The 57394-nt window shown below is 51.1% G+C and carries 54 protein-coding genes (2 of these 54 only partly in view); 29 read left to right on the top strand and 25 right to left on the bottom strand.

The features are described 5' to 3' along the window. The 4 genes in view from odhB to lpdA are tightly spaced (at most 37 nt apart) and all read left to right on the top strand, a layout consistent with a single transcriptional unit that may run on beyond the window. Nucleotides 1-1515 carry the 3' portion of a 2-oxoglutarate dehydrogenase complex dihydrolipoyllysine-residue succinyltransferase gene (gene odhB / locus BUB30_RS28375; RefSeq protein WP_073141462.1) on the top strand. 45 nt of this gene lie to the left of the window's left edge, so the window shows 1515 of its 1560 coding nt (coding positions 46-1560); its start codon lies beyond the left edge, outside the window; the stop codon is at nucleotides 1513-1515. Between the two features lie 37 nt (nucleotides 1516-1552). Then, nucleotides 1553-1978, top strand: coding sequence for a DUF6452 family protein (locus tag BUB30_RS36030; RefSeq protein ID WP_394334012.1), 426 nt, complete (start codon nucleotides 1553-1555; stop codon nucleotides 1976-1978). Continuing rightward, complete coding sequence (locus BUB30_RS28385) at nucleotides 1971-2645, top strand: hypothetical protein (RefSeq protein ID WP_143165125.1); 675 nt, start codon at nucleotides 1971-1973, stop codon at nucleotides 2643-2645. Before BUB30_RS36030 ends, BUB30_RS28385 begins: the two co-directional genes overlap by 8 nt. 6 nt (nucleotides 2646-2651) lie before the next feature. Next, nucleotides 2652-4049 carry a dihydrolipoyl dehydrogenase gene (gene lpdA / locus BUB30_RS28390; RefSeq protein WP_073141467.1) on the top strand — a complete coding sequence of 466 codons (1398 nt, stop codon included), beginning with the start codon at nucleotides 2652-2654 and terminating at the stop codon, nucleotides 4047-4049. A 70-nt stretch (nucleotides 4050-4119) separates the two neighbouring features. Here the strand turns inward: lpdA and BUB30_RS28395 are convergent, their stop codons facing one another. Then, nucleotides 4120-5289 (bottom strand): Lnb N-terminal periplasmic domain-containing protein, encoded by a 1170-nt coding sequence (locus BUB30_RS28395; RefSeq protein WP_073141469.1) that lies wholly within the window; start codon nucleotides 5287-5289, stop codon nucleotides 4120-4122. Nucleotides 5290-5448: 159 nt separating this feature from the next. On the opposite strand from BUB30_RS28395, the gene BUB30_RS28400 reads away from it, so the two are divergent. Beyond that, nucleotides 5449-6471, top strand: coding sequence for a radical SAM/SPASM domain-containing protein (locus BUB30_RS28400; protein WP_073141471.1), 1023 nt, complete (start codon nucleotides 5449-5451; stop codon nucleotides 6469-6471). Nucleotides 6472-6490: 19 nt separating this feature from the next. On the opposite strand, the gene BUB30_RS36035 is transcribed toward BUB30_RS28400, so the two are convergent. Continuing rightward, nucleotides 6491-6661, bottom strand: a complete 171-nt coding sequence (locus BUB30_RS36035; RefSeq protein ID WP_073141473.1) for a FeoB-associated Cys-rich membrane protein — start codon at nucleotides 6659-6661, stop codon at nucleotides 6491-6493. A 193-nt stretch (nucleotides 6662-6854) separates the two neighbouring features. Between BUB30_RS36035 and BUB30_RS28410 the strand changes: the two genes are divergently transcribed. Together BUB30_RS28410 and BUB30_RS28415 are read left to right on the top strand one after the other, a co-directional pair. Further along, complete coding sequence (locus tag BUB30_RS28410) at nucleotides 6855-9260, top strand: ABC transporter permease (RefSeq protein WP_073141475.1); 2406 nt, start codon at nucleotides 6855-6857, stop codon at nucleotides 9258-9260. Nucleotides 9261-9412: 152 nt separating this feature from the next. Beyond that, nucleotides 9413-11377, top strand: a complete 1965-nt coding sequence (locus tag BUB30_RS28415) for a S9 family peptidase (protein ID WP_073142438.1) — start codon at nucleotides 9413-9415, stop codon at nucleotides 11375-11377. Between the two features lie 68 nt (nucleotides 11378-11445). Here the strand turns inward: BUB30_RS28415 and dnaK are convergent, their stop codons facing one another. Both dnaK and BUB30_RS28425 read right to left on the bottom strand, forming a co-directional pair. Beyond that, nucleotides 11446-13371 (bottom strand): molecular chaperone DnaK, encoded by a 1926-nt coding sequence (gene dnaK / locus BUB30_RS28420; RefSeq protein WP_073141477.1) that lies wholly within the window; start codon nucleotides 13369-13371, stop codon nucleotides 11446-11448. Nucleotides 13372-13548: 177 nt separating this feature from the next. Continuing rightward, the gene (locus tag BUB30_RS28425) at nucleotides 13549-14520 is read right to left on the bottom strand and encodes an aldo/keto reductase (RefSeq protein WP_073141479.1); all 972 of its coding nucleotides are present in this window, start codon (nucleotides 14518-14520) and stop codon (nucleotides 13549-13551) included. 692 nt (nucleotides 14521-15212) lie between these two features. On the opposite strand from BUB30_RS28425, the gene BUB30_RS28430 reads away from it, so the two are divergent. Next, nucleotides 15213-16799, top strand: coding sequence for a peptide chain release factor 3 (locus BUB30_RS28430; protein WP_073141481.1), 1587 nt, complete (start codon nucleotides 15213-15215; stop codon nucleotides 16797-16799). A 40-nt stretch (nucleotides 16800-16839) separates the two neighbouring features. Here the strand turns inward: BUB30_RS28430 and BUB30_RS28435 are convergent, their stop codons facing one another. Both BUB30_RS28435 and BUB30_RS28440 read right to left on the bottom strand, forming a co-directional pair. Beyond that, nucleotides 16840-17367, bottom strand: a complete 528-nt coding sequence (locus tag BUB30_RS28435; RefSeq protein WP_178377222.1) for a Uma2 family endonuclease — start codon at nucleotides 17365-17367, stop codon at nucleotides 16840-16842. A 140-nt stretch (nucleotides 17368-17507) separates the two neighbouring features. Beyond that, nucleotides 17508-18035 (bottom strand): Uma2 family endonuclease, encoded by a 528-nt coding sequence (locus BUB30_RS28440; RefSeq protein WP_178377223.1) that lies wholly within the window; start codon nucleotides 18033-18035, stop codon nucleotides 17508-17510. A gap of 150 nt (nucleotides 18036-18185) precedes the next feature. Here BUB30_RS28440 and BUB30_RS28445 point away from each other — a divergent pair, with 150 nt between their 5' ends. Continuing rightward, nucleotides 18186-18887, top strand: a complete 702-nt coding sequence (locus BUB30_RS28445) for an RluA family pseudouridine synthase (RefSeq protein ID WP_073141486.1) — start codon at nucleotides 18186-18188, stop codon at nucleotides 18885-18887. A 3-nt stretch (nucleotides 18888-18890) separates the two neighbouring features. Beyond that, entirely contained in the window at nucleotides 18891-19211 is a 321-nt protein-coding gene (locus BUB30_RS28450) for a DUF6787 family protein (RefSeq protein ID WP_073141487.1), read from the top strand. Between the two features lie 69 nt (nucleotides 19212-19280). On the opposite strand, the gene atpC is transcribed toward BUB30_RS28450, so the two are convergent. The 5 genes from atpC to BUB30_RS28475 form a co-directional block, all read right to left on the bottom strand. Continuing rightward, on the bottom strand, nucleotides 19281-19526 hold the full coding sequence (gene atpC / locus BUB30_RS28455; RefSeq protein WP_073141489.1) for an ATP synthase F1 subunit epsilon: 246 nt from the start codon (nucleotides 19524-19526) through the stop codon (nucleotides 19281-19283). Between the two features lie 63 nt (nucleotides 19527-19589). Further along, nucleotides 19590-21098: a F0F1 ATP synthase subunit beta gene (atpD, locus tag BUB30_RS28460; protein ID WP_073141490.1), complete on the bottom strand. Its 1509-nt coding sequence runs from the start codon at nucleotides 21096-21098 to the stop codon at nucleotides 19590-19592. A 151-nt stretch (nucleotides 21099-21249) separates the two neighbouring features. Beyond that, nucleotides 21250-22467 carry a sensor histidine kinase gene (locus tag BUB30_RS28465; RefSeq protein ID WP_073141492.1) on the bottom strand — a complete coding sequence of 406 codons (1218 nt, stop codon included), beginning with the start codon at nucleotides 22465-22467 and terminating at the stop codon, nucleotides 21250-21252. Nucleotides 22468-22545: 78 nt separating this feature from the next. Continuing rightward, complete coding sequence (locus tag BUB30_RS28470) at nucleotides 22546-23844, bottom strand: ABC transporter permease (protein ID WP_073141494.1); 1299 nt, start codon at nucleotides 23842-23844, stop codon at nucleotides 22546-22548. Beyond that, nucleotides 23837-24754: an ABC transporter ATP-binding protein gene (locus BUB30_RS28475; protein ID WP_073141496.1), complete on the bottom strand. Its 918-nt coding sequence runs from the start codon at nucleotides 24752-24754 to the stop codon at nucleotides 23837-23839. Before BUB30_RS28475 ends, BUB30_RS28470 begins: the two co-directional genes overlap by 8 nt. Nucleotides 24755-24879: 125 nt before the next feature. On the opposite strand from BUB30_RS28475, the gene BUB30_RS28480 reads away from it, so the two are divergent. Continuing rightward, a complete protein-coding gene (locus BUB30_RS28480; protein WP_073141497.1) occupies nucleotides 24880-25452 on the top strand; it encodes a Crp/Fnr family transcriptional regulator in 573 nt (190 codons plus the stop codon). A gap of 76 nt (nucleotides 25453-25528) precedes the next feature. Next, nucleotides 25529-25897, top strand: a complete 369-nt coding sequence (locus tag BUB30_RS28485; protein WP_073141499.1) for a nuclear transport factor 2 family protein — start codon at nucleotides 25529-25531, stop codon at nucleotides 25895-25897. A 41-nt stretch (nucleotides 25898-25938) separates the two neighbouring features. Here BUB30_RS28485 and BUB30_RS28490 read toward each other — a convergent pair whose 3' ends face one another. From BUB30_RS28490 to BUB30_RS28525, 8 genes are all read right to left on the bottom strand, one after another. Continuing rightward, entirely contained in the window at nucleotides 25939-26724 is a 786-nt protein-coding gene (locus tag BUB30_RS28490; protein ID WP_143165126.1) for a hypothetical protein, read from the bottom strand. A gap of 243 nt (nucleotides 26725-26967) precedes the next feature. Next, the gene (gene dnaJ / locus BUB30_RS28495) at nucleotides 26968-28098 is read right to left on the bottom strand and encodes a molecular chaperone DnaJ (RefSeq protein ID WP_073141503.1); all 1131 of its coding nucleotides are present in this window, start codon (nucleotides 28096-28098) and stop codon (nucleotides 26968-26970) included. Nucleotides 28099-28133: 35 nt separating this feature from the next. Further along, nucleotides 28134-28733, bottom strand: coding sequence for a nucleotide exchange factor GrpE (locus BUB30_RS28500; protein ID WP_245804195.1), 600 nt, complete (start codon nucleotides 28731-28733; stop codon nucleotides 28134-28136). A 103-nt stretch (nucleotides 28734-28836) separates the two neighbouring features. Continuing rightward, nucleotides 28837-29826 carry a GTPase ObgE gene (obgE, locus tag BUB30_RS28505; RefSeq protein WP_073141504.1) on the bottom strand — a complete coding sequence of 330 codons (990 nt, stop codon included), beginning with the start codon at nucleotides 29824-29826 and terminating at the stop codon, nucleotides 28837-28839. A gap of 41 nt (nucleotides 29827-29867) precedes the next feature. After that, entirely contained in the window at nucleotides 29868-30449 is a 582-nt protein-coding gene (locus tag BUB30_RS28510; protein ID WP_073141506.1) for an adenylate kinase, read from the bottom strand. A gap of 103 nt (nucleotides 30450-30552) precedes the next feature. Continuing rightward, nucleotides 30553-31077 carry a hypoxanthine phosphoribosyltransferase gene (hpt, locus tag BUB30_RS28515; RefSeq protein ID WP_073141508.1) on the bottom strand — a complete coding sequence of 175 codons (525 nt, stop codon included), beginning with the start codon at nucleotides 31075-31077 and terminating at the stop codon, nucleotides 30553-30555. A gap of 194 nt (nucleotides 31078-31271) precedes the next feature. Continuing rightward, nucleotides 31272-31856, bottom strand: coding sequence for a DUF1287 domain-containing protein (locus BUB30_RS28520; RefSeq protein ID WP_073142441.1), 585 nt, complete (start codon nucleotides 31854-31856; stop codon nucleotides 31272-31274). A gap of 60 nt (nucleotides 31857-31916) precedes the next feature. Then, the gene (locus BUB30_RS28525; protein ID WP_073141510.1) at nucleotides 31917-32828 is read right to left on the bottom strand and encodes a M20/M25/M40 family metallo-hydrolase; all 912 of its coding nucleotides are present in this window, start codon (nucleotides 32826-32828) and stop codon (nucleotides 31917-31919) included. A gap of 83 nt (nucleotides 32829-32911) precedes the next feature. Between BUB30_RS28525 and upp the strand changes: the two genes are divergently transcribed. Together upp and BUB30_RS28535 are read left to right on the top strand one after the other, a co-directional pair. Next, the gene (upp, locus tag BUB30_RS28530) at nucleotides 32912-33556 is read left to right on the top strand and encodes a uracil phosphoribosyltransferase (protein WP_073141512.1); all 645 of its coding nucleotides are present in this window, start codon (nucleotides 32912-32914) and stop codon (nucleotides 33554-33556) included. An 82-nt stretch (nucleotides 33557-33638) separates the two neighbouring features. Further along, nucleotides 33639-34133, top strand: a complete 495-nt coding sequence (locus tag BUB30_RS28535) for a hypothetical protein (protein ID WP_073141513.1) — start codon at nucleotides 33639-33641, stop codon at nucleotides 34131-34133. Here the strand turns inward: BUB30_RS28535 and sdaAA are convergent. Continuing rightward, nucleotides 34069-34977: an L-serine ammonia-lyase, iron-sulfur-dependent, subunit alpha gene (gene sdaAA, locus BUB30_RS28540; protein ID WP_073141515.1), complete on the bottom strand. Its 909-nt coding sequence runs from the start codon at nucleotides 34975-34977 to the stop codon at nucleotides 34069-34071. The genes BUB30_RS28535 and sdaAA overlap by 65 nt on opposite strands. A 148-nt stretch (nucleotides 34978-35125) precedes the next feature. On the opposite strand from sdaAA, the gene BUB30_RS28545 reads away from it, so the two are divergent. Then, nucleotides 35126-35548 carry a hypothetical protein gene (locus BUB30_RS28545; protein WP_073141517.1) on the top strand — a complete coding sequence of 141 codons (423 nt, stop codon included), beginning with the start codon at nucleotides 35126-35128 and terminating at the stop codon, nucleotides 35546-35548. Between the two features lie 37 nt (nucleotides 35549-35585). Further along, entirely contained in the window at nucleotides 35586-36956 is a 1371-nt protein-coding gene (locus tag BUB30_RS28550; RefSeq protein WP_073141519.1) for a M28 family peptidase, read from the top strand. Between the two features lie 349 nt (nucleotides 36957-37305). Here BUB30_RS28550 and BUB30_RS28555 read toward each other — a convergent pair whose 3' ends face one another. Beyond that, nucleotides 37306-38169, bottom strand: a complete 864-nt coding sequence (locus tag BUB30_RS28555) for a nuclear transport factor 2 family protein (protein WP_073141521.1) — start codon at nucleotides 38167-38169, stop codon at nucleotides 37306-37308. Between the two features lie 258 nt (nucleotides 38170-38427). On the opposite strand from BUB30_RS28555, the gene BUB30_RS28560 reads away from it, so the two are divergent. Next, nucleotides 38428-39993 carry a CHASE3 domain-containing protein gene (locus tag BUB30_RS28560; protein ID WP_073141522.1) on the top strand — a complete coding sequence of 522 codons (1566 nt, stop codon included), beginning with the start codon at nucleotides 38428-38430 and terminating at the stop codon, nucleotides 39991-39993. A 69-nt stretch (nucleotides 39994-40062) separates the two neighbouring features. Here the strand turns inward: BUB30_RS28560 and gcvP are convergent, their stop codons facing one another. After that, entirely contained in the window at nucleotides 40063-42954 is a 2892-nt protein-coding gene (gene gcvP, locus BUB30_RS28565) for an aminomethyl-transferring glycine dehydrogenase (RefSeq protein WP_073141524.1), read from the bottom strand. Nucleotides 42955-43188: 234 nt separating this feature from the next. On the opposite strand from gcvP, the gene BUB30_RS28570 reads away from it, so the two are divergent. After that, complete coding sequence (locus tag BUB30_RS28570) at nucleotides 43189-44703, top strand: M28 family peptidase (RefSeq protein WP_073142443.1); 1515 nt, start codon at nucleotides 43189-43191, stop codon at nucleotides 44701-44703. Between the two features lie 95 nt (nucleotides 44704-44798). Here the strand turns inward: BUB30_RS28570 and BUB30_RS28575 are convergent, their stop codons facing one another. Both BUB30_RS28575 and BUB30_RS28580 read right to left on the bottom strand, forming a co-directional pair. Next, nucleotides 44799-45875 carry a mannose-1-phosphate guanylyltransferase gene (locus BUB30_RS28575; protein ID WP_073141526.1) on the bottom strand — a complete coding sequence of 359 codons (1077 nt, stop codon included), beginning with the start codon at nucleotides 45873-45875 and terminating at the stop codon, nucleotides 44799-44801. A 73-nt stretch (nucleotides 45876-45948) separates the two neighbouring features. Beyond that, nucleotides 45949-46917 (bottom strand): KpsF/GutQ family sugar-phosphate isomerase, encoded by a 969-nt coding sequence (locus BUB30_RS28580; protein ID WP_073141528.1) that lies wholly within the window; start codon nucleotides 46915-46917, stop codon nucleotides 45949-45951. A 69-nt stretch (nucleotides 46918-46986) separates the two neighbouring features. Here BUB30_RS28580 and recQ point away from each other — a divergent pair, with 69 nt between their 5' ends. The 10 genes from recQ (at nucleotide 46987) to BUB30_RS28630 (ending at nucleotide 56581) form a co-directional block, all read left to right on the top strand. Next, on the top strand, nucleotides 46987-49173 hold the full coding sequence (gene recQ, locus BUB30_RS28585; protein WP_073142445.1) for a DNA helicase RecQ: 2187 nt from the start codon (nucleotides 46987-46989) through the stop codon (nucleotides 49171-49173). 110 nt (nucleotides 49174-49283) lie between these two features. After that, nucleotides 49284-50570, top strand: coding sequence for a phosphoribosylamine--glycine ligase (gene purD, locus BUB30_RS28590; RefSeq protein ID WP_073141530.1), 1287 nt, complete (start codon nucleotides 49284-49286; stop codon nucleotides 50568-50570). A gap of 40 nt (nucleotides 50571-50610) precedes the next feature. Next, complete coding sequence (gene ricT, locus BUB30_RS28595; protein WP_394334010.1) at nucleotides 50611-52059, top strand: PSP1 domain-containing protein; 1449 nt, start codon at nucleotides 50611-50613, stop codon at nucleotides 52057-52059. Continuing rightward, nucleotides 52056-52538, top strand: coding sequence for a gliding motility lipoprotein GldH (locus BUB30_RS28600; RefSeq protein ID WP_073141534.1), 483 nt, complete (start codon nucleotides 52056-52058; stop codon nucleotides 52536-52538). The genes ricT and BUB30_RS28600 overlap by 4 nt, the downstream gene beginning before the upstream one ends. Before the next feature lie 142 nt (nucleotides 52539-52680). Then, nucleotides 52681-53766 carry a zinc-binding metallopeptidase family protein gene (locus tag BUB30_RS28605; RefSeq protein ID WP_073141535.1) on the top strand — a complete coding sequence of 362 codons (1086 nt, stop codon included), beginning with the start codon at nucleotides 52681-52683 and terminating at the stop codon, nucleotides 53764-53766. An 87-nt stretch (nucleotides 53767-53853) separates the two neighbouring features. Beyond that, entirely contained in the window at nucleotides 53854-54405 is a 552-nt protein-coding gene (locus tag BUB30_RS28610; protein ID WP_073141537.1) for an RNA polymerase sigma factor, read from the top strand. Then, complete coding sequence (locus tag BUB30_RS28615; RefSeq protein ID WP_143165127.1) at nucleotides 54386-54655, top strand: hypothetical protein; 270 nt, start codon at nucleotides 54386-54388, stop codon at nucleotides 54653-54655. Before BUB30_RS28610 ends, BUB30_RS28615 begins: the two co-directional genes overlap by 20 nt. 4 nt (nucleotides 54656-54659) lie before the next feature. Continuing rightward, nucleotides 54660-55340, top strand: coding sequence for a ClpP family protease (locus BUB30_RS28620; RefSeq protein WP_073141542.1), 681 nt, complete (start codon nucleotides 54660-54662; stop codon nucleotides 55338-55340). Between the two features lie 96 nt (nucleotides 55341-55436). Continuing rightward, entirely contained in the window at nucleotides 55437-56156 is a 720-nt protein-coding gene (locus BUB30_RS28625; protein ID WP_073141544.1) for a hypothetical protein, read from the top strand. Between the two features lie 11 nt (nucleotides 56157-56167). After that, nucleotides 56168-56581 (top strand): DM13 domain-containing protein, encoded by a 414-nt coding sequence (locus BUB30_RS28630; protein WP_084138453.1) that lies wholly within the window; start codon nucleotides 56168-56170, stop codon nucleotides 56579-56581. Nucleotides 56582-56612: 31 nt separating this feature from the next. Here BUB30_RS28630 and BUB30_RS28635 read toward each other — a convergent pair whose 3' ends face one another. Continuing rightward, entirely contained in the window at nucleotides 56613-57029 is a 417-nt protein-coding gene (locus BUB30_RS28635; protein WP_084138454.1) for a nuclear transport factor 2 family protein, read from the bottom strand. Nucleotides 57030-57223: 194 nt separating this feature from the next. Here BUB30_RS28635 and BUB30_RS28640 point away from each other — a divergent pair, with 194 nt between their 5' ends. Then, nucleotides 57224-57394, top strand: partial view of a type II toxin-antitoxin system TacA family antitoxin gene (locus BUB30_RS28640; RefSeq protein WP_073141553.1) — the 5' portion only. It continues 141 nt past the right edge of the window; the window shows 171 of its 312 coding nt (coding positions 1-171); the start codon lies at nucleotides 57224-57226; its stop codon lies beyond the right edge, outside the window.

Consider the following 57394-nt stretch of genomic DNA (forward strand, 5'->3'; position numbering starts at 1 on the left):
GAAGTGACCATCGCGAACTGGCTTAAGAAAGACGGCGATGTGGTGAAGTTGGATGAAGTGATTGCCGAACTGGAATCGGACAAAGCAACCTTCGAGCTCACGGCACCTAGTGCCGGGGTGTTGAAGATCATCAAACAACAAGGCGAGACGGTTCCCATCGGCGGCCTCATCTGCGAAGTGGAACCTTCGGGCGCCACGGCAGCAGCAGCGGCCCCCGCGCCTGCACAACCTGCGGCCCAACCGGCAGCGGCTCCCGCAGCCCAGGCTCCAGCCGAACCCAAGAAAGCTGGTGGTGTGAAAGAAATGAAAGTGCCTACAGTGGGTGAGTCTATCACCGAGGTGACCATTTCCACCTGGTTGAAAAAGGACGGCGACCTGGTGAAGTTGGACGAAGTGATTGCCGAAGTGGAATCCGACAAAGCTACGTTTGAGTTGCCGGCTGAAGCCACGGGCATTTTGCGCATTGTTGCGAAAGAAAAAACAACGCTACCCATAGGCGGTCTCATTTGCAGAATCGAGATCACGGATGGTGCAGCCGCTTCGAACGGTGCCGCGGTAGCGCAACCCGCAACGGCCACCGCCGCAGTAGCAGGTGACAAAACCTATGCCGCCGGTCATCCTTCACCCACGGCAGCAAAGATCCTGGATGAAAAAGGCATTCCTGCAAACCAGGTTTCCGGAACCGGTGTGGGTGGAAGAATCACGCAAACCGACGCGCAAAACGCTCAGAAAGCTCAGGCTCCCGCAGCCACGTCAGGCAAGCCCGCCGAGACCAAAGCGCCGCTGGCCCCGCCGGTGATTGCTTCCGGTGGAGGACGCAATGTGCGCAACGAGAAAATGACGTCGCTGCGAAAGACCATCGCCAAGCGATTGGTGTCGGTGAAAAATGAAACGGCCATGCTCACCACGTTCAACGAAGTGGACATGAAGCCGGTCATGGATCTGCGTTCGAAATACAAAGATCAATTCAAGGAAAAATATGGTGTTGGCTTGGGCTTCATGTCCTTCTTCACCAAGGCGGTGTGTGCCGCGTTGAAAGAATTCCCTGCCGTGAATGCATCGATCAACGGCGATGAAATTATCTATCACGACTACTGCGATGTATCCATCGCTGTGTCTACACCCCGCGGTTTGGTGGTGCCGGTGATCCGCAATGCGGAGGCGCTTAGCTTCAACCAGATCGAGAGTGAAGTGGTGCGTTTGGCCACGAAAGGCCGCGACGGAAAACTTTCCATCGAAGAGATGACGGGTGGAACGTTCTCGATCACCAACGGTGGTGTGTTCGGCTCCATGCTTTCAACGCCCATCCTGAACCCGCCGCAGTCGGCGATCCTGGGTATGCACAACATCGTGGAACGTCCCGTGGTGAAGAATGGTGAGATCGTGATCCGCCCGATCATGTATGTGGCCCTGTCTTATGATCACCGCATTGTGGATGGTCGCGAGTCGGTGAGCTTCCTGGTGCGCGTGAAGGAGATGATGGAAGATCCGGGAAGATTGATCCTGGGCGTTTAATTTTAAGTTGTCTTTCAGATAAGAAGCAGGTATGAGAATGAGGATCATCAGTGTCTTACTGAGTGTTGTTTTTTTGTCATACCTGCTTACTTTTTCCGGGTGTTACCGGTCGTGCTTTTCGGAGGATCGCTTTGTGGCCTCTGTTCATTTCGCTAACCATGGCCAGTACACATCCGTGTATGGGTGGGATGGCGAACAACCCGGGAAGGAAATTCAAATCTACGACTTTAGCACCGAGGTACCCCTGACCAGAAAGCAGAACAAGACGGTTCTGATATTTCAAAGTGACACACGAAAGGACACCCTTAGCATACAGTATGAATTAACCCCCAAACTGCAGTCGAAGGAGTGTGGTTTTTATTTGGATGCCGACCACTACCAGGTGGGCGAACCCACAACGTTTTCAAATGTTGAATTGCAGTCTCCGAGTTCTAGTCAAATAACCGTTTATATCAATGACTAGACACGCATCCGTTATGGTCATGTTGGCGATTGTTAGCCACACCGCGCTTGGCCAAGCTTCGTCGCCTGCAGGGCTTTCCGTAGGGTTCGACATACTGAAGACCATGCCGATTTTTTACAGCAGTGGCTATGTGCTGGAGCCTTCGTTGATCTACACGACGAAAAACGGCCTCATGATTGACATGGCTGTGGGGTTTGCCAACGTGAAAAAAGATACGCTCTACCAAAATTCTACTTATTTCAACCAGGGACACTACCTTCGCCTGGGTGCTGGTGGAATGATCCTCAAACATCCCGGACAATTCAGACAATTTTATCTGCTGGCCGATGTTGTGTATTCGGATTTTACCGAACGGTTCAAGGTTCGTTTCCGCGACGAGGGAGATTACTACGGCGACGCGTTCAGGACGCTGGAGCAGTCCAGCCGTTTGGTTGCCCTTGAAGTCCAGCCCGGCTACCGGCTGCCAATAGGGAACTCGGGATTTTCCGTTAATTTTCAGGCCCGGTTCAGTTATGTCGTGACCGAATATGATGCGGACAATTTTCCGGTCTATTTGATTCCGGGCGTCGGCTGCATGGGTACGGAAAAGGACACGTCGTATAATAATGCGGCCACCGTAGGCGCATCGATTCGCATCGTTTATAAACTTTTAGAAAATAACAATTAAGATCTTATGCAATACAATGTCGCAGTTATTGGCTCGGGACCTGGTGGTTACGTAGCAGCCATTCGTTGTGCGCAGCTTGGCTTTAAAACGGCCATCATCGAGAAATACGATACCCTGGGCGGCACTTGCCTCAATGTGGGCTGTATTCCTTCCAAGGCCCTGTTGGATTCTTCAGAGCATTTCATCACCGCCAAGGAACACTTTGCCGAGCATGGCATCGACATCCCGGAGCCCAAGGTGAACATCACTCAGATGATCAAACGGAAGACCGGCGTGGTGAAAGCCAACGTAGACGGTATTGCATTCCTGATGAAGAAAAACAAGATCGACGTGCTCACCGGCGTGGGATCATTTGTCGATAAAAATACGATCAAAGTAACGGCGAAGGATGGCAAGGAAACAACGATCACCACCGAACGCGTGATCATTGCCACGGGTTCAAAGCCTACACCGCTTCCCTTTGCACCGTTCGACAAAAAGAGAATCATCTCCAGCACTGAAGCCTTGGAATTGAAGGAAGTGCCCAAACATTTCATTGTCATTGGTGGCGGCGTGATCGGCATGGAGCTCGGCTCGGTGTATGCACGCCTGGGATCCAAAGTAACAGTAGTCGAGTTCCTGGACAGTCTCATTCCTACGATGGATGGCTCACTCGGCAAAGAGCTTCTGAAAGTGACCAAGAAACTGGGAATGGATTTTTTCCTCGGCCACAAAGTGACATCCGTCCAAAATACAGGTAACGAAGTGGTGGTGAAAGCCGAAGCCAAAGACGGCAAGTCCATCGAGCTGAAAGGCGACTACTGCCTGGTGAGCATCGGCCGGCGCCCCTACACCGACGGCCTCGGATTGGATAAGGTTGGCATCGAAACCGTGAAAGGCCAGGTCCCTGTGGACGAACATTTGAAGACCAAAGTAGATAACATCTATGCCATTGGCGATGTGGTGCGTGGCGCCATGCTCGCACACAAAGCCGAGGAGGAAGGCACATTTGTGGCAGAACAATTTGCCGGACAAAAACCTCATGTGCATTACTTGCTGATTCCTGGTGTTGTCTACACCTGGCCGGAAGTGGCCAGCGTTGGCTACACGGAAGAACAATTGAAAACCGATGGCAAAGCGTATAAAGTGGGCAACTTCCCCTACAAAGCATTGGGAAGAGCACGCGCCAGCATGGACACCGATGGCTTCGTGAAGATCCTCGCCGACAAACAAACCGATGAGATCCTCGGCGTTCACATCATCGGCGCACGTGCTGCCGATATGATCGCCGCAGGTGTAACGGCCATGGAGTTCCGTGCCTCTGCGGAAGATGTTTCAAGAATGTCACACGCTCACCCGACCTATATGGAAGCGGTGAAAGAAGCGTGTCTTGCCGCTACGGCAAATCGCCCAATCCATCTTTAAGGATGGTGGCTCTGAAATTGGACCACGATAACAACATTCTTTATTATAAACCCTGGGCGAACCCCGGGGTTTATTTTTTCCAAAGCTTGTATTGCGTGAACGCCCGGATGAGGATGGCGATGACGATCGGGATCAGTGATGTATGAAGCTGCTGTGGCAAGATGGGCCAGGTGAGCAACAGCAACGCGCTGAGAATGGTCACGCCAAGAAAATATTTTTTCAACCACCCCGGCTCCGGCCGGCGGAAAAGAGCAATGGCTGCTACGAGATTGGAGGGTAGTGCCCAAAGCAGGTTGAAATTTTTTGCTGCGGCCTGATGGTCGGTGAAGAACCATAAAAAGAAAAGAAGGAATCCCAAAAGACCCGTCACAATGAAGAGCACGCTGTCGAGCCAGGCAGACGGCTTTCCTTTTTTAAAGTCCCGCACGGTGATGGCGATGCAAAGCAGGGCAAACGTTCCAAAGACATACATCGGATGCGGCAAGCCACCGGCTGATTCTTTCGGACGGGCCTCGTATACGTTGACCTTGGCCTTTACCAGGGGAACGGTGGTGCCGTTTTGTTGTATGGTCGCGTGGTCGAACCCTGATTCGATGTAGTCGGGCAGGAACATGTATTCGTAGGGCGATGCTTTTTTATCCATGGGAAGTCCCAGACAGATGTCGATGCCGAGATCGCCCCAGGGCTGATGGTCCAGGTAGAGGTCGGTGAGTTGGCGGATGGTGTAATCGGTTTTGATGTAGGAGCCATCGAATGTAACGTCCTTGCCAAGGGCGGTTACTACGACATCGCGGATCTTGGTTGCGCAATTGTTGTAGAAATAGTCGTAGCGATAGTTTTCGTTTTTGGGTTTATGGTTCCACATCAGGTAGTCGAACAATTTTTGTTTCTGTTCGGAAGTGAGGTTCAACTCCTGGTCGTGGATGAAGCGGTTGTCGCGGATGTAAGAGAATTCGAAGCTTTGGTAGTCATAGGCGGCCAGCTTGTAATAGAGATAGCCGCGGGCGAAGTTGAGGTAGAAGTTGGGTTGGTCGAAGTCGAATACGCCGTAGTTGAAGACGGCATCGATGTTCCGGTCGGGGTCATACACACGAAACGCACTGTGCCCGAAGGCCGAATACAATTCCTTCTGGAAGGGTCCGCAGGTGATGACGGAGATTGTGGCACGGTCGGACAACTTTTGGGCGTTAGCGCCGGTGATGGCGAAAAGCAGGATGCAGGCCCCAATAAATTTTTTCATGAGCTGTGGAATAAACCTTTGCAAGATATAAACCTTGTCATAACTTTTTAATACCTCAGGGAGGAAGAGATCGCAAGAAAAAGGCACCGTTGGGCCGGATGTGGGATGGGTAGGGGCCGCAATTTATCCTTACCTTGCTGCCCAATCAACGCGTGGTGCATGAAGGTTAATTTCCGCGATAGCGTGAATATGATGGCGAAAAGCTCGTTCGGCCGGGCGCTGAATGCGGCGCGCATCTACACCAGCTTTCACACGTCGACCTTCACCGGCAAGCCGTCCATCCAAGGGCTACCCATCAGCCTCTCGTTCGAGCCCACCACGTCGTGCAACCTCCGGTGTCCCGAGTGTCCCAGTGGTTTGCGTTCGTTTACGCGCCCTACGGGGATGCTGCAGGAGGAATTGTTCCGCAACGTGATCGATCAGCTGGCACCCACCCTGAGCTATCTCACCTTCTATTTTCAAGGCGAACCGTTCTTGCATCCGCAGTTCCTCGACATGGTGAAATATGCCTCCCGCAAAGGAATCTATACGGCCACCTCGACCAACGCGCATTATTTAAAAGATGAAATGGCCAAGGCTACCGTACAATCTTCCCTTGACCGGCTCATCATCTCCATCGATGGCACCTCGCAGGACACCTATCAAAATTATCGCGTAGGCGGTTCGTTGGACAAAGTGCTGGAAGGGGCGCAGAACATTTTGCGTTGGAAAAAGGAATTGAAATCGAGAACGCCACATGTCATCTTCCAGTTTCTCGTCGTAAAACCCAATGAACACCAGATCCCGGAAGTCTATGCCCTGGCGGAAAAACTAGGCGTCGACCAGGTGGTGTTGAAAACGGCACAGATCTATAACTACAAGCAAGGCTCGCCACTGATCCCCGACCAAGACGAATACTCGCGCTATCGCAAAATGAGCGACGGTTCCTACGCGCTAAAGAATAAGCTGCTCAATGAGTGCTGGAAGATGTGGCACAGCTGCGTCATCACCTGGGACGGCAAGGTAGTGCCCTGCTGTTTCGATAAGGATGCCCACTTTGTGCTGGGAGACCTGAATAAAGATTCGTTCCGCGAGATCTGGAATAGCGAAAAATACAACGCCTTCCGGTCGTCGCTGTTGCATTCAAGAAGTGAGATTGAGATTTGTAAGAACTGTACGGAGGGGACAAAGATTTTTGCTTGACGGATCGTCCAAGCGAATGTTACAATCCTTCTTTTTTGATTTGTGCTTCGATCTTTTCAAAATCCACCGCGCCACATTTCCCACAACCGGTAGCACACCCTGATTTCATTTGAAAACTTTTATAAATAAGTCTTCCCACGTAAATCACGGCGCCTAAAAAAATCGAACCGACCAAGATCTGCTGAAGCATAGCTCAAAAATAAGGATTCACTGACATTAACGCAGGGACCGGTGGAATAATTTCCGAAACACTGTTCGATAGCGGACGAAATACGTCGTTTACGTACAATCTAAATGGTCAAACGCCTAAATTAGAGCCCATCCTAAGCCTTTTTTACCCTGGCATCCGTCTTGAGTTGTCCAATCATTTCCAGAGAAAAATTATGCTGAAAAACTATTTTAAAACGGCCATCCGAAACCTGCTCCGGGGCAAAGGCAGCACCCTCATCAACATTTCGGGATTGGCTATGGGGATCACGTGCAGTTTGGTGCTTTTTCTCCTGGTGAGGCACTTGTCCAGCTATGATAACTTTCACAGCAAGCGCGATCGCATTTATCGTGTGGTGAGCGAGTCGGATGGAAACGATGGCAAGCAATACACCTCTGGCGTGCCCACGGTTTTGCCCGATGCATTCCGCACTGATTTTCCGGAAGTGGAGAATATCATGTTCGGGGAGTATCGTGCCCCGGCGCTCATCACCTTACCTCAACCGAAAGGAGAGCCAAAGAAATACGAAGAACGAAGCGGTGTGGTGATCATCGAACCCGGCTTCTTTCAAATATTCGACCGGCCGGTGTTGATCGGCGATGCTCAGAAAGGGCTGGCCGAACCGAACAGCGCCGTGATCTCGAAGCGTTCGGCATTAAAATATTTTGGCAAGGAAGATGCCATTGGTGAAGTTTTGAAATTTGAAAACATCGAGTATAAGGTCGCGGCGGTGGCCGAAGACTATCCCAGCAATACGGATTTTCCTTTTGATGTGATGCTCTCCTACATCACCGTAAAAAAAGACCGTGAACAATCGGGATGGAACAGCATCTGGAGCGATCAGCAATGCTACATTTTATTGAAGGAAGGCGAAACACCCTCGAAAATACAAAGCCGTCTGCCGGCGTTTGCTGAAAAATACATCGGCAAGGACGACCCCGATAACACACAATTTGCCTTAGAACCGTTGAGCGATCTTCATTTCGACACGCGGTATGAGACTTTCAGCTACAACACCGTGGAGCGCGGCATGTTGATGGCCTTTGGCGTAATCGGATTCATCCTCATCATTACCGCCTGTATCAACTTTGTGAACCTCGCTACAGCCGAGGCCATCAAGCGTTCGAAAGAGGTGGGGATACGCAAATCGTTGGGCAGCACCAAGGGGCAATTGATCCGCCAGTTCTTGGGTGAGACCGGTTTAATAACGCTGATCTCATTGCTCATTGCCATTGCGTTGTCACAACTGGCGCTCACGTTTCTCAACCCGTTCCTCGATCTTCACTTGTCGTTGAACTTTGGTTCCGATCTCCAACTGTGGGGCTTCATCATTTTGGTTTCGGCCATCGTGGCGCTCATGGCGGGATTGTACCCGGCCTTTGTGGTATCGGGCTTTCAGCCGGCGTTGGCGTTAAAAAATCTGATCAGCAATAAAAATTCTTCCGGCTATAATCTGCGCAGAGGATTGGTGGTGGCGCAGTTCATGATCTCTCAATTTTTTATCATCGGCACCATCGTCGTGATTGACCAGATGAATTATTTTCAGAAAAAAGATCTTGGCTTTAGAAAAGATGCCATCCTCATGGTACCCGTCCCCGAGCGTGTTTCTGTTCGCGCAATGGAGGGGGTGAGCAAGCTTCGTACGCTGCGCGAAGAAGCGGCCGTGATGCCCGGTGTGCAAGCGGTGAGCTTGAATAGCGATCCTCCTTCTTCCGGCCACGTGTCGGGCACCAATTTGAAAGTAGAAGGCGGCGATGAAAATTATGCCACACAAGTGAAACAGATCGACGGCAATTACGCATCGCTATTCGGTTTGCAATTCATCGCAGGAAAGAATTTACAAGACCTCGACACGGCCACAGGCTTCGTCGTGAATGAAAAGCTTGCGCACACGGTCGGCTTTGCTAATGCCGCCGAAATTGAAGGAAAGATTTTGAAAATGCGGGGTAAAACACTTCCCGTGGTGGGTGTGGTGAAAGATTTTCACACAGTATCGCTGCGCAGCGCCATCGAACCGTTGGTCCTGATGAACCAGGTTTCGGAATACAGATACCTGGCGTTGCAAGTGAAGGCCGGTGCTGTGCAGGATGTTTTAGCGAAACTGAGACCGATGTGGGAACGGTCTTATCCCGACTATATTTTCAGCTATGAATTTTTGGATCAAAAAATCGAGGAGTTTTATGAAGGCGAGCGGAGAATTTCAGTACTGTTAAGCGTGTTTTCGTCTATCGCGATTTTCATCGGATGTCTCGGCCTGTTCGGACTGGTAACGTTCATGGCCAATCAAAAAACCAAAGAGATCGGTGTCCGCAAAGTGATGGGCGCATCCGTGGAGAGTATCGTGTTTATGTTTTCGCGCGAGTTCCTGAAGCTCATCAGCCTCGGCTTTTTAATAGCAGCGCCGACCGCCTGGTGGGTCATGAACATGTTCTTAGACGAGTTCGCCTACAAGATCACGATTGGGCCGGGTATATTTTTGATCGGCCTGGTCACTACCCTGGTCATCGCCATGGCCACCGTGGGATACCGGTCGTTCAAAGCAGCGGTCGTGAACCCCGTGAAATCGCTGCGGTCGGAATAATGTGAAACCATTTTTTCTATACTAAATTTTCTATGCATGAAGATCCCTTCGGAAGACGTCCGAGGGGATTTTTTTATGAGAAGAGTGTTGAAGGGTTGGCCTGGGATGATGAAAAAAAATTATCTTTCAGCACCCTAAACCTCCCCTGTACCATGAAGTTTTTATCGCTCATCCTCGTTCTCTCCACGTCGATCGTGGTTTCGGCACAAAAGCTCTTGCGCCCCTCCGATGTCTATCATGTCATAACGGTCAAGGACCCTCATCTCTCGCCCGATGGCAAGTGGGTTGCTTACACCGTATCGACACCCGATTCAGCCCGCGACACCAACGACAACAACATTTGGATGGCAGCCACCGATGGCAGCAGTGCGATCCAACTCACCTACACCGAAGATGGTGAAAGTAGCCCCCGATTCAGCCCCGATGGCCGGTGGATAAGCTTTCTCTCCGGTCGCGAAAAAGCAAAGGACAAAAGCCAGCTTTGGTTGATGGACCGCCGGGGAGGCGAGGCGCATCAGCAGACCAAATTCAAAGCGAGCATTTCGGATTATGAATGGAGCCCGGACGGGAAAAAAATTCTCTTCCTTATCCAGGACGAAGAAAAGGCCGACACCGTCAAAGACAAACCGGCTAAGCCCATCGTGATCGACCGCTATCATTTCAAAGAAGACCCAGGAGGTTATCTGGGACATCTTCACACGCACCTCTATGTGTATGATATCGCCACAAAGAAGCTCGATTCATTAACATCGGGTAAATTCGATCAGTCGGATGCCGTATGGTCGCCCGACAGCAAATACATCGCCTACACCAGCAACCGCACGGAAGACCCCGATCGTAACCTCAACTCAGACATCTGGATTGTGGAAGCCAAAGCCCATGCAAAGCCGCGGCAACTCACCACCTGGGTAGACTATGATAAGAGGCCGGTGTGGAGCCCCGATGGAAAATACATTGCTTACCTGCGGTCGATCTCACCCGAGTGGGACACGTATGATGAAGCGCACCTGGCGATTGTTCCGGTTGCCGGAGGCGAGCCCGTATTGTTGTCGCAGACATTAGATCGCCCGGTCAACAATCCCCAATGGTCGAAGAACGGCCATTCCATTTTAGCATTGATCGAAGATGACCGCGAACGGTATGTGATGGAGTTTGACATCGCCACAAAAAAATATACAAAGCGCACCTCCGGACAACACAGCGTCACCGATGTACTTCCCTTCACCGACACGAAGTCGGTGGTCTTGATGAGTGAACCTGCAAGTCCTCCGGAACTTTACCTGCTGGAGAACGGTGCGTTCAAAGCACTGACCCATCACAATGAAACGTTTGTGAAGACCCATCACTTCGCCACCGCCGAAGGCTTCACATTCAAAAACAAAGACGGCATGGAAGTGGGAGGAATTTTGTTCCGCCCCTATGGAAAACCCAAAGGACAAAAGCTGCCCTTGTTGTTGTGGATCCATGGCGGCCCGGTGGCCCAGGATGAATATGAGTTCGACATGACCAACCAGGTGCTGGCGGCAAAGGGCTATCTCATTGCCAATATCAATTACCGTGGCAGCAACGGCAAAGGCTATGCCTTCTCACGCGCTATTTTTGGTGACTGGGGAAACAAAGAAGTGGTGGATCTATTGGCGGGTGTGGACTACCTCATAAAATCGGGTGATGCCGACCCCGACAAACTCGGCATCGGAGGCTGGAGCTATGGCGGCATTCTAACGGACTATACGACGGCTACTGACTCGCGCTTCAAGGCCGCGGCAAGCGGTGCGGGAAGTGCGTTGCAGACCTCGATGTATGGCACGGATCAATACACACAACAGTATGAGATGGAACTGGGAGCACCCTGGAAGAATATGGATAAGTGGACAAAAGTGTCGTATCCATTTTGGAATGCCGAAAAGATCAAAACGCCTACGCTCTATATGGTGGGTGAAAGCGATTTCAACGTGCCCGCCGCCGGCAGCGAGCAGATGTACCAGGCGTTGCGTTCGTTGAATGTACCCACCCAATTGATCATCTACCCCAAACAGCATCATGGTTTGAGAGTGCCCAGCTATTGGAAGGATCGCTACGAACGCTATTGGAAATGGTTTGAGACCTATTTGAAGTAGGGACAAAAAAAGAGCCCTCCGTTTCCGGAGGGCTCCAACTTGAACCATTAAACTATCAATCGAAAAAATTACTTCTTGTTGTCGTTCACTTCTTCGTATTCAACATCCGATACGTTGTTGCCATCGGAAGCTGAACCACCGGCGTTTGCATTAGCACCTGCATTGCCGCCTGCTGCACCACTATTGTTCGTGGCATTGTACATCTCCGTAGAGGCTGCAGTCCATGCGTTGTTCAGGTTGGCCACCGCGGTGTCGATCTGAGCACCGTCCTGGCTCTTATGCGCTTCTCTCAGTTTTTCGAGGGCGCTGTTGATGGCGCTCTTGTTGCCTTCGGAAAGCTTGTCGCCAAATTCTTTCAATTGTTTTTCGGTTTGGAAGATCAGCGAATCGGCCTGGTTGATTTTCTCTACCGTTTCCTTCACCTTCTTGTCGGCGTCGGCGTTGGCCTGAGCTTCCTGCTTCATCTTTTGGATTTCGGCGTCCGTCAATCCGGAAGAAGCTTCGATCCTGATCTTTTGTTCCTTGCCTGTTCCTTTATCTTTCGCCGACACGTGGAGGATACCGTTGGCATCAATGTCGAACGTCACTTCGATTTGAGGGATGCCACGAGGTGCGGGCGGGATACCGTCGAGGTGGAAGCGGCCGATGGTGCGGTTGTCTTTCGCCATGGGGCGCTCGCCTTGCAACACGTGGATCTCCACCGAGGGCTGGCTGTCGGATGCTGTCGAGAACACTTCCGATTTTTTGGAAGGGATCGTCGTGTTGGATTCAATCAGCTTGGTGAACACGCCACCCATGGTTTCGATACCCAGCGAGAGCGGAGTAACGTCCAGGAGCAACACGTCTTTCACTTCACCGGTCAACACACCACCTTGGATCGCGGCACCTACGGCAACCACTTCATCCGGGTTCACACCCTTGGAAGGTTTCTTGCCAAAGAATTTTTCCACTTCTTCCACGATGCGGGGGATTCGGGTAGAACCACCCACGAGAATAACTTCGTCGATCTGGCCTACGTTGATGCCGGCATCCTGAACGGCCTTGCGGCAAGGTTCAAGCGTTCTGCGCACGAGGTCATCCACCAGTTGTTCAAATTTTGCGCGGCTCAACTTCTTTACCAAGTGCTTGGGCACGCCATCGACCGATGTTACGTACGGCAAGTTCACTTCGGTTTCCATGGAGCTCGACAACTCGATCTTTGCTTTTTCAGCAGCTTCCTTCAGACGTTGCAACGCCATAGGATCTTTGCGCAGGTCGACGTTCTCTTCTTTTTGGAATTCGTCGGCAAGCCAGTTCATGATGCGCATATCGAAGTCGTCACCACCGAGGTGCACGTCACCGTTGGTAGATTTTACTTCAAATACGCCGTCACCCAATTCTAGAACAGAGATATCGAATGTACCACCACCTAAGTCGTACACGGCGATCTTCATGTCGCTGTGCTTCTTGTCCAGGCCATAGGCGAGGGCAGCGGCGGTGGGTTCGTTGATGATGCGTTTCACATCGAGGCCCGCGATCTGTCCGGCTTCTTTTGTTGCCTGACGTTCGGCATCGTTAAAGTATGCGGGTACCGTGATGACGGCTTCAGTTACCGTAGTGCCCAGGTAATCTTCTGCGGTGCTCTTCATTTTTTGAAGGATCATCGCGGAGATTTCTTGGGGTGTGAAGAGCCGGTCGCCAATGCGCACGCGCACGGTGTTGTTGTTGCCGGACTCGATCTGGTAGGAAACGATTTTCTTTTCTTCGCTTACTTCATCGAATTTTTTACCCATGAAGCGCTTGATGGAAGAGACGGTGTTTTTGGGGTTGGTAATGGCCTGGCGTTTTGCCGGGTCGCCCACTTTGCGCTCTCCCTTTCCATTATCTAAAAATGCCACAATGGAAGGCGTCGTTCTGCGGCCCTCACTGTTGGCAATCACTACCGGCTCGTTGCCTTCCATGACGGCCACGCACGAGTTGGTAGTTCCTAAGTCTATACCGATAATTTTTCCCATGATATGTTCAGTGTTTTAAGTTTGCTAAAAGTTTGTAGAATCCGTCTCTTCAAGCCTTATGCCAAGGGGGTTTACAGGGGGTTTATGTGACACAATGACAGTAAATTTCCCTTCATTTTAGCCCGTCCAGGCCATAAATGAGGGATTTCAAACCGGCACCTGACACGGCACTTTCGGCTACTGCGACCATTCCGTGGGCGTGCGGTCCCAACGATGATCCTTCAGGGCTACACGCAGCGATTCTTTCAACTTTTTGCCATCACTCGAAGCGATGTTGGCTTCCACGTTCCGGAGCTTCCGCATACCGGGGATGATGGTGTGCACATCGTCGTTTTCCAGGATGAAGCGGAGGGCCAGTTCGGGCATGGTCATCCCGGGCGGGATGAGGGGTTTCAGGGCTTCGGCGTGGTCTACACTGGAGTTCAGATTTTCGGGTACGAAATAGGTCGACCGCCAGTCGTCTTTGGGGAACACGGTTTCTTTGGTGAGTGTGCCCGTCAGCGTGCCTTCATCAAAGGGAACGCGGGCGATAACACCGACGTCGAGTTTGCGGCAGAGCGGGAAGAGCAGGTCTTCCGGGGCCTGGTCGAAGATGTTATAGATCACCTGAACGGCGTCGATGAGGTTGGTCTTTAGGGTATTCAGGACGTTGTTGGGTTCCCAGCGGTTCACGCTCACGCCCATGTGCAGGATCTTGCCCTGGCGTTTCAGGGTGTCGACGGCTTTTTGCCATTCGTCGTGGTCGGCCCAACTGTCCTCCCACACGTGAAATTGCTGGAGGTCGATGCACTCCACGTTCAGGTTCTTGAGGCTTTTCTCGGTATAGGCGATGATGTGCGATGCCGGGAAACATTCTTCCAGCGTGAAGCCGGGTTGGGATGGCCATTTGAAGTTTTTCGGGGGAATTTTGGTGGCGAAATAGATCCGCTTCGATCCGTGACGCTTGATGAGGCTGCCGAGAATCTGCTCGCTCTTGCCGGCGCCATAGCCCCAGGCGGTGTCAAAAAAATTGCAGCCCAGTTCCACAGAGCGGTCCAGGGCCCGTTCTACTTCAGCCTGCTCGGAACCCGTCCAGCCGGCCAGGCCCCACATGCCGTAGCCAATCTCGCTGACGTTCCAATTGGTTCTACCGAATCTTCTGTATTGCATTATTCTTTAGGGTTGGTTGTGAGTGATCTCTCCTGCGCTTGCAGAAGGGGAGGCTAAATTGGCTATCGTTTTTCAGGATTAAAAGCCATTCCAATAAATTAAGGTCGAAGTTGGAATAGCTTGGAAGCCGAGGAACGTGAACCCGGAGTCAGGGCTAAAGCCCGGAGCGAATTATCGTTCTGAACCCTGGCCTGAAGGCCAGGGTTATTCAGTGTTGAGTACTGAAGCCGCTGAGAATAATGTTTTTGATCTTGGCCTGAAGGGCCTCAAGTTATACGGGTGCTTAGGCTTAACCACACTAGAAATATCGCTTTGGCGACGCCAGACTGTGATCTAGTGCCTGAAAGAGATGTTGGGAATATGAAGCGAGAGGCTGAACATTCTTGAGGCTAATGCCTTTAATATTTATTTTTCGTGCCCCAGCCTTAACGCTAGGGTCATTGATTGCGCTTGGCCCGGTCCACCTTCGTGGGATTCGAAAAATAACCCCGGCCTTTAGGCCGGGGTAAGGAGATTTGTCTCGCTAAGGGTTTTAGCCATGACGCTTTTGGGGGACTCGTTTTTGTTGGCATAAACTAATTGCACGGCTACCACTGCCGGCGACGTCTGGGGCGAGGTGCCCGCCGGGCTTTAGCCCGGACCAGGTCCCCGGGATACGAACTTTTGATTACTTTTGCGGCTTCGTATTGATTATGAGCCTGGAACAAGAGATAGAAAAACGCAGAACCTTCGGAATTATCAGTCACCCCGATGCCGGAAAAACCACCCTCACCGAGAAACTCCTTCTCTTTGGCGGCGCCATCCAAAAAGCCGGGGCCGTGAAGTCCAGCAAGATCAAAGACCACGCCCGTTCCGACTGGATGGAAATTGAAAAGCAACGGGGTATCTCCGTGGCCACCTCCGTGATGGGCTTTAACTATAAAGACGTTAAGATCAACCTCCTGGACACACCCGGTCACCAGGATTTTGCCGAAGATACCTACCGCACCCTCACCGCCGTGGACAGCGTGATCCTGGTGATCGACTGCGTGAAGGGTGTGGAGATCCAAACTGAAAAACTCATGGAAGTGTGCCGCATGCGCAACACACCCGTGATCTGTTTCATCAACAAACTCGACCGCGAAGGCCGCGACCCTTTCGAGTTGCTGGACGAGGTGGAAGAGAAACTCAACATCAAGGTGCGGCCGCTGAGTTGGCCCATCAGCATGGGAAAAACCTTCAAGGGTGTATATAATTTGTATGAGAAGAGCCTCACGCTTTTCACGCCCAGCAAAACGAAAGTGGAGGAAGACCGCATCAACGTGAGCGATATTCAGGATCCCCAATTGGATAGCTATGTCGGAGAAACCAACGCCCGCCAGTTGCGTGCAGACGTCGAGTTGATCGAAGGCGTTTACCCGGACTTCGATCCCACCGAATACCTCGCGGGAAAAGTGGCACCGGTTTTCTTTGGCAGCGCCGTAAATAATTTTGGCGTAAAGGAATTGTTGGACACTTTCATTCGCATTGCCCCGCCGCCGATCCCACGCGAAACAACGTTGCGTATCGTGGAGCCGGAAGAAAATAAATTCAGTGGATTTATTTTCAAGATCCACGCCAACATGGATCCCAAGCATCGTAACCGCATCGCCTTCCTGCGCATCTGCTCCGGGAAATTCGCGCGCGGTAGCAACTACTATCACGTACGCCAGGAAAAAAGCCTGCGGTTCTCCAACGCCACCGCCTTCATGGCACAGGACCGCGAGACCGTGGATGAAGCCTGGCCCGGCGACATTGTCGGCATTTTTGACACGGGCAACCTCAAGATCGGCGACACACTAACAGAAGGCGAAAAAATTCTATACACTGGCATCCCCAGTTTCTCCCCGGAAATTTTCAAGGAAGTGGTGAACATGGATGCCATGAAAACCAAGCAGCTCGAAAAAGGATTGTTGCAGTTGATGGAAGAAGGTGTGGCGCAGTTGTTCACCTACGAACTGGGCAAGAAGAAAGTAGTGGGTGTTGTGGGAGCACTCCAATTTGAAGTGATCCAGTTCCGTTTGAAGAACGAATACAACGCCACGGCACAATTTGTTCCTCAAAATATTTACAAGGCCTGCTGGATTAGCAGTCACGATCCGAAGAAGCTCGCGGAGTTCATCGATTCAAAACAACGCCACATCGCCCGCGACAAAGACGACAAGCTTGTATTTATGGCGGAGTCGCGCGCGTGGTTGCAGATGGTACAGGATAATTTTCCGGACATCCAGTTTCACTTCACGTCGGAGTTCAAGGATTGATTTTGCCTCGTGAAATTCTCGAGACGTTTGATCAAGAATGCTAAACTGGAAATATCTTATCGAGATCGAAAGTCAGTGTGGAAAGATTTGGCGAACTGACCCTGTCTTTCCCGGTGAAGGTATGTGACGGCACATTTTGCCCAGAGGATTGCGTATAGACGGTAATATTTTTTTGAAAGGGATCGACGATCCAATATTCACTCACGCCAAATTCCAGATACGTATTTTTCTTAGTCACTTTATCCGTACGGCTATTGAAAGGCGAAAGAATTTCAACAACCAAATCAGGTGGCCCTTCGATACCTCGTTGGGTTATGAAAGAGAGTTTTTTTGGGGATATGTACAAAATGTCAGGCTCAAAGTAGTTGCGTTGATTAACAAACAAACCTATCGGGGAGTAGTAAACCTTGCCACCGGAAGCAGCGGCGGCGTTGAAGAACAGCACATAAAGGAGGCCCGATACCTCCTGGTGATTGGGTGATGGTACAGGACTCATAATCAACTCTCCATTAATTAGCTCACAAGGGTGGGTCGTTTCTTCTAATTGAAGAAATTCTTCGAGGGTCAAGAATTTGGAGGGATTTGAGTGCAGTGTTTTCATATCTGATGACATCCGAATATACGAAAATTCAAAAAAACATCGCAATGGGAAGCCATCTTGTCTTTGTGAAATCGGAAACGCTGCGCTGATCGTACGAAAAAAGACAATTAAGCGGGGAAAACCGTATCGACCCTGAATTTCAATGTGGGAAAAATCGGGGAAGTCACTTCATCGTTCCCGGCAAAAACATGGAACGGCATTTCTTCTCCAGTAGCAGGAGTGAAGACTGCGATGTTTTTGTGAGACGGGTCAACAATCCAATACTCGGATACACCTATTCGTAGGTAGCCTTCTTTCTTGTCACGGATATCGGTATGCCTATTGGAAGGTGAAAGAATTTCTACCGCAATGTCGGGCGGTCCTTTAATGCCGCGAGGCGTGATGAATGATTTTTTTGCAGGGGACAGGTACATGAGGTCAGGCTGAAACACATTACGTTCATCGATGTAAAGGTCAAACGGCGAAAAGCATGCGGTGCCACCTGTTGATTCTGCAGCATGGAAAAACAATACATGAAGGCGGCTCAATATGGTTTGGTGTTCAAATGTAGGTGAAGGACTCATAATCAACTCTCCATGAATTAGCTCACAAGGGGTATTCGTTTCTTCCAACTGAAGAAACTCTTCGAGGGTCAAGATTTTGGAGGGATTTGAGTGCAGTGTTTTCATAACCTGACAACATCCGAATATACGAAATTTTCAAAAGATAAGACGCCAGTCGTCTGTGACAATCTGCCCCTTTTTAAATCCCGCAACATTTTGCAAGTTTGATTTCTGAATTTCCCCATGACAAAACCTTCAGTTCCTTTCACCGTCATCTTCGAAGACAACCATTTATTGGTCGTCAACAAATCGCCCGGCATCCTCGTGCAGGGCGACGCCACAGGTGATGTGCCACTGGTGGAGTTGGGGAAGCAATACATCAAAGAAAAATATCACAAGCCGGGTGAGGTTTTCCTTGGAGTTGTGCACCGCCTGGATCGCCCCGTAAGCGGTGTGGTGGTGCTGGCGCGTACGTCCAAGGCGTTGGAGCGTATGAACGCCCTGTTTCGCGAAAAAGAAACCATGAAGACCTATTGGGCCATCGTTAGGTCAAAGCCTCCCCAACCGGAAGGTACACTCATCCACTGGCTTCAGAAAGACGAAAAGAAAAACAAGACTACCGTATATAAAAAGGAAACCGGCAACGCCCTCCGTTCTGAGCTCAGCTACAAAGTTCTCGGTTCGGCCGAAGGGCATTGGCTGCTGCAAGTCAACCCTGTGACCGGACGCTCGCACCAGATCCGTGCCCAACTGGCCAGCATGGGCTGCCCCATCAAAGGCGATGTGAAGTATGGTGACGATACCGCCAACGAAGACGGCAGCATCTACCTCCATGCGCGACGCCTGTCGTTCATTCACCCGGTGAAGAAAGAACCCATAACCCTGGAAGCGCCTGTTCCCGTTATGGGTATATGGAAATATTTTGTAAAATTTGATGAAACGTAGCCTATGGAACAAGCCTCGTGGATGGAACGGTTGAAACAGCGCTGGAAGCTGGGCAGCGCTTTGCAAGTCGTGATGGTCCTCATAGTTTTTGCCTGCACCGGGTTCACGGTCCTGTTCATCAAGAAACCCATTCTGAATTTTCTGGCCGGCGATGAAGGTAACTCTACCCTGGCATCGGTGCTGTACTACATCTTTATTTTGCCTTTGTATAATGTAGTGCTGCTGGCCTATGGATTTTTATTCGGACAATTCAACTTCTTCTGGGAATTCGAGAAGCGGTCGTTCAATCGCATTTTCAATCGGAAAAAGAACAAGCCTTCGTGACAAGAGACTTATAAAAGCAAAAAGCCCCGGTTAACCCAGGGCTTTTTTATAAAGAAAAATTATCTCAGCTCAACCGATCACTCCGGTTGCCAAAAGGATCACTTTGTTTTTCAGCACTTCCACCACGCCACCGGTGACGGTAACATGCTTGGCGCCTTCCTTGCCTTTGTATTCCACCACGCCTTCTTTCAGCAAGCTGATGAGGGGAGCGTGGTGATCGAGCACCTGGAACGATCCGTCGGCGCCGGGAAAGGTGGCCGAAGTTACGTCGCCTTCAAAAACCTTTTTTTCGGGGGTTAATATTTCAAGATGCATGTGTCGATATAAAATATGAAAACAGGGTGGAGGCCTTAAACCTCCACCCTTGTTTGTAATGAATTATCCTTTGGCTTCGGCCATCATCTTCTGGCCTTTCTCTTCGGCTTGCTCGATGCTTCCAACCAGGTTGAAGGCCATTTCAGGCAAGTGATCGTATTCGCCGTCCATGATAGCGTTGAATCCTTTGATGGTATCCTTGATGTCTACCAATACACCCTTCAAACCGGTGAAGGCTTCGGCCACGTGGAAAGGCTGCGACAAGAAGCGCTGTACGCGACGGGCGCGGGTCACGACCAGCTTGTCTTCGTCCGACAATTCGTCCATACCGAGGATGGCGATGATGTCTTGCAATTCTTTGTAGCGCTGGAGGATGCTCTTCACACGCTGGGCACAGTTGTAGTGTTCTTCACCCACGATCTCCGGACGGAGAATGCGCGACGTAGAATCCAAAGGATCCACGGCAGGGTAGATACCCAACTCAGAGATCTTACGGGACAATACGGTAGTGGCATCCAAGTGAGCGAATGTCGTAGCGGGAGCAGGGTCGGTCAAGTCATCGGCAGGTACGTATACGGCCTGTACCGAAGTGATGGAACCGTTTTTGGTGGAAGTGATGCGTTCCTGCATGGCACCCATTTCCGTGGCCAGTGTGGGCTGATAACCTACGGCAGAAGGCATCCGGCCGAGGAGGGCCGATACTTCAGAACCTGCTTGTGTGAAACGGAAGATGTTGTCGACGAAGAAGAGGATGTCGCGGCCTTTGCCTTGACCATCGCCGTCGCGGAAATATTCGGCTACCGTCAGACCGGAAAGGGCCACCCGTGCACGGGCTCCGGGAGGTTCGTTCATCTGTCCGAACACGAAGGTTGCCTTGGAGTCTTTCAGTTTTTCTTCGCTCACCTTCGACAGATCCCATCCGCCGGCGTGCAGCGATTTCATAAATTCTTCGCCATAGTCTACGATGCCGGCTTCGATCATTTCGCGGAGAAGGTCGTTCCCTTCACGGGTTCTTTCACCCACACCTGCAAACACAGAAAGACCGGAATAGGCTTTCGCGATGTTGTTGATAAGCTCCTGGATCAATACGGTCTTGCCTACACCGGCACCACCGAACAACCCGATCTTACCACCCTTGGCGTAGGGTTCGATCAGGTCAATAACTTTAATACCGGTAAAGAGAACTTCGGTTGCTGTGGAAAGGTCTTCAAAAGCGGGCGCAGCACGGTGGATCGGCAGCGATTTGTCGCCTTTGGGTTGCTTGATACCGTCGATGGCCTGGCCGATCACGTTGAACAGGCGGCCTTTGATATCGTCGCCAATGGGCATTTGGATGGGAGTACCGTTATCGGTCACCTTCATTCCCCGCACAAGACCTTCGGTACCTTCCATCGAAATGGTGCGTACGCGGTCTTCGCCAAGGTGTTGTTGGCACTCCAACACCACAACGGTGCCGTCTGCTTTTGTAACAACAAGAGAATCAAGGATATTCGGAAGTTTAGCCCCTTCGCCATCGAAGGCCACATCGACTACAGGACCGATTACCTGGGTGATCTTACCAATATTTGCCATGCTTTATCTGGTTTTTGAAAATTAAGGTCTGAAATTGACCGCAAAAGTAGCCGTTTATGGATGAAGAACAAAGGCTCAAATACGAATTATTGACAGTTGTTTGAGTGTGCGAATATCCGCGCACACACACCAAAAAACCGTGATTTGGCCCTCAAGCCGCGTTCAGCACAATCCTGAAAGTTGTACCCAGGTTTTCTTCCGATGACTTCACGAAAATTTTGCCATCGTGATAGGTTTCAATGATCCGTTTGGCCAGTGTGAGGCCCAGCCCCCAGCCTCTCTTTTTGGTGGTGAACCCCGGCCGGAAAACCTGGTCGATCTTGGATCGGGGTATGCCCTTGCCGGTGTCCGAAATGTCGATAAAGATCTTGCCCTCATTGCCCCGAAGCACCTTGATGGCGATCAGGCCACTGTTACCCATGGCATCTACCGCGTTCTTGGACAGGTTTTCGATCACCCACTCGAAAAGCGGCGCATGCACATTGGCAAAGATGTTCTCCGACAGCGTGAACACCTCCATCCGCACCCGCGACGACACCCGCGGCCGGAGATAGTTGACCACGTTGTTGATGAGGGACACAATGTTTTCTTTTTTCAGGGTTGGGATGGAGCCAATGCTGGAAAAACGCTCGGTCACGATCCTGAGCTTCTGAATGTCCTTCTCCAACTCCTCCACCGTGCCCTTGTGCTTCATGTCCGGGTCGTCGCGCAACACCTCCACCCAGGCCATCAACGACGACAGGGGCGTGCCCAACTGGTGGGCCGTTTCCTTGGCCAGCCCTACCCACACCCGGTTCTGCTCGGCAGCCTTAGAATAGTTGAAGGCCAGGTAGGCGATAAACCCAAAAATGGCAATGACCGAAAGCTGTATGTAGGGGTAGGCGATCAGCTGTTTTAGCAAAAATGAATTTTTATAATAAATGAATTGCGTGCCAAAGACCTCGCCCGTTTGCGGATCGCGCAATGTCACCTTAATGGGCTCGTAGGTTTCGCGCATGATCTGCATTTCCTGTTTTAAAAAGGAATTCCTTTTTTTCTCCGACCAGGTGTCGTCCACGTCCACGTTGCGTGAGGAAAGCACTTTGTTGCTGTCGCTTACCTGGATAATGGGAATAGAGTTGTTTTGGAAGAGGATCTCCTGGGCGATGAAGTTCACGTCGCCGGTGCCTTCGTCGTTGGCGGTATATTCGATGGCTTTGGCGTAGAGCTGCACCTGCTGGCGCTCGCGATCTTTCAACTGGTCGACCAGGATGTTGGTGTAGTAGATCGAACTGATGCTGATCAGCACAGAAGCCACCAGCACCACCCACTTGATATTGGAGTTGTTCTGGTAGAAGTCCAGCGACGGAACCGTACTTTTTTTACTCATTGCGATTTGAAAGATAAATAAAAAACCGGATGAGGCTTCACCCGGTTTTTTATTTAAATGTCGTTGCCCCTCGCTGTGCTATCCTTTCATCATAAACCACTTGGCCATCACCTTATAGTTGATCTTGGTGCCGTGCATGAGGATGCCCACACGGTAGATCCGCCCGGCCACCCAAGTGGTGAGCATAAATCCTAAGATCAGGGAAACCATAGAGAGCGCCAACTGCCAGCCGGGCACACCGAAAGCGATGCGTCCCATCATGGCAATGGGTGAAGTGAAGGGGATGATGGAAAGCCAGACGCTCACCGTGCTGTGCGGGTCGTTCATAATAAAGGTGAACAAACCAAAGTAGGAGATCAGCAGGGGAATGGTGATCGGGAACATGAATTGCTGTGCTTCGGCGGGACTATCGACCGCAGAACCCACGGCGGCAAATAAGGCACCGTACAATAAATATCCGCCCAGGAAATAAAACAGGAAGTTGAAGATCACATACCCGAAAGGGATTTGGCTCATCATCTTGAGGATCTCTATTGGGGGAGCTTGCATGTCCGGATTGTTTTGCGCCATCTCCTGCATCATTTGCTGTTGTGGCATCTGCACGCCAAAATAGGCCAGCACCACTGACGAAAGCGTGGTGATGAGCACGATCCAGATGAGGAACTGCAGCAACCCTACCGACGCCAGCCCAATGATCTTGCCCATCATCAATTGAAATGGCCGCACCGACGACACGATCACTTCCACCACCTTGCTTGTTTTTTCCTCGATGATACCCTGCATGATCTGCGCACCGTAGATGAAGATGAACATATACATGAGAATGCCGGCGGCCACACCCACGCCGAGCAATACGTTGGAGTTGGATTTTTTCTCTTGCCCTGCATCGGCCACATTGAAATTTTCAATGGGCACGTCGGTCTTGAGACTGTCCAAAACTTTTTGATCGACGTTGAATTTCTTCATCTTCAACTCCCGGATCTGGTTTTCGAGCATGCCCTCCAGGTTGCCGATATCGTTGGGACTGGGGTTGATCTTGGTGTAGAGCGTCACACCGTCGGGGTGCGACAATTCGAAGTGGGGAATATAGAGCAGCCCATAATCGTCTGACGTTTGAAAGGCTTCCTTGGCGGATTTCACATCGGTCATCAATTTCTTGAAAACAAATTTCGATGTGTCGGGTACAAAGAGACCGCTTTCATCCACGTATTGGATAGTTTGTCTCGTTGCATTTTTCCGTTGCTGAATGGAGAAATACACCAACACCGCCATGATGGCCGGGAAGATCAACGGCAACACGATGGTGGCAATGAGAAACGATTTTTTCTGAACGCGGTTCAGAAACTCACGCTGGATAATCAGAAATATCTTATTCATCGCTGCCTCCTTTCACCAGGGTAATGAAGATCTCGCTCATAGTCGGTATTTTTTCAATAAAGCTGTGCACTTCGGTAACATTGGTCAGATCGCGGATCAGTTGATTGGGGGATGTGATATGTTGGGATCGCACGATCGAGCGGAAGAACGTGTCTTCTATATTTTTCTGTTCAACCAATTCATATCCGTCGCTGGTCAGGTTGAAGGTGCCCTTGTGCTCCACCACAAACGTGTTGGTGCGATAGGTGTCCTTCACTTGCTTCTTGGAGCCTTCCAGGATCTTTTTGGATTTGTTGATGAGTGCGATGTGATCGCAAAGATCTTCCACGGTTTCCATGCGGTGGGTGGAGAAAATGACGGTGCAGCCTTTTGCTTTCAGCTCCAGGATCTCCTGGGTGATCAGCTGGGCATTCACAGGATCGAAGCCGGAGAAAGGTTCATCCAAAATAATAAGCCTGGGTTCGTGCATCACGGTGCTGATGAACTGCACTTTTTGTGCCATGCCCTTGCTGAGGTCCTCCACCTTCTTATTCCACCAATCGGTGATCTCGAATTTCCGCATCCAGGCTTTGCTTTTTTCGGAAGCATCCTTGCGCGATAATCCTTTGAGTTGTGCGAGGTATACCAGTTGCTCGCCCACTTTCAGTTTCTTGTACAACCCGCGCTCCTCCGGCAAGTAGCCAATGGTGCCGATGTGTTTGGGTTGCAGGGGTTCTCCGAAAATGGAGATCTCGCCACTGTCGGCGTTGATGATCTGGTTGATGATGCGGATGAGGGTGGTCTTCCCGGCGCCATTGGGTCCCAGCAAACCAAAGATGGTTTGTTGGGGAATGGTCAGGCTTACCTGGTCCAGGGCTACGTGATTGGTGTAGCGCTTGGTCACGTGTTGAGCGATTAATGCGGCCTCCACTGTCGTTGTTAGGTTTTTTGGAATTAGTATCCGATTGACACTGGAAATTACAGAATTAATGTATTCTCTTTAACCATAGATTTGGCCTTGCCGGTTTTTCTATATTAAGAAGAAATAGGAACAACATGTTTCATGCGCTGCATAAAATGCTTTCGGCCATTCGCCCGGTCACCCAGGAGGAGTGGCTCATCTTCACGTCATGCCTCACGGAAAAAAACTTCCCGGCCAAAACCGTGTGCCTGCCTGCCGGGCAGATTTGCCGGGGATTGTATTTTATTGAACAAGGCGCCGTCCGCTCCTATGCGCTGAAGGATGGCCACGAGATCTGCAACCACTTCTACTTCGAGAATGAGTTTGCCAGCGATTTTGAAAGCCTCACGCTGCAGCAACCGTCAAAGCATACCTTGGAAACATTGGAAGAGACGCGCATCGTGTATGGCGATCGTGAAAAGATGTTGGCATTGTATCAACGCGCACCCGTGTTTGAATCTATCGGAAGGGCTATCGTGGAACAAATGATGATCCGCCAAAATGCGTATGCAGGGTTGTTCACGCTATACTCGCCTACGGAGCGCTACCAGTTTGTTGTGGAGCATCATCCCGAATTGGTGCGCCGGGTGCCCTTACAATACCTGGCGACCTATCTCGGCGTGGCGCGGGAGACATTGAGCAGGATCCGGGCCCGTATTTCAGGCTAGAGATCACGCGATTTTGCTTTTGTGACGATCGTCAAATGATGGCAGCACCGTGCCGGTTTCCTTTGTATAAAAAAATATGGAAACCACGATTAGCACCCTTGTTGAAAACTACGTCTCAGCCCTCGCCCAACGATCCGTTGAAACGATCGACTCTCTTCTCCATCCGGAGTTTAAAGTGATCGTAAACAAAAGCGTACCCCATCAATTGTCCGCCTTTCTTTCCAAGACAAACTACCTCGACATGATCCGAAGCGGCAAGGCGGGGGGCGATGATTACCAGATCGAAGACTTATCCCTGCACGTGATGGGCCCCACGGCCATGGCACAATACACCCTGCGTGGCCGCCAAACGATCATGCACGTGTTTCTTCAATTGATACAGGAAGGCGAGGATTGGAGGATCGTGAGCAACATGCCCTACGTGACGGCGTGTGCACATGCTTAAAATACAGAATGAAGTGTTTGCTGGGAAGGAGCGGCGACCGGTCAGTGCGCGGGCGCTTCTTGAAAAGTGATGTTGCCCATGGAGACATCCAGATCGAACGAGAGTGAGTTCTTGGCGTCTTTTGAATAGGCGGCGTTGGCATACAAGTTCTCGCCAATCTTTTTCAAATCGCCCGGGAGCTTTACGCTACAGAGCCAGGAGTCTTTGATCTTCACCACCACCGGCGTGAGGTGGTCGCTGGGAAGAACGATGAGCAGATTGCCGGCACCCACGGTGCCTTTTACCTTGTTGCTGACAAGCGGTTTGTTGCTGAAATCCAAAGTCATGTTACCGAAGCCTACGTCGGCCATCACAAAGCGCGTACGCGACAGGTTGATGTTCTTTACGTTGATCGAACCCAGGTCCACCTTCACAAAGAAAGTATCCATGTCGATCTGGTTTTCGAGGGCCGAGTTATAGTTCACGTTAACGTCGGCGCTACCGGTATTGATTTTCAGCTTTTTGATGGCCAGGCCGGAGAGGTCAACGTTGGCGTTACCCACACCATAGTTGAGTTCCAGGAAATAGGGCTTGGCGTCGGTGAGGTACATTTTCCAGATCTTGTCGTTGACGGGAGCATCAGAAGCGCCAAAAAAACGGGCTGAGATGGTCTGGCTGAGGCCTTCGGTCTGTACTTCTTCGAGATTGAGGAGGACTTCGCAGGTTTTGCCCTTTATTTCCTTCCGGAAGTTGTGAGCATAGGTCTGTTCGGTCTGATTGCTGAAAACGTTGAGAATTTCGGGGTTATGGGAGGGTTTGATATAGCAATTGCCACTATTGGCTTTCAAGGAAAGCCTGATATTTTCGCACGATTGGGAGTCTTCCACCGTGAACTGCTTCTTAATCTGACCCACTGTCACCCCCACAAGTGCAATTCCGCAACATGTTAACCAAATCTTTCTGTGCATGAACTGTATTTACGGCCTAACCCTCTGCGGGTTACGGCGTGTAAGTTTATAGTTGAAATAGTATAAAAAAACCCCGTCTAAGATTAGTTAAACGGGGTCTGTTAAGAAGAGGTTGTGTCTATATTAATTGAAAAACTCTTTCATTCGCTCAAAAAAGCCCTTTTCGTTCGCATCGGGTTGTGGTTCGAAGTTGTGTGAGGTTCTTAAACTCTCCAATTTGGCCCTTTCTTCTGATGTCAGCTTTTTGGGCGTCCATACATTCACATAGATCAGCTGGTCGCCAGTTTCATAGCCATTCACGTCCTTTAGGCCTTTTCCGCGCAAACGGAGGATCTTTCCGCTCTGGGTTCCGGGTTCGATTTTGATCTTTACCTTACCACTAACCGACGGCACTTCGATGCTGGTGCCGATGGCGGCGTCAATAAAACTGATATAGAGGTCGTACACCAGGTTGTTGCCATCGCGTTTCAGCGCTTTGTCTTCCTGTTCTTCGATCAGAATGAGCAAGTCGCCCGCCACGCCGCCCCCAGGGGCTTCGTTGCCTTTGCCCGACATGGAGAGTTGCATGCCGTCGGCCACGCCGGCGGGTATTTTCACGCTGAGGATCTCTTCTTTGGAAACCAGACCGGAGCTGTCCACGCCGGCAGGTCTTTTTTCGATCACTTGTCCTGAGCCATCGCAGGTGGGGCAGGTGCTGGCCGATACCATCTGGCCCAGCATCGTGTTCACCACCTTGCGCACCTGGCCAGAGCCCTGGCAGGTGGTACAGGTCTTGAAGGTGACGCCTTCTGCACGGATCAGGCGATTCACTTTGATCTTCTTCTCTACACCATGGGCCACTTCCTCCAGGGTGAGCTTCAGTTTGATGCGCAGGTTTGAACCCTTGCGCTGGCGTCGTCCGCCGCCGCGGCTGGAGCCGCCAAAGAAACTTTCAAAAGGACTTCCTCCGCCACCGCCACCAAAGATGTCGCCAAACTGGCTGAAGATGTCTTCCATGTTCATCTCGTGACCTCCAAAGCCACCGTTGCCAGGACGGGCGTGGCCAAAGCGGTCGTATTTCGCGCGCTTGTCGGCATCGCTCAACACCTCGTAGGCCTCGGCGGCTTCCTTGAATTGTTCCTCCGCCTCCTTGTTATCCGGATTTTTATCCGGGTGGAATTGGATAGCCACCTTGCGATAGGCCTTCTTGATCTCCTCGGCACTGGCAGTTTTGCTGACCCCCAGAATTTCGTAATAGTCTCTTTTCGTTGACATGTAGTTAAATATTGAAGTGGATCGCCGGTTGGGAATTAGCTTCCGACAACCACCTTGGCAAACCGTATTACTTTGTCATTTAATAAATAACCTTTCTCGACCACGTCTACGATCTTTCCCTTCTGTGATGCGTCGGGCACGGGGATCTGGGTGATGGCTTCGTGAAGGTCGGGGTTGAACTCGGTCTGGGCATTGATCTCCATCACCTTCACACCGGATTGCTCCAGGGTCTTTCTGAATTTGTTGGCGATGAGGAAAAAGCCCTCCAGCTCTTTGTCGTTCTTGTCTTTGAACGATTTTTCGGCGCGATCGAAATCGTCGGCCACGGGGAGGAGTTTGTTCAGCAATTGCTCGTTGGCCGTCTGGATGAGTTCGAGTTTTTCCTTGGCCGTGCGGCGCCGGAAGTTGTCGAATTCGGAATAGAGACGGATGTATTTATCCTTTTGCTCATCCAATTCCTGTTGCAGCTTGATGGCGGGATCTACCACCGCATTTTCCGCGGAAGCACCTTCCTTGGTGCCGTTTTCCGGCGCCGGGGCTTCCTGCTGGGCTGACACATTTTCTGCTGCCTCGTTATTTTCAGAGATCATTTCTTCGTTTTTGCTCATTTCGTTTTCATTTGCGTGGTTTTCCATAGACGTATCCGATTGGAAAATTAACAAGGGGCAAATGTCAACAATTTTGCCAAAGGCATTTTATGCCAATCTGACATTTTTAGCCCTTCCCCCGAAATGGCAATTAATGCAGGTTTTTCCAGATCAAATCTTTCAATTCCGTCAGTCCTTGGGAGGTAATGGAGGAGATAAACACGGAAGGCAGTTCGGTGGGGAGTTCTTTTTTGATGGCTTCCTTCAATTCGTCGTCCAGCATATCGGCCTTGGAGACGGCCAGGAGGCGCTTTTTGTCCAAAAGCTCTGGATTGTATTTGCGCAGTTCGTTCAGTAAAATATCATACTCCGTCGCAATGTCTTTGGCATCGGCGGGGATCATGAACAGCAGTAAAGAATTCCGTTCGATGTGGCGGAGGAAACGGATACCCAGCCCTTTTCCTTCGGCAGCGCCTTCAATGATGCCCGGAATGTCGGCCATGACAAAAGAGTGCGCGTCGCGATAAGACACTACGCCCAGGTTTGGGGTGAGGGTGGTGAAGGGATAGTCGCCGATCTTCGGTTTGGCTGCCGATACCACGGAGAGGAGGGTAGATTTCCCTGCATTCGGGAACCCCACTAAACCTACATCGGCCAGGAGCTTCAGTTCTAAGACAATCCACTCCTCTTTGCCGGGCTCGCCGGGCTGGGCATGCTGCGGAGCCTGGTTGGTGGAGGTAGCAAAAAAAGCGTTGCCTTTGCCACCGCGACCGCCGGGCGTGAGGATATATTCTTTGCCGTCTTCGGTGATCTCGAAAAGTATCTCGTCGGTGTCGGCACGTTTGGCTACGGTACCCAGCGGCACATCCAGGATCTCGTCTTTGCCGTCGTGGCCGGTCCGGTCCTGTTCTTCGCCGCGGTTGCCGTTGGTAGCGATCACGTGCTTGCGATATTTCAAGTGGAGGAGGGTCCAGTGCTGGGCGTTGCCGCGCAGGATCACGTGACCCCCACGGCCCCCGTTGCCCCCATCGGGGCCTCCGTGTTGAATAAATTTCTCGCGATGAAAATGCAAATACCCCGCACCTCCGTGACCCGAGCGGGAACAGAATTTTACGTAGTCAATAAAGTTTGGTGAGGACACGGAGATGACGGTTAATGAGTTTTTTTATACAAGACCTTTGCCTAGAGCAACAGGCTTTTATCGATCTCGCGGCAGAGGTTTGAAAAAATGTTTTCAATCTCACCAACGCCTACGATGGACGAATACCGGCCCAGCTTTTTATAGTGGTCGGCCACCGAAACAGTCTCTGCTTTGTAGACGTTGATCCGGTTCTCGATCACTTCGGGCTTGGCGTCGTCGGGACGGTTTTCTTTTACGGCGCGTTCGGCCAGTCGTTTCTTCAGTTCTTCTTCGGGAACGACCAATTCGATGAGCACTTTGATGGGGGCATTTTTCGAGGCCAGCAGTTTGTCGAGTGCTTCGGCCTGGGGCGTGGTGCGGGGAAAGCCGTCGAAGATGATGCCGGCAATCTGGCCACTGCTCTTTATTTTATCGTCCACCATGTCGATCACCAGTTGATCGGGCACGAGATTTCCTTTCGACATATAATCCTGGGCAAGTTTGCCAAGGGGTGTTCCTTCCTTGAGGTGTTTGCGGAAAAGGTCGCCCGTGGAGATGTGCGTGAGCGAATATTTTTCAATGATTTTAGCACTTTGTGTGCCTTTACCTGCGCCGGGGGGGCCAAAGAGAATAAGGTTGATCATGTGAGCGTTGTCGGTTTACGTTGTAAAATGGGCCGCTTGGGTTGTATCAAGCTGACGAAGATAAGGAATGAAAGTTCGATTTACGCATGGGCGAATATGAAATTTAGCCGGCCTTGTACACGTCCTTGAGGTTGCGGCCAAGTCCGTCGTAGTCGAGCCCATAGCCCAGCACGAACTCGTTCTCGATCTCGAAGCCTACATACTTTACATCGATCATTTTTTCGCGGGCCGGTTGCTTGCGCAGGAGGGCCACCACTTCCACGGATTTTGTGCCCAGGCTTTTCAGTTCCTCTACGATCTTTTGCAACGTGAGACCCGTGTCTACGATATCTTCTACAATAATTATGTCCTGGTTAAATAAACTTTCCTCCAAGCCGATCAAGGTCTTCAGCTGCCCCGAGCTGGCGGTGCCAACATAGGAGGAGATCTTCACAAAAGAAACCTTGCAGGGTACTTCAATCTGTTTGATGAGGTCCGATGCAAAAATGAACGAACCGTTGAGAATCGGCAGGAATACAGGTGTTTTCCCCTCATAATCCGCATTGATGGTCTCTGCCAGGGCTTTTACCTGGTACTGAATTTTGGCTTTGCTGATGAACGGTTTGAACTCTAAATCCTTGATCTGCATAGTACTTCCCCGCTAAGGGACTGCAAAAATAACAGAATCTTAGAATTTGAAGAGAATACATTTTTGAATGGCTGATTTGAGTGCCCTGTGAACCATAAATAATCACTGTGTCGCACGTGTGTGGCCATGTGTTTGGCTGCAGAGATACGCCGATAACAAAACGATTGCTAGCGCGGTGTTATAAGAAAATATTCTTAATGACGGGCTTCTCCAGGCCGGTAGCGATAGTGCCCGGTGATAACATAATCGAAAAGACAATCCGAAAGCTCTTGTCCTCGCCCGATGTTGTGAGCGATCATGGGACGCAAGCGATCCTCGGAGCGTTGTGTGGTGACGATGCCGATGTGGCCTTGGCCGCCGCCGAGGTCCCAGGTCACGATGTCGCCCGCTTCATAGTCTTTGGGGGCCTTGGATTTTTTTAATTCCTCACCGTGACGTTTAAAAAATGTCATCAGGTTGGGCACCCGGCGATGGTCGATGTTGGCGTCGGTGTGTTTCAATCCCCAGCGTTGCGGGTAAAGTTTGAAGTTGTCCTTCATGTCGAGGTGAACTTCTTTTTGCAGATCGATGCCCAGCTTGCGATAGGCGCGGATCACGACGTCGGTGCAAACGCCCTTGTTCGCCGGCACATCACCGTTGGGATAGGGTATGCTGAAATAGGTGGGGTCGTATTCCACCACATCGCGTGTGATCGCAATGGCGGCTCGGGATAATTTTAGTTGAAACGATTCGCCGGCCCCGAGGAGGACAAATACCAGTAGACTTATGCGCAACATCATGGCAGTATGTTTTAATTGAAACAACGTCAACGAGCGGGGTCTACCCTGACGAAAATAAAATTACAAATCTTTCATCAATACTGTATACAATTTGATCATGGTATCGATGTCGTGTTTGTGCACTTTTTCATGAGGGGAATGGGCGTCTTTCTCGGGTGCGCCGACAAAACACCAATCGATGGGGTAGGCTGAGGTTTGAAGTTCGCGTCCGTCGCTGGAGCCCATGCCCTCTACTTCCAGTTGGTGATCGATCTTTCTTTTTTTGGCGATGGCGATGATGCGGTCCACAAAACTGCGGCGGGGCAGGTTGCGGTCGCGCATGGAAATGGCCACGCCCTTGCCGTGTTCCACGCCATCGGAAACCCAGGTGATGTCGCTCACCAGGGCTTGGCGCACGTTCCAGTTCTCGTACATAAATTTTGCCAGGTAAGGCACCGAGCCGCCACCGTGTTCTTCCCAGCAGCTGAAGACGATCACGCCATCTTTCAATGTTTCGGCAACCTTTAGTGCATTGTACACGCCCAGCCGGTTGTCGAGATAAGGCGATTGAATAAAGTCTTTCGTGTCGCGGAAGTTGATTTTGTAGGTGAGGTCGGTGCCCCGGTCGATTTGCCTTCCGAATTTATAAAAGGCATGATGGTCTTTGTCGAATTCCAGTTCACATTCAATGGGGCCGAGCGAATCTTCCCCCACCAATCGTGTGCCCATCTCCGCATCGGGGCTGCCGATGGGGAGGAGTTGGTTGAAATAGCGCACCGTGAAGCCGATGCTGTCGATGTGTGCGAAGATGGCCGTGCGGGGCTTGCCGAATTTTAACAGGATACAATCCTGAAATTCATCACCCGAAAAAACTTCGGGTTTTACCTTCCACTTCTTTTTTTCTTTTGCGATGTAGGACAATAAAAATTTTGTCATGGCGACTTCATTTCCGGAAGGCGCATGTATTTCGCAGAGTTGTTTCAGGAGCTTCATAGGCATAGGGAAGGCCGGGAGGGGTGTGGATTAGTTACTGACACAACTTTATTCTAAATTTTGGTTAGAAAAAAGAAAGCCTTATGCTTTTTAATTTAAGTGAACACAATTCTATCGCCAATCATTTCGTGGCCGAGCTGCGCGATCGCCAGGTTCAGAAAGACAGGCTCCGCTTTCGCAAGAATGCCCACCGCCTGGGTCAGATCATGGCATATGAGATCTCTCGCCATATGCGCTATCGCAACACACCCATAGAAACGCCGTTGGGCACATCGGTCGTGAACCTCATGCCCGAACCACCGGTGATTGTTGCCATCATGCGGGCGGGTTTGCCTTACTTTCAGGGCTTTCTTGATTTCTTTGATCAATCCGACGCCGGCTTCATTGGCGCCTACCGCCAGGAAGGGCACACGGAAATCGTGATCAACCTGGAATACCTGGCCACCCCATCGCTGGCCCAACGCGAGGTGATCCTGGTAGACCCCATGCTGGCCACGGGAAAATCGATCGTGCAATCGGTAAATGCTTTGGCGAAGAACGGAAAACCTTCCCATCTTTACGTAGCCTCGCTGGTGAGCGTGCCGGAAGGAATACAGTATGTTAACGAAAATGTCGACATCCCCCATTCCCTCTGGACCTGCGCCGTCGACGACAACCTGAACGACCGGTTCTATATTGTACCGGGTCTGGGTGACGCCGGCGACCTGAGCTTTGGCGAGAAATTATGATCAAGACGATACCAGAAAATCTACAGCTAAGCGCGCTATGTGGGAGGAGATATTGAAAGCCATACCGGTCTACCTTTTTAGTATGCTAAAATTTATCCTCGGTCCGCTTGGTGGATATGGCGCGCATCTCAATATCGTCACCACCATTTTATCGACGGTGGCGGGCATGATGACCATCGTTGTACTCATTACCTATTTTGGTAACTGGCTACGGGAAAAAGTATTCAAAAAGCTTTTTGCCAACCGGAAGAAGTTCTCCACCAGCAACCGGAAGTTTGCCGGCATCTGGAAAAAATATGGATTGTTTGGCGTGGCTGCATTGACGCCGATCATTCTGACACCCATTGGGGGAACGTTGCTGGCCGTGAGTTCGGGAAGTCCAAAAGAAAAGATCATTGTCTACATGTTTGTGAGCGCCGCGCTGTGGTCAGTGATCTTCAGTATCGCCATTTATTTCTTTGGCGACAAAGTGCATGACCTGATTGAATCGATTAAAGACCCTATCGGATCGCTCATGATGGAATCTGTTCGTCGGGAAGGATTTCGATGTCTCGTATCAGCACTCTCCGTGCGATAGCTTGCCCGGTTTTTGTGGCGGCCAATCCGCCGAGGGCAGTTTCTTTGTAACGCGTTTCCATGCTGGCACCAATTTCACCCATCGCTTCGATCACTTCATCGACGGGGATGACGCTGCTCACATCCGCCAGCGCGATCTGTGCCGAGCTGTTGGCGATCGCAGCAGCGCTGGCGTTGCGCACCACGCAGGGGATCTCAACAAGTCCCGCTACAGGGTCGCATACCAGTCCTAGCATGCATTGCACCGTGATGGCCACTCCGGTGAAGATCTGGTCGGTATTTCCATCCAAACAATATACAATGGCGCCCGCACCCATCGCAGCGGCAGTGCCGGTTTCGGCCTGACATCCTCCAACAGCGCCAGCGATAGAAGCTTTTTGCTCCATGATCAGGGCGATGCCTGCCGCGATGAGCATGGCCTCGATAATTTTTTCATCCGGAATTTGATGGATTTCCTGCAAGGTGTAGAGCACACCCGGCATGATGCCGCTGGCACCGGCCGTGGGGGCTGCAACGACACGCCCCATACACGAATTCACTTCTTTCGCGGCCAAAGCCCGTGCGATAAGCTGTTGAAATTCTTTTGAGAGCACAGCTTTGGGATATCGGTACACTTTCTTTGCGCCGTTGTTGATCATGCCCGATCGCGAGGTCATGTCCTCTTCCAGGCCCGTATGCACGGCATCTTTCATGACTTCCCAAGCCCTCAGCAAGCCTTTCTTCGTTTCCTGGGGCGAGTGGCTTTTTTGAGTGGCCTCGTATTCCAGGACCACGTCCACCAACGACATTTTTTGGGTGTCGCTATACGTTTTCCAGCCTTCAAAAGAATCAAAAAGAAATGGCATAACCACAAAGGTTTAGTGACAAAGCGGCGGAGGGTCCGGGTCAAAATTCTCCTATTCAGCTTTAATTTCAAACGATTGTGAAAACTAATTCGTTCTCCAGGGGCGCCTGGTTTTTATAAATCCGGACGTTGACCTTACTTTGAATGGCATGAAACTCCTTGCGCTTCTTTTTATCGCCACGACCACGGTGGCAACCGCCCAGGACAATTTCTGGAACACGCTGGCGGAGGTGGGTTTTCAGACAAAAAAGGATGCGAACGGCTTCGACGTGGAGGTGCCGCTTTTCAGCAAGCACTTGAAGACCTTCCAGGGAAAGAAAATCCGCGTAAAAGGTTACATCATTCCCTTGGCTGAAGTGGGCAGCCAATCCAAGTTCATGCTGTCGGCATTGCCTTTCAATCTCTGTTATTTTTGTGGCGCTGCTGGCCCCGAAACGGTGATGGAAGTGGAGACGGCAGAAAAAATAAAATTCTCTACTAAACCCATCGTTATGGAAGGCACGTTGATGTTGAACGACAAAGACCCCGACCATCACATGTATATTCTGAAGGCCGCAAAAATCATCAACTGATAAATTGTAATATCTTCGCTCCACAAGAAACATCCGCATGAAAAGAAATCTACTGTTCATTTTAGCACTCATCACCGTGATGGCCCAGGGACAAACCCCCGACGAGTCGGCCATCAAACAAATTTTCGACAAGGCTCTGGTAGACGGCAAGAGCTACACCTGGCTACACTATCTCACCACCGAAGTAGGTGCACGGCTGAGCGGTTCGCCCGGCGCAGCAGCCGGGGTGGAATGGAGCCGTCATGAACTGGAAAATGTGGCCGACTCCGTATGGCTCCAGCCCGTGATGGTACCCCATTGGATCCGTGGACAAAAAGAGATCGGCCGGATAATGAACACCAAAAAATACGGTCCCATCGAAGTGAACGTGTGTGCGCTGGGCAGCTCGGTAGGCACCGGCCCTGCCGGCGTTTCCGGAACCGTGGTAGAGGTGAAGAGCTTTGATGAGTTGAAACAACTGGGCGAACGATACTTGAAAGGGAAAATCATATTTTTCAACCGCCCCATGGACGTGAAGTCAGTCGATGCCTTCGCGGCGTATGGCGGCGCCGTTGAACAGCGCGGCTATGGACCTTCGGAAGCCGCAAAGTATGGAGCGATCGGCGTCATCGTCCGGTCCATGGGATTGAACCCGGAAGACTATCCCCACACGGGCGGCCTGCGTTATGCGCCAAACATCCCCAAGCTTCCCGCCATTGCCATCAGCACCAACCACGCCGACCGTCTCAGCAAATTGCTAAAAGAAGAGAAGGATGTACAATTTTATTTTGAGACGCATTGCGAAACCCTTCCGGATGCACCTTCTTTTAATGTGATTGGCGAGATCAAAGGTTCCGAATATCCTGACGAGATCATCGTAGTGGGTGGCCACCTCGATTCGTGGGACCTCGCCCAAGGCGCCCACGATGATGGAGCAGGCTGCGTGCAGGCCATGGAAGTGATCCGCCTCTTCAAAATTCTCGGCATCAAACCCAAACGCACCATCCGCGCGGTGATGTTCATGAACGAAGAGAACGGTTTGCGTGGCGGCATAGAATACGCTAAACAAGCAGCCCTCAAAAAGGAAAAACACATCGCCGCCATCGAATCAGACCGTGGCGGCTTCACCCCCCGGGGGTTCACCATGACGGCAACAGACCCCATAAAAACTAAAATCCGAAGCTGGAAACCCCTGTTCGAACCCTACGGTCTCACCGACTTCTCCCAGGAAGGCGGCGGTGCCGACATCAGTCCCCTCGAACCCATGGGTGTCCCCGTCCTCGAATTCCTCCCCGACTCCCAACGCTACTTCGACTACCACCACACCCAAGAAGACACCATCGACAAAGTAAGCCGTCGCGAACTCGAACTCGGCGCCGCCTCCATGACCGCCTTGGTATATCTGATGGATAAATACGGATTGAATTAAGACGACTCACGCATGACCTCAAAATAAAAATGGATAACCCAAAAAAGGTTATCCATTTTTATTTGATGCGCCACCCCATAGTGAAGCGTTGTTTATTAGACAGCACCAAAGATTTTCTCGAATCCTATCCGCTCAGCACCATCAAAGGGCCTCCATGAAATCCACTCATTCTCAAGTACCCATCCCGTTATATTTATGACCCCCACCGTTGTTGGTGTTATTCATAGCCAAATATTCCCCAGCCGCCCCACTACGTGAGTTGCCCCACTGCTTATTACAGTCCCTTCACCAACAACACTTTTCGGCCACCCAATCCCATTGATACTTCCACCCTCAAAATCACCCTGTCTCACCGACACGCCACCACATCCAACACAATCCTCCAAACCTTGCCACCCTCCTTTTTCCAAACCCGCAAATAAGTCCCCTTCTTCACCACCTCCTTACCCTCCACCACAACCCCCACGCTACTGCTACCATACACATACCCCAAATCATCCGATTCAGCAACACCACCACCCATCACCTTTACATCGCTCATCTTGAATGAACTCCGCTTTAAATAAGCATCCCAATCTTCCCTTGAAACGATCGGCAACTCCCCTTCACGTGCAAAGCGAATCTCTTTTGAGGCAAACGTATTGTAGGCCGCATCCCCTTTTTTCTCATAAAGCGTTATAAATTTTTTATCCAAATCCAGGATCGCGGCAGGCGAACCGGATGAATGTTTAGCAGACGTTAACGGCATTTGGGACGTAGCCAGGCTTTGCCTTTCCACCGGTGCAGCATGCCGAACCCCGATGTCGAGGATATTTTTCCAAGAGCCATCGGCCTGCTTTTTCCATATGGAATGAAACTCGCCATACGCTACCGGCTTCTCGTCGGTTTTCTGTGCGCGAAATTCCCACGGGCCGGTGTTATAGCCCATCTCCCCGGAAGCAGCGATGTCGCAATAGGCCACCTCCCAATTCAGCCATCCTTCGGAAGCGGGCTGGCTTCGGATGCTCTCTGTTCCGATGCGGGGCCCATCGGGTCCAACGGTCACCGCGTCGGCGCTGAGAAAGAACAGGAAGGCATCCCGGGTATTTTGCTCTTTAGCCATGGCGATAAAAGCCCGCTCGGCATCGACCATGGCTTGCAGGTTGGGATTGCTGACTTGAGCGGGGCTCAGAAATGTTCCCAGCAAGAGAAATCCAAGAAGGGTGTAGCGCATAGGGAGAATGAGTTGGTGAAGACAGCGTTAAAGATACACGTTGGCGGATCGTCGTTCGTCCCCCGGGGTCCGGCATTTTAGTTTTACTCCGCAGTTAAACTCCAACCCAATCCAATTGTATTCAAGTGTTTAAACTTTTTTGCAACAACAAGGGCAAGTCGATTGGAAGTGTGCGATAAACATTTATTTAGCCGATTCGTTGTTCACCAGCGCAGGTTTTTATATTTTTTCTTCGCAATTGCCGTTGCACCCTAAACCATGAAAAAATTTTTTACCGACAACTGGATTGTCCTCATCATCGGAGTGGCCCTGGCGGCCAGCACACTCCTTGCTTTCCACAACAATAATATCATTCAACAAAACATCGCCCAGCAAAAGGAGACTGTGCTGGTGACGCAGCGCACCCAACAGATCCTCAGCAGTGTCATGCACGGCCTCGACCTTGGCGTGCGCGGTTTCGCGCTGACGAAGGATGAAAACATGTTGCGTCCTTTTAACGAGGCGGTCACCACGAGCCCGGGCATCTTTGCTCAACTGGACTCGCTGTTGAAAAAACAAGAATATGCCGACGCCGGCAAATTGGATGAGGTGAAAAAGGAGGTTGACAACTACATCGCCTTCAGCAAACAAATGGTAGAGACTGCTCGCATCGACAGCATGCGCACCTTCGTGGCCATGCTAAGCGAAGACCGGGGCTACGGCGTATGGAAAAAATACGACGAAATTTCCAAGCCCCTGCTTGCCTTTGAAGATGAGCTCAATCAAAAAGCCATTTCCAACTACAATGCCGCCATGCGCAGCAACCTGGGGCTGCAGATCTCTATTGTCATTCTAGCCTTGCCTATACTCGTTCTTTTTGTGAAACGCGTCAGGAAAGAACGCGAAGCGCGTCATGCGTTGTTGCTGGAGGTTGAAGAAAACAACCGGAACTATGTTTTCAATTCCGGCGAAAAAGACGACTCGTCCGCGCAAGCCATCAACGATGCCTCTATTCGCAACGTGCGCATGGCCTCCGAGTTTATCAAGAGCATGACCAACGGAAACTACGATGTGAACTGGGATGGTCTCAACGAAAAGAACAGCGACCTGAATGCCAACACGCTTGCCGGAAACCTGTTGCAGATGCGCGAGCAGTTGAAAAAGCTAAAGCAGGAAGACGACAAGCGCAACTGGATGAACGAAGGCCTCGCCAGTTTTTCCGAACTGGTGCGCAACAATCAACACGACAACACCTTGCTGGCCGACAAATGCGTGTCCTACTTGGTGAAATACCTCAATGCTCAACAGGGAAGCCTGTTCGTGCTGGAAGGCGAAGAAGGCGAGACCTACCTGGAGTTAAAGGCTTGTTTTGCTTTTGATAAAAAGAAATGGATGGAAAAACGAGTTGACATTGGCAACGGTCTCGTCGGCCAGGCGTTCCTCGAGGGCGATACCATTCAATTGAAAGACATTCCGCTGGGCTACACCACGATCACATCGGGTCTGGGCGATGCCACGCCGCGTCACCTTGTCATCGTGCCGCTGAAATATGATATCACAACGGTGGCCATTCTGGAGATGGCATCGTTCGGTGATTTTGAAGAACATCACATTTTGTTTCTGAAAAAAGCCGGAGAGTTCCTGGCATCGGCCATCCTGAATTCGCAAACCACCTTCAAGATGAAAAACCTGTTGGAACAGGCTCATATCAACGAAGAACAAATGCGTCAACGGGAAGAGGAGATGCGCCAGAACATGGAAGAGCTGCAGGCCACGCAAGAAGAGTTGGTGAGAAAGGAACGCGAAATGCAGAAGCGGATGGCGGGAGAAGTTTCGTCGAAATGATCTAACGTCTAGAAATAAAAAAAGCCGGCTGATATTCAGCCGGCTTTTTTATTTTATTCGGTTCGATGCTTAAGCACCCACGATCTCTTCTTTCTTTTCATATTCTTCCATCGGCAAACAGCTGCAGACGAGGTTGCGATCGCCATAGGCATTGTCTACGCGGCTAACACTGGGCCAGAACTTCGCCTCTTTCACAAACGGCAGCGGATAGGCTGCCTTTTGACGGCTGTAGGGACGGGTCCAGTCGTCGGCGGTAATCACGGCTGCGGTGTGGGGCGCATGCTTCAGCACGTTGTTCTCTTTGTCGGCTTTGCCTTCTTCCACTTCGCGGATCTCTTTGCGGATTTGAATGAGTGCGTCAACAAAGCGGTCCAACTCTTCTTTCGGTTCGCTTTCGGTGGGCTCGATCATCAACGTGCCGGCTACCGGGAAGGAAACGGTGGGGGCGTGGAAGCCATAGTCCATCAAGCGTTTTGCAATGTCCTCTACTTCGACGCCGGCTTTCTTGAAGTCGCGGCAGTCAACGATCATCTCGTGGGCGCAGCGGCCGTTGGTGCCGGTGTACAAGATCTTGTATTCGCTTTCGAGGCGGGCTTTGATGTAGTTGGCATTGAGGATGGCATACTTGGTAGCATTCGTCAACCCGTCTGCGCCCATCATCGCGATGTAGGCATACGAAATGGTCAGAATGCTGGCGCTGCCCCAGGGCGCTGCGGACACCGCATGAATGGCTTTGTTGCCTCCGGTCTTTACCACGGCGTGTCCGGGCAGGTAGGGCTTCAGTTTATCGTTGCAGCAGATCGGGCCCATGCCAGGTCCACCGCCACCGTGCGGGATACAGAACGTTTTGTGCAGGTTCAAGTGACAAACATCTGCGCCGATATTGGCGGGCGATGTGAGACCTACCTGGGCGTTCATGTTGGCGCCGTCCATGTAGACCAGTCCACCGTGTTGGTGAATGGTTTCACAAATCTCGGTGATGGCCTCTTCGAACACGCCGTGTGTCGAGGGGTAGGTCACCATGAGGCACGACAACTTGTCTTTATATTGAGCGGCCTTTGCTTTCAGATCGGCTACATCAATTTTCCCTTCTTCATCCGACTTCACCACAACGACCTCCATACCCGCCATCACTGCGCTGGCAGGGTTGGTGCCGTGGGCGGATGCGGGGATCAGTGAAATGTTGCGATGTCCTTCGCCGCGGTCTACGTGATAGGCACGGATCACCATCAAACCCGCATATTCGCCTTGCGCGCCGCTGTTGGGTTGAAGCGAAACACCGGTGAAGCCTGTGATTTCTTTCAATGAATTTTCGAGGCTGCCGATCATTTCCTGGTAGCCCAGGGTTTGGTCGGCCGGCGCGAACGGATGGATGTTGCCGAGTTCGGGCCAGGTGACGGGGATCATCTCTGCCGTGGCATTCAGCTTCATCGTGCACGATCCCAAAGAGATCATGGAATGCACCATGGAGAGATCTTTATTTTCAAGGCGCTTGATGTAGCGCAGCATTTCGTGTTCGGAGTGGTGCATGTTAAACACCGGGTGCGTGAGGTAGGCCGACTTCCGCACGAGCGATGCAGGCCAGCTCATCTCCTGCCCATTCACCGAGACGACCGAGGTCTTCTTGGATTGGGCTGAGGCGAAGATCTCCAAAATCGTGTGCACATCGGCGGCTACTGACGTTTCGTCAAAGGAAATGCCCACATGGTTGTCAGCGAAGTAGCGGAAGTTGACACCGCGCTTCTCGGCTTCCTGTTTCACCGCCTTGGCGTCGGCCACGGTCACCTTCAGGGTGTCGAAGAAATGTTCATTTTCTTGTTTCACGCCCAGTGCTTTCAGACCAGTGTCGAGGGATTTGGTCAGACCATGAATGCGGGAAGCGATCTTGCGCAAGCCGTCGGGTCCGTGATACACGGCATACATGCCGGCCATGACCGACAATAGTACTTGTGCGGTACAGATATTAGAGGTTGCCTTTTCGCGGCGGATGTGTTGCTCGCGGGTTTGCAATGCCATGCGGTAGCCGGGATTGCCCGATGCGTCGATGGAAGCGCCGATGATGCGACCGGGCATCTGGCGTTTGAATTCGTCCTTGGTGGCAAAGAAGGCGGCATGCGGGCCACCAAATCCCATGGGGACACCAAAACGCTGGCTCGAGCCCACCACAACGTCGGCTCCCATTTCGCCGGGCGATTTCATCAGCAGCAAGCTCATGAGATCGGAACCGACCACGACAAAGATGTCTTTTTCGTGAGCCGATTGAATAAAGGAAGTATAGTCTTTCACCGCACCGCTATCGGCGGGGTTTTGAATGTATACGGCAAAGAGGGAAGGATCCGTGATGTCCAGCGTGCTCACATCGCCCACCACCAATTCTACGCCGATGGGTGTGGCGCGCGTTCTCAGTACGTCGATGGTTTGGGGGAAGGTGTGCTGGTCAACAAAGAAGCGATTGGCATTCTTACGCGACGTTTTGCGCGACGCCAGCATGAGGTGCATAGCTTCGGCTGCGGCCGTGCCCTCGTCGAGCAGCGAGGCATTGGCGATTTGCATGCCCGTCAGGTCGATGATCATGGTTTGGTAGTTGATCAGCGCCTCCAACCGGCCCTGGGCGATCTCTGCCTGGTAGGGGGTGTAGGCGGTATACCATCCTGGATTCTCAAGAATGTTGCGCAGGATTACGCCCGGCGTGATGGTGTTGTAGTACCCCATGCCGATAAAGGATTTATAGACCTTGTTCTTGGAAGCAATGGCTTTGAACTCCTGTAGAAACTGGTATTCAGACTTGGCAGGGGCTAGCGACAACGGTTTTTTCAAACGGATGCCCGCCGGAATGGTCTGGTCGATCAGGGCATCGATGGAAGGTGCCTTGATCACCTTTAACATCTCTTCCACCTGGTGCGCGTCGGGGCCGATGTGCCGGCTTTCAAATTTTTCTGTATACAGTGAGTCTATTTTCATGGAACTATGATTTTCAATAGGTTAATGAGTTTTTATACAGGAATACCAATAACAATTTGAGCACAAAGGTAATTCAGTAATTACACAATTAACAGCGGCTTTGTCATCCTTGAAAAAAGATTCCTAGCCCTGGCCAGAGCAAAGGTTTGTTGTCGCGCCATTCCCATAATGCCATTTGCCGGTTTCCTGAAACGGACGCATCTTCACCCCTTGTTTACTAAAGTTCAAACAGTGATGAATAGGAAATTCAAGGTCTTGCTGGGATTTGCACTGATTGCCGGCACTTTCCACGTGTCGGGGCAGGATTCGGTTGCTCAGAAGTTTGGCAATACCATCAGCACGGCAATCCTCAAAGAAAACCTGACCATCCTGGCCTCCGATTTCATGGAAGGCAGGGAAACCGGAAAACGGGGTCAGAAAATGGCTGCCGCCTTCATTCAGGCGCATTTTGAAGACATCGGCCTGGCCGGCCCGGTAAATGGCAACTACCTGCAACCCATCAGCCTCTACACCACCACCCCGGGGGAGACGTATGTCAAGATCGGCAAGGACCGGTTCGACAATTTTAAGGAAATCGCTCACTATGGCCTGGGCAACAGCGGGGGCGAAGTGACGCTGCCGCTGGTGTTTGTGGGCAATGCCACCGAGGCCGACTTCAACCAGGTGGATGTTAAAGACAAGGCTGTGCTCTTGTTCACCGAAAACGAATGGCTCACCGGCAACAGGGGTGTATCCCTGGCGCGGGCCAAAGGGGCCAAAGTGATCCTGGTCAGCAACACCAAAACAAAAGAGGACTTCGCGACCTTGTCGACCCAGTTCAAAAACTTCAGCAAGGGAAGCCTCACGCTTTCCAGACCGGCATCGGAAGAAAATCCCAGGGTTGGACTGTTCATTGTTTCACCCCAGGTCGTCGACAAGCTCTTTGGCATGAGCATAGACAAGCTGAAAAAGGCTGCCGCGGCCGCACCCGAGAAGAACGCCTTGAAGAAGATCAAGCCCTCCGAGTTCACCTTTAAAGTTTCCACCGACATCGAAACTGTGAAAACAGAGAATGTGCTCGGCTATCTGGAGGGTACTGACAAAAAAGAGGAAGTCGTGGTGATCACCGCCCATTTCGACCACGTGGGTGTGAAAACGACAGGCACCGGCGACCGCATCAACAACGGTGCCGACGACGACGGTTCGGGGACCGTAGCCGTGATGGAACTGGCCAGAATTTTTTCGCAAGCAAAGAAAGAAGGTCACGGCCCACGTCGAAGCATTTTGTTCATGACCGTGACGGGGGAAGAGAAAGGATTATTCGGATCGGACTACTACACGCAACACCCCGTGTTTCCCCTCGCCAATACGGTTGTCGATCTGAACATCGACATGATCGGTCGCAAAGATCCCCAACATAAAAACAGCCCGCCCTACCTCTATGTGATCGGTGCCGACAAACTCTCCACTGAACTCCACACCCTGAGCGAAGCGACCAACAAAGCATACCTCAATCTGGTGTTCGACTACACCTACAACGATGTAAACCACCCGGACCGGCTGTACTATCGTTCCGATCATTGGAACTTTGCCAAGAATAACATCCCCGTCATTTTCTATTTCGACGGCATCCACGAAGACTATCATCAGCCCAGCGACGACGTGGACAAGATCGAGTTCGATCTCCTCACGAAACGCGTGCAGTGTATTTTTTATACGGCATGGGAGATTGTGAATCGCGACGCGCGCATCAAGCCAGATAAGAAATAGAGGCCGATCGGGCGGGGAACTGGACAGTTGACCGACGGCGGTCAGCTATAGGCTAGCCAGTCCATGAAGGGCTAGCCTATAGATCCACCCGGATGTTAAATGTAGTCTTGAGCGTTTGGCTTCGCCTTGATGTCGTTGACGAACTTCCGGAATTGCTCTTCTTTATCTTTCTCCACCACAATGATCACATTCCCGAATTCGCCGATCAGGTAGCCGTTGAGGCCTTGCACGACGATGAGCTTGTCGGGCGATCCTTTGATGATGCAATTGCGTGTGTCGTAGGTATGCGCGTTGGCATTGATCACGTTGTTGTTTTCGTCCTTAGCCGAAATTTCGTGGATGGAAGCCCACGAGCCCAGGTCGGACCATGTGAAGTTGCCCAGGCATACATAGACGTTCTTGGCCTTTTCCATGATGCCGTAGTCGATCGACACGTTTTTGCATTGGGAATAGGCGCCCAGGATAGCTTCTTTTTCTTCGGGTGTTCCCAGCTTCGGGCGCACCTCGTCAAATACTTCGGCCATTTCGGGAAGGTATTGGTGGAAGGCGGTGGTGATGGCCTTGGCGCCCCAGATGAACACGCCCGAATTCCAAACGAAGTCGCCGCTCTCCAGGAATTTTTTGGCCAGCGACAATTCCGGCTTCTCGGTGAAGGTCTTTACTTTCTTGGCAAAGTTCTTTTCAGTATGATATTGAATATAGCCATAGCCGGTCTCCGGACGGGTGGGGGTGATGCCCAGTGTCATGAGCTTGTCCTGGCCTTGGGCCATATCGGCAGCTTTTTTGATGACATCCTGGAAAACCTCCTCCATCATGATCAGGTGATCGGAGGGTGTGACCACGATCACGGCGTTTTCGTTCTTTAACGCGATCTTATAGCTGGCATAGGCAATACACGGGGCGGTGTTCTTGCGCATGGGTTCTGCCAGGATTTGGTCGTCGCTTAATTGGGGGAGTTGTTCCCGCACCAGTGCCGCATGTTCTTCGTGGGTGACTACGTATATGTTCTCGATCGGGCAGAGCGGGACAAAGCGGTCGAAAGTCGATTGCAGAAGGGTCTTCCCTGTGCCCAGTACATCCAGAAATTGCTTTGGTTTGGAATTTCGGCTGTAAGGCCAGAAGCGAACGCCTACGCCGCCGGCCATCAGCACTACGAATAAGTTATGGTTCATTTAGTTAATGAGATGTAATAGGTTTTGCAAAAAACGTTAGTCGCAGAATCTTTTGAAAGTCTTTTCATGTATTTTAAACAATTCCCTCTTTTAAAAGATCATGCAAATGAACAAATCCGGCTATTTTCTCGCCGTCCATCACCACCAGTTGTGTAATGCCGGCTTCCTGCATGTCATGTAAGGCTTTGGCCGCAAATTCATCTTTTTCAATTTTTTTAGGCGAGCGTGTCATAATGTCACGGGCCTTGACATCCTGCAAGCTGGTGCTTTTCTCCAGCATCCGGCGCAAATCGCCATCGGTGATGATGCCCTGCAAATTTTTGTCGTGGTCCACCACGGCGGTGCAACCGAGCCTTTTGGATGAAATTTCGATGATTACGTCCTTCAGCGGTGCATCGGGACCTACAAGCGGTAGCTCGTTATGAAGATAGATATCAGATACTTTTAAATACAATTGTTTGCCCAGCGAACCACCGGGATGGTATTCGGCAAAATCGCGGGCCGTAAAATTACGAAGATCAAGTAAACAAATGGCAAGTGCATCACCCAACGCCATGTGGGCCGTGGTGCTCGTGGTCGGTGCGAGATTGTTGGGACACGCTTCTTCTGCAATCGTTGCATTTAAAATGAAATCGGCTTGCTGACCCAGATATGAATTTACATTGCTCACCAGGGCAACAAGCTTTGATCCTCTACGTTTGAGTAACGGGACCAGCACTTTGATCTCCGGCGTGTTACCGCTTTTAGAGATACAAATCACAATATCTTCCGATTGTATCATTCCAAGATCACCATGTATTGCATCAGCAGCATGCATGAAGAGCGCAGGGGTTCCCGTGGAGTTTAGCGTGGCAACAATTTTATTGGCTACAATGGCACTTTTGCCAACGCCTGTAATGACAACGCGGCCTTTTGCGGAATAAATTTCTTTCACGCAGGCTTCGAAATTGTCGTCGATAAAATTGGTGAGTTGTTGGATTGCCAGAGATTCATTTATTAATACATCTCGTGCAATTTTTTTGATATTTTTTACTAAATTCAATTCCTTTTCAAAGTTAGCTTTGTCTACATGGACAAAGATACAATTTTAGGTTCTTATCAAGATAGTATGATGTTGGTCGAAGAGAAAGATGCACTCAAAGAGAGATTAAAAGAAATATTCGGTTACAGCCAGTTCCGCGGAAATCAAGAGACGATCATTCGGAATTTGCTGGATGGAAAGAATACATTCGTCATTATGCCCACCGGCGCTGGTAAGTCACTGTGCTACCAACTTCCCGCCATGCTCAGAGAAGGATTGGCCATTGTTATCTCACCGCTCATCGCGTTGATGAAAAACCAGGTCGATCAAATGAATGCGTACGGAGTCAACGCACGCTTCCTGAACTCAACCCTCAGCAAAGGCGAGATCACCCGATTGAAGAAGGATTGTATGAACGGCGTCGTGAAGCTACTCTATGTAGCCCCTGAGTCGCTCAACAAAGAAGAGACGATAGACTTTCTCAAGAAGGTTAACGTCGCTTTTGTAGCCATCGACGAAGCGCACTGTATTTCTGAATGGGGACACGACTTCCGTCCGGAATACCGGAAGATCAAAACCATGATCCAAAACCTCGGCGATATGCCCGTGATCGCTCTCACCGCGACGGCCACGCCAAAGGTTCAGTTGGACATTCAGAAGAACCTGCAGATGGAAGAAGCCGATGTGTTCATCTCTTCTTTTAATCGCAAGAACCTCTACTACGAAGTACGTCCCAAGAAAGAGACCAAGAAGCAGCTCATCAAATTCCTGAAAGATCACAAAGGCAAGTCCGGTGTGATCTATTGCCTCAGCCGCAAGAAGGTGGAAGAGATCGCCCAACTGTTGAATGTGAACGGCTTCAAAGCCGCTCCCTATCACGCCGGTCTCGATCCCGACGTGCGTATGAAGAACCAGGACGACTTCCTGAATGAAGAAGTAGACATCATCGTGGCCACCATCGCCTTTGGCATGGGCATCGACAAACCCGATGTTCGTTTTGTGGTGCACTATGATGTTCCCAAATCGCTGGAAGGATATTATCAAGAAACCGGCCGTGGCGGTCGCGATGGATTGGAAGGACTTTGTTTAATGTTCTACAGTCATAACGACCTGAACAAGCTCGAAAAGTTCAACAAAGATAAGCCCGTACAAGAACGCGAGAATGCGCGCATCTTGTTGCAGGAGATGGAATACTACGCCGAATCACCCGTTTGTCGCAGAAGACAATTGCTGCACTATTTCGGCGAAGAGTATACACAAGAGAACTGCGGCATGTGCGACAACTGCGTACATCCCCGCGAACGTTTCGACGGCACCGAAGCTGTGAAGCTCGTGCTGCAAACTGTGAAGCAAACCAACGAACGCTTCGGCCTGAACCACCTCGTGAACGTGATCCGTGGTGTGGAAGACGAATACGTGAAAAGCTATGGTCACTTCGACCTCGCCGTCTACGGCAAGGGAGCCGATGAGGACGCCGACTATTGGAAGTCGGTCATCCGCCAAACGCTGATCTATCAATACCTCGAAAAAGACATCGACAACATCGGAGCGCTGAAGATCTCCGAGCGGGGCGAGAAATTTTTGAAGAAGCCGCATGCCATCGAACTGGCCCGCGACCACGACTTCACCACGGAAGTGGACGAAGAAGAAGAATCGAACGACAAGCCCGTCAACACCAAAGCGTATGACGTGAAGCTGTTCGAGATCCTGAAGACCCTGCGCAAGAAGATGGCGAAGGAGAAGAGCCTTCCGCCGTACGTGATCTTCCAGGACCCGTCGCTCGAAGAAATGGCCACCACCTACCCCACCACCAAGGACGATCTCGCCCAGGTGAACGGCGTGGGCATGGGCAAGGTGAACAAGTTCGGAGCCGAGTTCCTGGAGGTGATCCAGAAGTATGTAGACGAAAACGAGATCGAGACGGCCAACGAAGTGGTCATCAAATCGTCGGTCAACAAGTCAAAAACAAAGATCCTCATCATCCAGCAGATCGACCGCAAGGTAGACCTGGAGGAGATCGCCGAAAAGGCGCGGATCACGTTTGAGGAGTTGCTCACCGAGATCGAGAACATCTGCTACTCGGGCACCAAGCTGAACCTGACCTATTATATAGACCAGGTGATCGACGCCCACAAGCAGGACGACATCCACGACTATTTCATGAACGCCGAAACCGACAGCCTTGACGAAGCCCTCAACGACGGCTCCATGGCCGATTACTCGGAGGAGGAAGTGCGGATGATGCGCATCAAGTTCATGTCGGAGTACGCCAATTAAGCGTTCCCACCATATAATGACCTTCCGGAATCAACGCCGGAAGGTTTTTTATTGATTTTTTATTTCAAAGATTTCGCGGCTATCTTTGGGATTCAACCGAAATTGAATCCATGAATATTCTGGTGATTGGTAATGGTGGTCGCGAACACGCGCTAGCTTGGAAAATCCGGCAAAGTCCCCTTTGCGAAAAGATTTTCGTAGCCCCCGGAAATGCCGGCACTGCCTCCATTGCTGAAAATGTAGCCATCGATGTGGACGATTTCGCCGCGTTGGGCAAGTTTTGCATCGCCAACAACGTGCAACTCGTGGTGGTGGGCCCCGAAGGCCCCCTCGTGAAAGGCATCCGCGACTATTTCCAGAACGATCCCAGCCTCCGTCCTATTTTGATGGTCGGCCCCGACACCCAGGGCGCCCAACTGGAAGGCAGCAAGGACTTCTCCAAGAAATTCATGCTCCGCCACAACATCCCCACCGCCAAAGCAAGAACCTTTTCGGCCTCCGATCTCGATCAGGCCTTTGATTATATCTCCAGTTGCAAGCCCCCCATCGTGCTCAAGGCCGACGGGCTGGCCGCCGGCAAAGGCGTGATCATTAGCCTCAGCCAGGGCGAAGCCAAGGCCGTGGTGAAGGAAATGCTCATCAACAAGCGGTTTGGCCAGGCCAGCGCCAAGGTGCTCATCGAAGAATTCCTCAACGGCATCGAGCTTTCCGTTTTTGTGCTCACCGACGGCAAGGACTATGTGATCCTGCCCGAAGCAAAAGACTATAAGCGGATCGGCGAAGGCGACCTGGGCCCCAACACCGGGGGGATGGGCGCGGTTTCGCCGGTCGTATTTGCCGACGCGGCCTTCATGAAAAGAATTGAAGAGGAAGTGGTAAAGCCCACCATCGCTGGCCTCATCCACGAAGGCATCGACTACAAAGGATTTATTTTTGTGGGCATCATGAACGTGGGGGGCAACCCCTTCGTGATCGAATATAACGCCCGCATGGGCGATCCGGAGACCCAGGCGGTCATGCCGCGGATCAAGAGCGACCTGGTAGAACTGCTGGTGGCTTCCGCCAAGGGCGAAATGAAAGGCAAGCAGATCGAGATAGACGAACACCATGCAGTAACCATAGCGTTGGTTTCGGGTGGTTACCCGGGCGACTATGAAAAAGGAAAAGTGATCCGAGGCCTCGAAAAAGATGGAAAGGCCCTCGTGTTTCACGCTGGAACAAAGAAACATGGCGAAGGTATATTGACAGACGGCGGCCGTGTGCTGGCCGTGTCGGGCAAGGGAAACTCGCTTAACGAAGCGCGCGAACAAGCCTATCAAACTGCCGCCCATATTGAATGGGACGGACTCTATTACCGTAAGGACATTGGACAGGATTTAATGAACTATAAAGGATAACGTCATGGGATGCTCGTGTGGAACAACAAAAGGTGGAACCGTGACCGGCTGCAAAAACAATGGTGCCTGTGGCACCGGTGGATGCAACAAGATGAACGTATTTGATTGGCTGTCGAACATGGACACGCCGACAGAAGATAGATTTAACATTGTTGAAGTACGGTTTAAAAACGGTCGCAAGGAATTTCATCGCAATACAGAAAAACTTCAACTCACCACCGGCGACGCCGTGGTAGTGGAAGTGCCCAACGGTCACCATATCGGCCATGTGTCGATGCAGGGGGAATTGGTGCGCCTGCAAATGCAAAAGAAAAAAGTGGTCAACGATGGGGAGATCAAAAAGATCTATCGCCTCGCCCACCAGAAAGACCTCGAGAAATTTGAAGAAGTAAAAAAACGCGAACTCCCCACACTCTACCGCACCCGGGAGATCATCCGCGACCTGAAGTTGGACATGAAGCTGTCCGACATCGAATACCAAGCCGACAACATCAAAGCCACTTTCTTTTATTCCGCCGACGATCGGGTGGACTTTCGCGAGCTCATCAAGATCCTGGCCGGAGAATTTAAGATTCGCGTAGAAATGCGGCAGATCAGCCTCCGCCAGGAAGCGGGACGGTTGGGTGGCATCGGTGTGTGTGGAAGAGAATTGTGCTGCTCTACCTGGCTCAGCGATTTCAAGAACGTGGCGACCAGCGCGGCGCGCTATCAGAATCTTTCCCTCAACCCCAGCAAGCTTTCGGGCCAATGCGGAAGGTTGAAGTGTTGCCTCAACTATGAGCTGGAGACCTACATGGATGCCCTGGAAGACATCCCCAAAATAGAAGGCCCGCTGCTCACCGAAAAAGGAGAAGCGACGCTGCAGAAGACAGACATTTTCAGAAAGATCATGTGGTTCGGCTTCACGGAAGAGAACACCTGGTATCCGCTCAACATCGACCGCGTGAACCAGATCCTGAGCATGAATCGTGAAGGAAGAAAGCCGGCCAGCCTGGATCAGGATGTGGTGGCGGAAAAAATTCCCGTGGCCACCTTGAACAGCGACCTGGCCCGGATGGATCAGAAATTCAAAGGCAAGTCGTCGTCGTCCAAGAAACGCAAAAAGAAAAGAGGCGGTGGTGGCAACGCTCCGGAAGGTAGCGCACCCCAAGCCAATGCCGGTGCACCGCGCGGAGGCAACCAACAAGGTGGCCAGCGTCCTCAAAATCCCGGTGGAGGAAACCCGCAAGGCGGCCCGCGACCCCAAAACCAGGGTGGAGGAAATCCCGAAGGTGGACGTCCCAAACAAGGAGGAGGCGAGGGAGGAGGTCACCGTAACCGCGGACGGAATCATCCTCGCGGACAGCGTGGTGGCAACAGTGGCGAGGGCCAACGCGGGGGTGGTGATAATCCACGGGGTGGTGACAACAGAGGTGGTCGCGATCGCGGCAATCGTCCCCCACGCCCGGGTAATCAACCGGATGGTAATCAACCCGGCAATCCGTCATGAGAATAGTTTTTGCAGCATGCGTCATCGCGGTGTTGTTGGTGGCGTGTGGCGATAGCCAGCGGGTATACGAACAAAATACCGACTTCAACGAGCGCGTATGGATGGTGAACGAAAAGCCGAAGTTCGAATTTGAGATCTCTAACGTTCAACAGAAGTATAATCTCTACGGCAACATCCGGAACACCGTGTCGTATCCCTACGCGCGATTGTTCTACACTTATTATCTCCAGGACTCCTCCGGCCGCGAAGTGCAAAAGAACCTGATGGGTGAATTTTTGTTTGATGCCAAGACCGGCAAGCCGTTTGGCAAAAGTGGCATCGGCGATCTGTATGATCACCAGTTCCTCATGCTGAAGGACTATCAGTTTAAGACGCCGGGCAAATATTCCGTTACGTTCGAACAATTTATGCGCATGGACACGCTTCAGGGCATCACGGCCGTGGGATTGCGCATCGAGAAAGCCGAGGCGGAAAAATAGATATTCCTGGGGTCGAAAGGTCACAACCCGAGGCATGGCTACCCCATGGGCAAACCTGTTTCCAGCCCACAGCAGCGTATTTCGGGATTAACAATGCTGCATTGCTTTTGCATGGATAAAAGGCAGACAACCTTTTTTAGCCATGAAACTTTTCAGATGCCACGCCTGTCAGCAATTGCTCTACTTTGAAAACACGCGCTGCGAAAAATGCAGACACGCGCTGGGGTTCTCCTCCGAGGCCATGGACATGGTTACGTTGCGGCCGACCGGCCTGGGTGTATTTGTCGACGTGATGAACCCCTGGCGCGCTTATCGCTACTGTGCCAATGCCGAACATCAAACCTGCAATTGGTTGCTACCGGCCCTGTCGGAGGACATCTTTTGTGAAGCCTGTCAATTGAATCACACCATCCCAGACCTGAATATTCCCGAATATTGGCAACGCTGGCAAAAAGTTGAAATAGCAAAACACCGGTTGGTCTATACGCTGCTTCAACTGGGGCTGTTCGATCTGACAAAAAAAGACGGAGATCGCCCCGGTCTCACGTTCGACTTTTTGGCGGACGCGGGCACGAAAGAAAAGATCATGACGGGCCACGACCATGGCCGCATCACCATAAACATTTCCGAAGCCGATGACGCCCGGCGCATACGGACGCGTGAAAAACTCGGAGAGATGTACCGCACGTTGCTCGGACATTTCCGTCACGAAACGGGCCACTACTATTGGGATCGCCTGATCGAACCAAACGAAAGGCGATTGCTGCGCTTCCGCGAAATGTTTGGTGACGAGCGCCTGGATTATTCAGAGGCATTAAACCTGCACTACCAGAATGGACCCGCACTGAATTGGGCTGACCATTATGTGAGCGCCTATGCCGGATCTCACCCTTGGGAAGATTGGGCGGAGACCTGGGCGCACTACCTGCACATTATGGACGCTGTTGAAACCGCATGTGCTTTCGGTATGCGCATCAACCCCGGTGACGATGTGCTTTCGGCCGAATATGTGTCCAACCCGTTTGCGATCGTCGACTTTAAACAAGTGCTCGACATGTGGGTCCCGTTAACGATTGCCACCAACAGCCTGAACCGCAGCATGGGGCAGCCCGACTTTTATCCTTTTGTGATTGCGCCACCCGTGGTGGAAAAATTGAGTTTTATCCATTCCGTATGCCGGGCCGTCAGGCGCCGGGCCAGCGTTCAGCTAGTGCCGGTAACCTCTTAAGATCTTCCTTCGTAAGCTTCTAAAAAATATTCATCCGGAAACGGTGATAAATTCCTTTATTAGAGCACATATAATAAACACGGTTTTATGGAAGCATTGGCAATTCCTGTCGCCACCACGTGTAGGGAAGCGATGGACTTCGAGGCGCTCTATGAAAGTGCCTTCCCGGGCGTGGCCCGGTTTGTTGGCAAAATGAACGGTTCGTTTGAAGATGCCAAAGACATTTTTCAGGATGCCCTGGTCATCTTTCACGAGAAGCGGGGAGAGCAGGAGTTCAGCATTCAATCTTCGCCCGAAGCCTACGTGTTGGGCATCGCTAAACATCTTTGGCTGAAGCGATTCAAAACATCAGGCCGTAACATTTCGCTGGATGCCATGGAGGCAGCCATCGCGATACCGGAAGATTATTATCCAACCGTCGATACGTTGACGTTGCTGCAGATGCTGGAGAAGACCGGGAAAAAATGCCTCGATATTTTGCAGGCCTTCTACTATGAAAAAATGCCGCTTCAGGCGTTGGCGCAAAAACTGGGTTTTGGGTCCGTGCATTCGGCTACGGTGCAGAAATACAAATGTCTTGAGAAAGTCAGGGATGAGGTAAAAAATAAATCCATTTCTTATGAGGACTTCCTTGAGTGAGATTCGCCTGGGCGAAAAGCATCTACAAAAAACCTTGGAACCCGGCGAGTCGCTGGTGTTTCAGGCAAGGCTGATCACCGAGCCCGTTTTGCGTTGGAATGTTTATCTGCTGCAAAAGGTATACGGCGTGCTGGCATTGCGACAACGAAACATGGTGAAGACGGAAATGGAAGCCATCCACCGGCGACTGTTCACTCATCCCGCGAAAGCGGATTTTCAAAAACAGATCTTTCAACATTTTAAATCCTGAATGCATGAACATGATCCCGATGGTGATCGACAACAGCGGAAGAGGCGAACGCGTGTATGACATCTACAGTCTCCTGCTGAAAGAAAGAATTGTCTTCCTGGGCACGGGCATAAACGATGCGGTGGCCAATGTCATCGTGGCCCAGCTGTTGTATTTGAACAGCATCGATCAGAAAAGCCAGATCAGCCTCTACATTAATAGTCCTGGAGGGAGTGTATATGCAGGGCTAGCCATCTACGACGCCATGCAAATGATCCAGGCACCCGTGTCGACCGTAGCGGTAGGCGTTTCGGCAAGCATGGGAACAGCGCTGTTGGCGTCGGGCGCCAAAGGGAAGCGGTTAGCTTTGCCACACGCCACCATCCACATGCATCCTACGGGCGGCGGTGCACAGGGATATACCGAAGATGTGCGCATTGCCACCCGCGAGCAGGAGCGTCTTCAAACACAGTTGTTCCACCTCATGGGAAAACACTCCGGACACACCTGGAAAGAGATCGAAGAATATTTTTTACGCGACAAGTTCCTGAATGCCCCCGAAGCAAAAGCTTTCGGCCTCATCGACGAGGTGTTGGGCGACACCAGCGATGTAGTGTTGTTGCAGAACGCGGAGTTTGAGGTTAAACTTTTTCAGCCTTCGGCATTACCCAACGGCGTCGGCAATCTTCTTGATCATAAGAATTAGGCGGGTATTCTAAAATTTTCTGGAAACAACACGTTCGTCAGCAAGCTGACAATCTATATCCCGTGGGTTTTTCACATTTGATGAAAGAACCCGGCCATGAAAAAAGCGTACGTTTTTGTTTTGCTCTTTGCGTTCCCATTTATGGCGCAAGGACAAGTCTTGCCCTCTTCCGGCGGGCAGAATTTTGCAGAGCTTGGTGTTGCCGCGGGCAGCTATCGAGGCAGCTTCTCTATTTCTTATTTCAGGAATTGGCATATTGGGGCAAAGAAGCGTATCGGCATTGGCTTAGGTGGGCGCGCCACGTCCTTTCTGGGAAAGAATCTCTATTACATTACAGCACCCGCCAGCCTGACATCCGAAAGCACAAGTCCGCTCATTCTTTTCAAAGAGAACATTGTGGACAACATCGACAGTTTGCTGGTGAAAACTGCACAAGTGAATATGGTGAACGTTATGTTGAACCTCGACTACCGGTTGAGCGAAAGGATGTCCTTTGGATTCAACATCGACCTTTTAGGTTTTTCCTTTGGCGGACGTCAGCAGGGCAATTTCATGAACGGTGCCAGCGGCAAAAATACTTCGGCCACCCCAACGCCCTTTAACATTCTTCTCGTGAGCGACAACGACCGGGGAAGCCTGAATTCCGAGTTGTATTTTAGATACCGTGTTCGCGAAAGGTGGTCAGCCAAGTTGGGCGCTCAATTTCTGTTCACCGAATACACCACCGAAACCAAAGTGCAACAATACCCAGAGGCCAACGACCGCTTCCGGAATAAATCGCTTTTGGCCAATATCGGAGTAGCCTATTCCTTTTAAAAACATACAACATGAAAAAATACTGGTTTTGGATGTGTTTTGCGTTGGCGTCTTGTCAACCCGAAGCGGTGACGCCCACCGAGGTGGTGGATGATAATTTTGATACCGCGGCCGCAACGCTCATAAAGAAAGGGATGCTGGAAGGCATCAATCACACGGCCTCCGGCACAGCTTCTATTTATACCCTGAATGGCAATAGTAAGGTGGTCTTGGATCCCTACATGTCACAAAGCGGACCGGATCTTAAAATATACCTAAGCAAGGATATAGACGCCGGCGAATACATTCGCCTCGGGAATTTGAAATCAACCATGGGAAAACAGGTCTACGACATTCCGAAAAACACCGACCTGACGGCTTACCCCTACGTGCATGTATGGTGCGAGAAATACACGGTCGTTTTTGCCCGGGCCGAGTTGAAATAGGAATTGAATTTTTGCTGGGGGTTGCGGGCGATCATTTTTTGTCGGGAACGTTGACCATGTTTTCTAAAAGCCAACCTTGTGCCCCGTCCCAAACCCACGAGGCCGTATACTTTCCGGTCGCTGTAATCGTGTCGCCATTCAAAATCACTTCCTGAAAATAGGTGCCATCTTGCCGTGCGCTATCCCCCTTCATAGCAATGGCGGTTGTCGACGATCGTTGTTGAAGCACTTTCACATCGCCGAACCTCTTCAAAAAAGCACGGATGGAATCGCGACCCGAAACGGTGCCTAATTTCCCGTCCGGCATAAAGCAGTCTGCAATAGAATCGGCGTCGACGTGGAGGATGAGGCGGTCATACTTTTTCATTGCGTTTTCGATCCCTTGCTTTCGGTCGGTGCAGGCCGAAAGAAAGATCATACACAGAACGAAACTGCGCCTGACTTTCATTGTTGATTTTTTGAAGGCACTGATATAAAGTGGATCGACGAATGCTCATTGAAAATAGCCAAATTTGCTGTTAACGACATAATACATTGAAAATCAAATGATTGATTTCTGGTACGGAGATTTTACACACAAATTGAACGATGTACGGAAATTGTACGTATATTTAAGAAACGGTAAACTGACTAGATCCTCTTATGGCAATTACAGAAATGGCCCGGTTAGATGTTCGATTGGCCAAAAAACAAAAGGAATTGTTTGAAGAAGCAGTTGATTTGGGTGGTTATTCTACCTTGACTCAATTTATTGTTTCTGCAGCCATTGAGAAAGCAACGTCCATCATCGAAGAGCATAAGAATTGGCTTTCT

The sequence above is a fragment of the Chryseolinea serpens genome, from assembly GCF_900129725.1.
In the GTDB taxonomy this organism is placed as follows: domain Bacteria; phylum Bacteroidota; class Bacteroidia; order Cytophagales; family Cyclobacteriaceae; genus Chryseolinea; species Chryseolinea serpens.

Excerpts from the sequence above, each read along its gene's own strand:
- BUB30_RS36030 (WP_394334012.1), top strand. The coding sequence starts at position 1,553 with ATGAGGATCATCAGTGTCTTACTGAGTGTTGTTTTTTTGTCATACCTG.
- BUB30_RS28385 (WP_143165125.1), top strand. The coding sequence starts at position 1,971 with ATGACTAGACACGCATCCGTTATGGTCATGTTGGCGATTGTTAGCCAC.
- lpdA (WP_073141467.1), top strand. The coding sequence starts at position 2,652 with ATGCAATACAATGTCGCAGTTATTGGCTCGGGACCTGGTGGTTACGTA.
- BUB30_RS28395 (WP_073141469.1), bottom strand. The coding sequence starts at position 5,289 with ATGAAAAAATTTATTGGGGCCTGCATCCTGCTTTTCGCCATCACCGGC.
- BUB30_RS28400 (WP_073141471.1), top strand. The coding sequence starts at position 5,449 with ATGAAGGTTAATTTCCGCGATAGCGTGAATATGATGGCGAAAAGCTCG.
- BUB30_RS36035 (WP_073141473.1), bottom strand. The coding sequence starts at position 6,661 with ATGCTTCAGCAGATCTTGGTCGGTTCGATTTTTTTAGGCGCCGTGATT.
- BUB30_RS28410 (WP_073141475.1), top strand. The coding sequence starts at position 6,855 with ATGCTGAAAAACTATTTTAAAACGGCCATCCGAAACCTGCTCCGGGGC.
- BUB30_RS28415 (WP_073142438.1), top strand. The coding sequence starts at position 9,413 with ATGAAGTTTTTATCGCTCATCCTCGTTCTCTCCACGTCGATCGTGGTT.
- dnaK (WP_073141477.1), bottom strand. The coding sequence starts at position 13,371 with ATGGGAAAAATTATCGGTATAGACTTAGGAACTACCAACTCGTGCGTG.
- BUB30_RS28425 (WP_073141479.1), bottom strand. The coding sequence starts at position 14,520 with ATGCAATACAGAAGATTCGGTAGAACCAATTGGAACGTCAGCGAGATT.
- BUB30_RS28430 (WP_073141481.1), top strand. The coding sequence starts at position 15,213 with ATGAGCCTGGAACAAGAGATAGAAAAACGCAGAACCTTCGGAATTATC.
- BUB30_RS28445 (WP_073141486.1), top strand. The coding sequence starts at position 18,186 with ATGACAAAACCTTCAGTTCCTTTCACCGTCATCTTCGAAGACAACCAT.
- BUB30_RS28450 (WP_073141487.1), top strand. The coding sequence starts at position 18,891 with ATGGAACAAGCCTCGTGGATGGAACGGTTGAAACAGCGCTGGAAGCTG.
- atpC (WP_073141489.1), bottom strand. The coding sequence starts at position 19,526 with ATGCATCTTGAAATATTAACCCCCGAAAAAAAGGTTTTTGAAGGCGAC.
- atpD (WP_073141490.1), bottom strand. The coding sequence starts at position 21,098 with ATGGCAAATATTGGTAAGATCACCCAGGTAATCGGTCCTGTAGTCGAT.
- BUB30_RS28465 (WP_073141492.1), bottom strand. The coding sequence starts at position 22,467 with ATGAGTAAAAAAAGTACGGTTCCGTCGCTGGACTTCTACCAGAACAAC.
- BUB30_RS28470 (WP_073141494.1), bottom strand. The coding sequence starts at position 23,844 with ATGAATAAGATATTTCTGATTATCCAGCGTGAGTTTCTGAACCGCGTT.
- BUB30_RS28480 (WP_073141497.1), top strand. The coding sequence starts at position 24,880 with ATGTTTCATGCGCTGCATAAAATGCTTTCGGCCATTCGCCCGGTCACC.
- BUB30_RS28485 (WP_073141499.1), top strand. The coding sequence starts at position 25,529 with ATGGAAACCACGATTAGCACCCTTGTTGAAAACTACGTCTCAGCCCTC.
- dnaJ (WP_073141503.1), bottom strand. The coding sequence starts at position 28,098 with ATGTCAACGAAAAGAGACTATTACGAAATTCTGGGGGTCAGCAAAACT.
- BUB30_RS28500 (WP_245804195.1), bottom strand. The coding sequence starts at position 28,733 with ATGGAAAACCACGCAAATGAAAACGAAATGAGCAAAAACGAAGAAATG.
- BUB30_RS28510 (WP_073141506.1), bottom strand. The coding sequence starts at position 30,449 with ATGATCAACCTTATTCTCTTTGGCCCCCCCGGCGCAGGTAAAGGCACA.
- hpt (WP_073141508.1), bottom strand. The coding sequence starts at position 31,077 with ATGCAGATCAAGGATTTAGAGTTCAAACCGTTCATCAGCAAAGCCAAA.
- BUB30_RS28520 (WP_073142441.1), bottom strand. The coding sequence starts at position 31,856 with ATGATGTTGCGCATAAGTCTACTGGTATTTGTCCTCCTCGGGGCCGGC.
- BUB30_RS28525 (WP_073141510.1), bottom strand. The coding sequence starts at position 32,828 with ATGAAGCTCCTGAAACAACTCTGCGAAATACATGCGCCTTCCGGAAAT.
- upp (WP_073141512.1), top strand. The coding sequence starts at position 32,912 with ATGCTTTTTAATTTAAGTGAACACAATTCTATCGCCAATCATTTCGTG.
- BUB30_RS28535 (WP_073141513.1), top strand. The coding sequence starts at position 33,639 with ATGCTAAAATTTATCCTCGGTCCGCTTGGTGGATATGGCGCGCATCTC.
- sdaAA (WP_073141515.1), bottom strand. The coding sequence starts at position 34,977 with ATGCCATTTCTTTTTGATTCTTTTGAAGGCTGGAAAACGTATAGCGAC.
- BUB30_RS28545 (WP_073141517.1), top strand. The coding sequence starts at position 35,126 with ATGAAACTCCTTGCGCTTCTTTTTATCGCCACGACCACGGTGGCAACC.
- BUB30_RS28550 (WP_073141519.1), top strand. The coding sequence starts at position 35,586 with ATGAAAAGAAATCTACTGTTCATTTTAGCACTCATCACCGTGATGGCC.
- BUB30_RS28555 (WP_073141521.1), bottom strand. The coding sequence starts at position 38,169 with ATGCGCTACACCCTTCTTGGATTTCTCTTGCTGGGAACATTTCTGAGC.
- BUB30_RS28560 (WP_073141522.1), top strand. The coding sequence starts at position 38,428 with ATGAAAAAATTTTTTACCGACAACTGGATTGTCCTCATCATCGGAGTG.
- gcvP (WP_073141524.1), bottom strand. The coding sequence starts at position 42,954 with ATGAAAATAGACTCACTGTATACAGAAAAATTTGAAAGCCGGCACATC.
- BUB30_RS28570 (WP_073142443.1), top strand. The coding sequence starts at position 43,189 with ATGAATAGGAAATTCAAGGTCTTGCTGGGATTTGCACTGATTGCCGGC.
- BUB30_RS28575 (WP_073141526.1), bottom strand. The coding sequence starts at position 45,875 with ATGAACCATAACTTATTCGTAGTGCTGATGGCCGGCGGCGTAGGCGTT.
- recQ (WP_073142445.1), top strand. The coding sequence starts at position 46,987 with ATGTTGGTCGAAGAGAAAGATGCACTCAAAGAGAGATTAAAAGAAATA.
- purD (WP_073141530.1), top strand. The coding sequence starts at position 49,284 with ATGAATATTCTGGTGATTGGTAATGGTGGTCGCGAACACGCGCTAGCT.
- BUB30_RS28600 (WP_073141534.1), top strand. The coding sequence starts at position 52,056 with ATGAGAATAGTTTTTGCAGCATGCGTCATCGCGGTGTTGTTGGTGGCG.
- BUB30_RS28605 (WP_073141535.1), top strand. The coding sequence starts at position 52,681 with ATGAAACTTTTCAGATGCCACGCCTGTCAGCAATTGCTCTACTTTGAA.
- BUB30_RS28610 (WP_073141537.1), top strand. The coding sequence starts at position 53,854 with ATGGAAGCATTGGCAATTCCTGTCGCCACCACGTGTAGGGAAGCGATG.
- BUB30_RS28615 (WP_143165127.1), top strand. The coding sequence starts at position 54,386 with ATGAGGACTTCCTTGAGTGAGATTCGCCTGGGCGAAAAGCATCTACAA.
- BUB30_RS28620 (WP_073141542.1), top strand. The coding sequence starts at position 54,660 with ATGAACATGATCCCGATGGTGATCGACAACAGCGGAAGAGGCGAACGC.
- BUB30_RS28625 (WP_073141544.1), top strand. The coding sequence starts at position 55,437 with ATGAAAAAAGCGTACGTTTTTGTTTTGCTCTTTGCGTTCCCATTTATG.
- BUB30_RS28630 (WP_084138453.1), top strand. The coding sequence starts at position 56,168 with ATGAAAAAATACTGGTTTTGGATGTGTTTTGCGTTGGCGTCTTGTCAA.
- BUB30_RS28635 (WP_084138454.1), bottom strand. The coding sequence starts at position 57,029 with ATGAAAGTCAGGCGCAGTTTCGTTCTGTGTATGATCTTTCTTTCGGCC.